Source organism: Streptomyces torulosus (genome assembly GCF_001419765.1).
GTDB lineage: Bacteria > Actinomycetota > Actinomycetes > Streptomycetales > Streptomycetaceae > Streptomyces > Streptomyces torulosus.
Genome location: NZ_LIRK01000251.1, coordinates 1 through 42,335, shown reverse-complemented (window position 1 = coordinate 42,335; position 42,335 = coordinate 1). Strand labels below are relative to the sequence as shown.

The following is a 42,335-nucleotide window of genomic DNA, read 5'->3' as shown; positions in this document are numbered from 1 at the left end:
GCACTCCACCCCGCACGCCCCACCGCTCGCCCGAGCCCCGAGACCGATCCCCGCGGAGCCAGGCTCCGCGGGGATTTTCGCTGTCAGCCGAGGACCATCCCCGAAGAGACGTACGTCCTGTACATTTTTTACAGAAGTCGATCAGAGGAGGCTCCCATGCCCGCGAACCGCCCGTCGGCCCGCCACGTGCTCCCCGAATTCACCGAACGCACAAGTGCGGGTCACCGAACGATGGATCCGTATGCGAAGTTGCTGGAGGAGCGGATCGTGTTCCTCGGGACGCAGATCGACGACACGTCGGCGAACGACGTGATGGCGCAGTTCATGCACTTGGAGTACCAGTCCCCGGAGCGGGACATCTCCCTCTACATCAACTCCCCCGGCGGCTCGTTCAGCGCGATGACGGCGATCTACGACACGATCCGGTTCGTCACCTGCGACGTGGAGACCGTCTGCCTCGGCCGGGCGGGGGCCTCCGCCGCGGTGCTGCTGGCGGCGGGCACTCCGGGCAAGCGATCCGTGCTGCCGGGCGCGCAGGTGGTGATCCATCAGCCGGCGCTGACCGAGCCGGTCACCGGGCAGGCGAGCGATCTGGCGATCCAGGCCGAGGAGCTGATGCGCAACCGTCGACGGCTGGAGGAGATGCTCGTACGGCACACCGGGCAGAGCCACGAACGGATCAGCCGCGACATCGAGCGGGACAAGATCCTCGACGCACACGAAGCCGTGGACTACGGCCTGGCCGACCGGGTCGTGCCGAGCCGCAAGGGCTCGCGGGCGCTCCCCGGCGCGAGGTGAGCCGCCGATGCTCCCACCCGAGCTGCCGCCGTTGCCCGCGCTGACGCGCGCCGAGGCGGAGTTGATCGACCGTTACCTGGACGTGGTCGACCTGCTGGGCCGGATCAACCCGGCCCGCCCCGGCGACACGTATCGCGGACTGCGGGCCGCGCAGGCCCTCGTCGGCCGGGCGACGGCGCTGCGCGACGCGCTCGAACTGATGCACACACGCGGTGAGAACGAACTGCACGCCTCCACCCTGGCCCGTGCCCTGCGGGTCCTGGACGGGGAACGGAGGGCGGCCCGCGTCACCCTTCCGCCGGAACCCGAGGACTCCCCCGCCTGAACCGATCGGGCGTCGTCCGCCGTACTACTGACGGTCCCTCCGGTCCGGGTTACGGCCCACCGGACGGCCTACGCGGAACAACCCATCGGCCCACCCGTCCCCAGAACCGCCGGAGTTGCGCATCATGCCTGCAAGAGTGCCGGAACCCATCATTCCGTTGCTGGTAGGGACGTCCTCGACTCTGTGGACAGAACAGCTGAAAAAGGTCTGTCCACCCGAACGGGCGAGTGGTGAGTAACACCACAAATCCCTGATTCCGTTGGGATTTTCGGACTTCCGTGCGTCAAGATCCCTTCCTGACGACAAGCCCCCGCCGCAGCGGCGGGGCGATCCGGGCGGACGCCGAGTCCTGCCGCCGTCCGGATGACCGGTCGACAGGAGTGGATCGGCAGGAGTGGAGGACCCAAGCACGACGGGTCGCCGGGACGGTCACGCCATGACCGGGCCGAGCAGCCCTTGGGGTGAAGCCGCGTCAGCGGCCGGGCAACTTCGCCAGCCCGAATCCGACAGGTCATCCTTCACAGGCGGCTGACGAAGGGTTGCGCATGTCTGCGCTCAATCGTGTCCCGTCGCTGTTGACCCGGGCCGGCACGGCCTCGGCTCTCACCATCGCCGCCGTCGGCGGCAGCATCGTGGTCCCGGGCGTCGCATCGGACGCCGAGGCCGCCACAGTGGCGTCGAAGGCACTTCAGGTCGCGGCTTCCAAGAAGGGCTCCCCTTACCGGTACGGCGCGACGGGCCCCGGCAGGTTCGACTGCTCAGGGCTGACGCTCTACTCGTTCAAGAAGGCGGGCAAGAAGCTGCCCCGTACTGCCCAGCAGCAGTACAACAAGACGAAGCACATCTCCGCGAGCAGCCGCAAGCTCGGAGACCTCGTCTTCTTCCACTCGGGATCGAACGTCTACCACGTCGGTATCTACGCGGGGAAGGGAAAGATCTGGCACTCGCCGAAGACGGGTGACGTCGTGCGACTGCAGAAGATCTGGACGAAGAGCGTCTGGTACGGCCGGGTCCGCTGACCCGTCGGAGGGCGGCCGGAGCACCGGCCGCCCTCTCGGTCACCCCCGGCCGCTCCCTGGTCGCTCCCCGAGTGCCCCAGAACCCTCTTTCGCCCCCTCCTCGGCAGGCGTGACAAGGGCCCGGATGGTTACTCGTACAGCCATGGCCGACGAACGCATCAGCCCCGCTCGCAACGAGACGCCTCTCGAACGGGCCGACCGCAACTTCTCCGAGTTGCTGCAGGAGTTGCGGGTCACCCAGACGGGGGTGCAGATCCTCTTCGCGTTCCTGCTGACGCTGGCCTTCACCCCGCGCTTTCCGGACTTGAACTCGTTCCAGCGCGCCACGTACGTCACCACACTGCTGCTGGCGGTCCTCGCGGCGGCGCTCTTCACCGCCCCGGCCGCACTGCACCGCTCGCTGTTCCAGCAGAACGCCAAGCCCACGATCGTCCGGGTCTCGTCCCGGCTGGCCGGTGTCGGCCTGGGGGTGCTGATGCCGGCCTTCGCGGGGTCGGTGCTGCTCGTCGTGGACGTGACACTCGGCCGGGCCGCGGGCCTCACCGCCGGCGGTGGCACGCTCGTCGGCTGTCTCCTGCTGTGGGGCCTGCTCCCGAAGCTGGTGGGACGCTCCGTCCGCGGGAACCGCACGCCACCCGCACCGCGCCCCAGCGGGACGGCCCCCGCTCCCCAGGGGCGGGACTCCGTCAGGGCTCCTGCGGACCGCCTGCCCTGACCGGCTGCACGGGGACGGCCCACGGAAGCTCGATCGCCACCGTCTTGCCGCCCTCCCGCGTGGGTCTGACGCTCAGTCGCCCGCCACACTCGGCGGTCAGCCAGCGGATGATGACCATGCCACGCCCGTTGTCCTGCTGCACGGCGGCGGGCAGGCGTTTCGGGAAGCGCGGATGACTGTCGGTGACGCCGATGTGCAGCTGCTCGTCACGGTCGAGGACGAGGTCCACGGTGAACGTGGGTGACTGACCGAAGGTGTGCTGAACGGCGTTGGTGGCGAGTTCGGACACGATCAGGCGCACGGTGTCCGCGATGTCCGTGTCGCTCGGCAGGCCCCATTCGGCCAGCACGGTGGCGACGTATCTCCGGGCCGCGGACACCGAGGCGGGATCGCTCGGCAGAGTGACGGATGCTTCCTGGTGATCTGCCATGGCGGTGCGTCCCTTTCCCACGGGACCGATGTCCGACTGGGAGCGGATGATTCGAGTACGGTCCCGGACTGGTGCTTCGCGCCAGACTGCCACTACCTGGGCCGTCACGGGTGGCGATCCACCAAGATGTGCATATATCTGTCGCTCGATGCGGTGAACTCTCCGACGGCCGACCGTATGCGAGGGGACCCACGGGCCATCCTCTACCGTCACCCGACTTCGCGCGCCGGGCGGAAGGAGACACCCATGCAATACGGTCCGGCGGTGCGCCGCCGCAAGCTCGGCGCCGAGTTGCGCCTCCTGCGTACCCGCGTCGGCGTCACCAGCATCGAGGCCGCCCGTCTCGTGGGCTGGCACCAGTCGAAGGTGAGCCGCATCGAGACGGGCGCCAGCGGGGTGAAACCCGCGGACGTCCACCGACTGCTGGACGCCTACGCGGTCGACGACAAGGAGTTACGCGAACTGCTGATGGCGCTGGCGGGCTCCGAGGACGGGGGCGGACGGCACAACTGGTGGCACGCGTACCGAGGGGTGCTGCCGCCGACATACCGGGACTTCATCAGCCTGGAGTCGCAGGCGAGCGGGATGCGCACCCTGGAGACCTCGGTCGTGCCGGGCCTGCTGCAGATCCCCGAGTACGCCAGGGCGGTGACGCGGGCGGCGGTGGAGGGGCTGGAAGACGACAAACTCGACGCGCTCGTGGAAGTGCGGCTCGCACGGCAGGACGTTCTGCGCGGACGTCCCCCGATGGAGCTGAGCGCCGTACTCGACGAGGGCGTTCTGCGGCGCGAGGTCGGCGGACCCGAGGTCATGGCCCGTCAGCTGGAGCGGTTGGTCGAGGCGGCGCGTCTGCCTCAAGTGAGGCTGCAGGTGCTGCCGTTCACTGCGGGGGCACACATCGGCATCACCGGTCCTTTCGTAATCTTCTCATTTCGGAGCACATCCGATCTGGACGTGGTTGTTCTGGACCACTTGACGAGTAGCCTCTACCTCGAGCGGAAAGAAGACCTCATGGCTTATGTCGAGGCCTTCAACACCCTTCAGATCCACGCCCTTTCGCCCGAGGACTCGTTGGATTACATCGCCGGACTGGCTCAGGGCTAGCTTCCGGCGCGTAAGGAGGCACCATGTCAGCTCTGCCTCGGAACGTACCCACCAGTACCGCACTACGCGGTGTGCGGTGGCTGCGCAGCAGCCGCAGCACGGGAATGAACAACTGTGTGGAAACGGCCCGTCCCGGGTCCGGCCGACTGGCCGGACTGGTGGCCGTGCGCGACTCGAAGAACACGGCGGGGCCCGCCCTGCTGTTCACCCCTGAGGCATGGGAGGGATTCGTCACCACGCTCCGGTGAGCACCACGGACCGCACCACCGGTTCCGCTTCTGGCGACGCACGGCCGCGACGCCGACTCACGGTCGCGTATCGCCGATGATTCCCACGGCTCGGTCGATCTGTCCCTCGGTGAGATCCGCCCGGGCGGTCAACCGCAGCCTCGAGATGCCGTCGGGCACGGACGGCGGGCGGAAACAGCCGACGGCGAGACCCGCCGCCCGGCAGTCCGCCGCCCACCGCACCGCCTGATCCGGAGACGGCGCTCGTACGGACACCACGGCGGCGTCGGGCCGCACCGCTTCATGGCCCGACGCCGTCAGCCGTGCGTGCAGCGCCCGCGCCACCTCACGGGCCCGGGCGGCCCGCTCCGGCTCACGGCGCAGCAGTCTGAGCGCGGCGAGCGCGGCGCCCGTCGCCGCGGGGGCGAGCCCCGTGTCGAAGATGAACGTCCGGGCCGCGTTGACCAGGTGGTCGATGACCTTCGCCGGTCCGAGGACGGCACCGCCCTGGCTGCCCAGCGACTTCGACAGGGTGACCGTCACGACGACATCAGGGGCGCCCGCAAGCCCAGCCGCGTACGGCGCGCCCCGGCCGCCGTCGCCGAGGACACCGAGCCCGTGGGCGTCGTCCACGACGAGCCCGGCGCCGTACGCGCGGCACGCGGCGGCCAGTCCGGCCAGCGGGGCGGCGTCGCCGTCCACCGAGAACACCGTGTCGGAGACCGCGATCGCGGGCCCCTTGGCCGTGCCGAGGGCCTTGCGGACCGCGTCCGGGTCGGCGTGCTCGACGACCTGCGTGGTCCCGCGGGCCAGCCGGCAGCCGTCGATCAGGGAGGCGTGGTTGCCCGCGTCCGACACGACCAGCGAGCCGTGCGGGGCGAGCGCGGTGACGGCGGCGAGGTTGGCGGCGTAGCCGGAGGAGAAGACGAGGGCGGCCTCGAAGCCGCAGAAGGCGGCCAGTTCGCGCTCCAGCTCGCCGTGGAGTTCGGTGGTGCCGGTGACGAGCCGGGAGCCGGTCGCCCCGCCGCCCCAGGTGCGTGCCGCCTCGGCCGCGCCCTCGATGATCTCGGGGTGGTGGGCCAGCCCCAGGTAGTCGTTGCTCGCGAGGTCGAGCAGGGGCGAATCGGCGGGGCGGGGGCGCAGGGTCCGTACGAGCCCGGCGCGGCGGCGCGCCGACGCCTGCTCGTCGATCCAGCCGAACGCCATGAGTCCTCCGGGGGTCGCGTGGGCAGCCCTCGGTGCCGGTGCTGTCATCGGGCAGCGCGGCAGGGGCTTTTGTAGGCAGTGCACAGACACTAACGGGACGGCCGGTCGCCCACGATGTGGCGATACCCACACGTCGATCCGACTCTGTTGTCCGAAGTCTCCTTGGCCGGGAGCGGTCCGGTAGGACAGGATCGGCTCTCATGGACCTGCTGAACACGCTGGTGGACAAGGGGCTCCGGCGCGAGCCGCTGAGCCGTGCCGAGGCGCTCGCCGTCCTCGGCACCTCCGACGACGACCTGCTCGACGTGGTGGCCGCGGCCGGAAAGGTGCGCAGGCACTGGTTCGGGCGACGGGTGAAACTGAACTATCTCGTCAACCTGAAGTCCGGGCTGTGTCCCGAGGACTGCTCGTACTGCTCCCAGCGGCTCGGCTCGACGGCCGGGATCCTCAAGTACACCTGGCTGAAGCCCGACGAGGCCTCGAAGGCCGCCGCGGCCGGTCTCGCCGGCGGTGCCAAGCGGGTGTGTCTGGTGGCGTCCGGGCGCGGCCCGACGGACCGTGACGTCGACCGGGTCGCGGGCACCATCAAGGCCATCAAGGAGGAGAACGAGGGCGTCGAGGTGTGCGCCTGTCTGGGGCTGCTCTCCGACGGTCAGGCCGAACGGCTGCGCGAGGCGGGCGCGGACGCCTACAACCACAATCTCAACACGTCGGAGTCGACGTACGGGGAGATCACGACCACCCACACGTACGCCGATCGGGTGGACACCGTGCAGAAGGCGCACGCGGCGGGTCTGTCGGCGTGCTCCGGTCTGATCGCGGGCATGGGCGAGACGGACGAGGACCTCGTCGACGTCGTCTTCTCGCTGCGTGAACTGGACCCGGACTCGGTGCCGGTCAACTTCCTGATCCCGTTCGAGGGCACCCCGCTGGCCAAGGAGTGGAACCTCACGCCCCAGCGGTGCCTGCGGATCCTCGCCATGGTGCGGTTCGTCTGCCCGGACGTCGAGGTGCGCATCGCCGGCGGCCGCGAGGTGCATCTGCGGACGATGCAGCCACTCGCGCTGCACCTGGCCAACTCGATCTTCCTCGGGGACTACCTCACCAGCGAGGGCCAGGCCGGCAAGGCCGACCTGGAGATGATCGCGGACGCCGGGTTCGAGGTGGAGGGGGCCGACCAGGTCACGCTGCCGGAGCACCGGGCGTCCGCGGGCGGCTGCGGGTCCCACGAGAGCGCCGGGTGCGGTGCCCACGAGGGCGGCGGCTGCGGGTCCCACGAAAGCGGTGGCGGGTGCGGGTCGCACGAGGGGGGCGGCGTCTGCGGTTCCGCGGCTTCCACGGCCACCTCCTCCTCCACGGCGGCCCCGCAGGCGGGCGAGGCCCGGACGGACCTGGTCGCCGTGCGGCGTCGAGGTGCCGGAACGGATCTCGCGCCCAATGCCTGAGGCGCCCGACCCGAGCGTGGCCGAGTTGCTGGACCTCGACCGGCGGCATGTGTGGCATCCGTACGGTCCGATGCCGGGCCGGGCCGAGCCGCTCGTCGTGGAGTCGGCGAGCGGGGTCCGGCTGCGGCTCGCCGACGGCTCGGGCGAACTCGTCGACGGCATGTCGTCCTGGTGGTCGGCCATCCACGGCTACAACCACCCGGTGCTCAACGAGGCCGCGCGCGAGCAGCTCGGCCGGATGAGCCATGTCATGTTCGGCGGGCTCACCCACGAGCCCGCCGTGCGGCTGGCGAAGCGCCTTGTCGACATGTCACCCGACGGTCTGGAGCATGTGTTCCTCGCCGACTCGGGTTCGGTGTCGGTCGAGGTCGCCGTCAAGATGTGCCTGCAGTACTGGCGCTCGCTCGGCCGCCCCGGCAAGCAGCGCCTGCTCACCTGGCGCGGCGGCTACCACGGCGACACATGGCAGCCCATGTCGGTGTGCGACCCCGACGGCGGGATGCACGAGCTGTGGCAGGGCGTGCTGCCGCGGCAGGTGTTCGTCGAGGCGCCGCCGGCGGAGTACGACGAGGCGTACGCGGAGCGGTTGCGCTCGGCGGTCGAGCGGCACGCCGACGAACTGGCCGCCGTGGTCGTGGAGCCGGTGGTGCAGGGCGCGGGCGGGATGCGGTTCCACTCCCCCGCGTATCTGCGGGTGCTGCGCGAGGCGTGCGACGCGCACGACGTGCTGCTGGTGTTCGACGAGATCGCGACCGGGTTCGGCCGGACGGGCGCGCTGTTCGCGGCGGAGCACGCGGCGGTGACGCCGGATGTGATGTGCGTGGGCAAGGCGCTGACCGGCGGTTATCTGACGATGGCGGCGACGCTGTGCACGGCGCGGGTGGCCGACGGGATCTCGCGGGGCGAGGTGCCCGTCCTCGCCCACGGGCCGACGTTCATGGGCAATCCGCTGGCCGCGTCCGTGGCGCTCGCCTCGATCGAGCTGCTGCTGGGGCAGGACTGGCTCGCGGAGGTCCGGCGGATCGAGGCGGGACTGCGGGAAGGGCTGGCTCCGGCGCTCGACGTGCCGGGGGTGAAGGACGTCCGGGTCCTCGGCGCCATCGGTGTCGTCCAGCTCGACCACGAGGTGGACATGAGGGCGGCGACGGCGGCCGCGGTGCGCGAGGGCGTGTGGCTGCGGCCGTTCCGCGACCTCGTCTACACGATGCCGCCGTACGTCACCGGTGACGAGGACGTGGCACGGATCGCGCGCGCGGTGTGCGCGGCGGCAGGGGAGGGATGACATGGCGATCCTGGTGGTGACGGGGACGGGCACCGAGGTCGGCAAGACGGTCGCCACGGCGACCGTCGCCGCGGTGGCGGCGGCCGCCGGCCGGTCCGTGGCGGTGCTCAAGCCCGCGCAGACCGGGGTACGGCCGGACGAGCGCGGCGACGCGGACGAGGTGGTGCGGCTCGCCGGGGACGCCGTCGCCGCGCACGAACTCGCCCGCTACCCGGAGCCGCTGGCTCCCGCGACGGCCGCCCGGCGGTCCGGGCTGGCCCCGGTCCACCCCGAGGACGTCGCCGAGGCGGCGGCGAAGCTGGAGACCGACCACGACCTGGTCCTGGTCGAGGGCGCGGGCGGTCTCCTCGTCCGCCTCGACGAGGCGGGCGGCACGCTGGCGGACACGGCGCGGCTGCTGGGCGCGCCGGTGCTGCTGGTGGCCTCGGCCGGGCTGGGCACGCTCAACACGACCGAGCTGACGGCCCGCGAACTCGCGGTGCGGGAGGTGCGGCTGACGGGCGTCGTCATCGGCAGCTGGCCCAAGGCCCCGGATCTGGCGTCCCGTTGCAACGTGGCGGACCTGCCGGTGGTGGCGGGAGCGCCGCTGCTGGGGGCGGTGCCGGAGGGCGCGGGCGCGCTGGAGCCGGCCGAGTTCCGGGCGCGGGCGGGCGATTGGCTGGCGCCGGCGCTGGGCGGCACGTGGGACGCGGCGGCCTTCGCGGCGCGGGAGACGGCGTAGCGGAGGGCGCGTCGTGGGAGGCCGTGTAGCGGTCGGCCCTCCTGACAAGGCCCCCGGCACCGTGGGCTGTGCCCACCCGTTCCGCCCTGCGGAACGACTGCCCACAGCGGTGACAGCACAAGTGCCGGGGGCCGCAGGGCGGGTTGTCGGCTGCCGGGGCCGGGTGCCGAGCGCCCGGCCTGCGTGGTGTCGGCTGCCGGGCCGGGTGCCGACCGCCCGCCGCCGCACCGCGCCCGCCGGGCTCAGCCCGCCGTTTCTCCCAGCAGGCGGACCAGTTCGATGCGGGATCTGATGCCCAGGCGGGCGAAGACGCCGCGGAGGTGGTGGTCGATCGTGCGGGGGCTCAGGAGGAGGCGGGCGGCGATCTCCCGGTTCGTGGCGCCGTCCGCGGCCATGCGGGCGATGGTCAGTTGCTGGGCCGTGAGCCGGCCGGTGAGGTCGTCGGGGCCCGGCGCGGAGGGGGCGCGTTCACCGAGGGCGCGGAGTTCGGCGCGGGCCTGGTCGGCGCAGTGGGGCGAGCCGAAGTGGTCGAAGGCCTCCAGCGCGCTGTGCAGCCGGTCGCGGGCCTCGGTGCGGTTGCGGAGCCGCCGCAGCGCGCTGCCGAACAGCAGTTCCGTGCGGGCCCGTTCGAAGTCACGGGTGCCGGAGGCGTGCAGATCGAGCGCGGCGCGGTAGTGCTCCACGGCCTCCTCACCCGTCGCGAGCAGCGCCCGGCAGCGGGCGCTGAGGGCGAGGTCGTCGGCGCTGCGGACGGTGCGGGCCCAGTGGTCGTAGTCGGCGTGCGCGGCGCGGGCCACGCGGGTGTCGCCGGTGCGGACGGCGGCCTCGACGTAGTGCGGGGTGGCGAGGTGACGGATGGCCCGGTGCCCGTGCCCGGGGCCGAACCCGGCGAGTGCGCGCAGGCGGGCCGCCGAGGCGGCGTAGCGGCCTGTGGCGAGGTCGAGGAAGGCGAGGGCGTACATGGCGAGCGCCGCCGGGAGTCCGAGGCCCCGTTCCAGCGCGTGGGCGCGGGCGGACTCGGCGCGCTCCCGGCACACCTGCTCGTCCCCGGTGACGGCCGCGAACATCGCGAGGGCGGCCTGGAGATGGCAGGCCCCGTTGTCCTGCCCGGTGGCGTACGCCTGCCGCAGGGCCTCCACGGCGGCGGCCTCGGCGGCCCTGGGGCGCCCGGTCCAGAACTCGGCGTACGCCCGGAACTCCATGGCCTGCGGCACGGTCACCGTCTCGCCCCTGGCGCGGGCTGAGGCGGCGGCGCGGGCGGTGGCGGTGAACGCGCGGGTGTGGTCGCCGAGGAGCAGGGCGGCGATCCCTGCGTGGATCAGCCCGGTGGGGTCACCGCCGGGGCCGCAGCGGCCCGCCGCGGCTTCGAGGACGTCGCGGGCGTCGTCGTAGCGCCCCTCGAACGCGGCGGCCAGCGCGCCGAGGGTGCTCGGCGGCAGGATGCCGAGCCGGTCGGCGACGGCGGCGGCCTCCCGGCAGCGGCGCAGGTCCCCGGTGTAGATGGCGGCCTCGGTGGCTCGTGCCAACAGATGGGCGGCCGTGTCCGGGTCGTGGCCGCCGCCGTGCCGGACCGTGGCGGTGAGCAGGGCGTCGAAGGCCTCGGAGGCGTTGCCTGAGCGGAGGGCGAGGAGCCCGGCGAGGGCGTCGTCGTCGGTGGCGGCGACGAGCCGGCGGGCCCGGTCGCCGTCGCCCGACTGCCAGGCCTCCGCCGCCGCCCGCGCGAGCAGGGGCATGCGTTCGGCGGGGTCGGGGGTGAGGCCGGCGGCGCGTTCGGCGAGGGCGGAGGCCAGCGCGGGCTCCCCGATGGCACGTGCCACCTTCGCCGCGAGGCGGAGTTCGGCGGCGAGCCGGCGGCTCGGGCCGAGTGCGGAGGCGGCCCGGTGCCAGGAGCGTCTGGGTCTCTCGCCCTCGCCGCTGAGGACTCCGGCGAGCAGGCGGTGGGCCGCGCGGCGGTCGGCCGTGGAGGCGGACTCGTAGACGGCGATACGGGTCCAGGCGTCCCGGAAGACGACGCCCTGGGCCGTGGCGTCCGCGATGCCCGCCGCCTCGGCCCCGTCGAGGGGCCGGGTGTCGAGTCCGGCGGCCGTGACGGCCCGCTCGTAGGCGTGGGTCGGGATCGGGTACTGGTCGGCCGCGGCGAGGAGCAGCAGGAAGCGGGTGTCGTCGGGCAGGGCCCGTACGTCCCGCCGGTGGGCCCGCAGCAGCGCGGGGGCGAGCGCGAACGGCTCGGCGGGCAGCGGGTCGAGCCCGATGGCCTGGCGCGGGGTCAGGGCGGCGGCGAGTTCGGCGGCGGCGCGCGGATCACCGTGGGCGGCGTGCAGCAGACGTACGCGCACGCCTTCGGACAGCGCGGGCACGCCACGCTCGGCAGCATGGGACACGGACGGATCGGCGGCGCCCCGGCCGGACGCGGCCGAGTCGGCGCCCCCCTGGCCTGGCGCGGACGGGCCGCCTCGGGGTGGCGCGGGCACGCCTTCGGGTGGCGTCGGCGGGGCGGCCGATGCCGTGTTCGGGCTCGGCCGCGCGGTCCTGGGGGGCGGTGGCGAGCGATGCGGAAGTCGTGGGGGGTTCACCGGAGTCACCACACCCATCACGTTACTTGCGAGTTAACCGACCAGTAAAGACCGGCGATTTCACCGATGCGGCGCGCGTAGACCCCGCTGACACTCCTGACGAACCCCACCCGTTTCAGGAGGCTCCATGCATCGCCGCATGCGCCGTATCGCCACGGCCCTCGCGACCGTGACCAGCACGCTCCTGCTGTCCCTGACCTTCTCCGCGACCCCCGCCCGGGCCGCGACCCACACCCCGGTCGTCTTCGTACACGGTCTGAGCAGTTCGTCCAGCAGCTGGGACGACTGGATCGCGTACTTCAAGGCGGACGGTTACACCGCCTCGGAGCTGCACTCCTGGTCGTACGACTGGGGCCAGTCGAACGCCACGACGGCGGCGCAGCTGAAGACGAAGATCCAGAGCGTGCTCGCCTCGACGGGTGCCTCCAAGGTCGACGTGGTCGTCCACTCGATGGGCGCGCTCAGCTCCCGCTACTACCTGAAGAACCTCGGCGGGACGGCGTACGTCGACGACTTCGTCTCCACGGCCGGCGTCAACCACGGGACGACCGTGGCGGGTTGGTGCCGCTGGCTGTACACCTCGTGTGGCGAGATGTACACCGGCAGCTCGTTCCTGACCTCGCTCAACTCCGGTGACGAGACGCCGGGCAGTGTGTCGTACGCCAGCTACTGGTCGAACTGCGACGACGCGCTCACCCCGGACACCACCGCGATCCTGAACGGAGCCACCAACGTCGAGGTCGGCTGTGTCTCGCACAACGAGATGAACAACGACCACGGCGTCTACGAGCAGGTGCGGAACTTCATCGCCTGACCTCCCGGCACCTCGGGAACACCGCCCGCCGTACGACCGACGCCCGTCGCGCGACCTCCTCCCCAGGGCCGCGCGGCGGGCGCCGTCGTGTCCGCCTCTCGGCGCCGGACGGGTGAGCCGGTCCCCGACGGGGGACAATCCGGGTATCTGTCGTCCTCCTCGGGAGGTCCGTCATGGTCCGTGTCGGCAAGGACGCCGTGCGCCATCCTCTGTTCGCCCGGTTCTACGCCCGGCTGAGCGTGTCGGCGGAGCCGATGGTCGGCCCGTTGCGCGACGAGCTGCTCGCCGGGCTCTCGGGACGGGTCATCGAGATCGGCGCCGGCAACGGCCTCAACTTCGCGCACTACCCGCGTACGGTCGCGGAGGTCGTGGCGATCGAACCGGAGCGCTCCCTGCGGAAGTTGGCCCTGGAGGCGGCCCTGCGCGCCGATGTGCCGGTGGATGTCGTGCCGGGCGCGGCGGAGGCCCTGCCGGTCAAGAGCGAGGCGTTCGACGCGGCCGTGGTGTCGTTGGTGCTGTGCAGCGTGCGGGATGTGGAGCGTGCGCTGCGGGAGATCCGGCGGGTGCTGCGTCCCGGCGGTGAGCTGCGGTTCTTCGAGCACGGCGGGGGAGGCGGCCGGGTGATGCGCACGACCCGGCGGGCGCTGGACCACACGGTGTGGCCCCTGTTGTTCGGCGGCTGCCATGTGTCCCGCGACCCGGTGGGCGCGATCGGGGCCGCGGCGTTCGAGATCGAGTCGGTCAAGGAGCTGTCCCTACCGCCGCGGGGCCCGCGCCTTCCCAGCTCGCACCACGTACTGGGCCGGGCCCGACGCTCCGGCCCGGACGAGGAGGTCGCGGAGTAGGGCCGCCTGACGTATCTGCCCGGCGTCGAGGCGCCGGGCGGTCGTCGTTCACCGGCTCCACTGGCGCAGTTCCTGGGCGATGTCCTGCACCGTGGCCTCGCCACTCTTGACGAGTCTGGCCAGTTCGCGCACCTGCTCGGCGGAGGTGACGACCTTGACGCCGCTGGCGACGAGGTAGCCGTAGGCGACGGCGGAGGCGAACAGCGCGTTGGAGCGCTCCAGGGCCGGGACGTGCATCAGGAGTTGCAGGAGGGAGGCGGCGCGGGCGTGCGGAGTGTCGTAGACGGGGACGTCGAAGATCTGCGCGTCGTGCCGGGCGACGGCCGCGACGAGGGCGCCCCAGTCGCTGACCTGGGGATCTCCGGGCGTCTTCTGTTCGGCGACCATCAGCAGCCAGGCGAGGTCGATTCTGAGCTGGCTCAAGGGATCAGTGACGTCCCTCGCGCCCGCCCCCGGGTTCCCCCGCCGTCTTCGATGTCGTCCGGGTGGGGGCGCCGTCGAACTCCTCGGCGAAGACCGCCTCGTACTGCTTCATGAAGTCGGCCGCGGACTCGACGAAGGTGTGGCCCACCTCGCCCGTGTCCTGTCTGACCAGCTCCTCGATGTACCGGTTGACACTCATCCCGCGCTCCAGGGCTCGCTCCCGGGCGGCTCGCGCCGTGTCCTCGTCCACCCGTACGTTCAGCTGGGTCTTGGCCATGCCTCGACGCTAGCGCCGGAGTGCTAGCACGGCAAGGGCCCCGTGCCCACCGGGCACGCCTCCCCGTCGGGAGCGCTGGCCGCCGCGCCCCTAGGGGCGTGACACTCATGCCCCTTACACCGACATCCGGTGCCCGACCTGCGACGGAGGCCGCCTCGGACTTCGGGGGGATATCCGCTGTGGACTGGATCACATTAGGCTCGTCCGAGAACGCCCGGAATGCGAACTCGTTCGAGCAGGGAGGCCGTTTTGTCCACTGCTGCCGCTGAGCACTCCCTCGGCCGCGCGGAAGCCGACGGTGTCGCCGCCCGCGCCCGGGGCCTGACGAAGGCGTACGGCTCGGGCGAGACGGCGGTGCTCGCCCTCGACTCGGTCGACGTGGACATCACGCGCGGCCGCTTCACTGCGGTGATGGGCCCCTCAGGCTCGGGAAAGTCCACACTGATGCACTGTCTGGCCGGGCTCGACACCGTGTCGGCCGGGCAGGTGTGGCTCGGGGACACCGAGATCACCGGGCTCAAGGACCGTGAGCTGACCCGGCTGCGCCGGGACCGCATCGGCTTCATGTTCCAGTCGTTCAATCTGATCCCGACGTTGAACGCGGCCGAGAACATCACCCTGCCGATGGACATCGCGGGCCGGAAACCCGACGAGAAGTGGCTGGACCAGGTCATCGACACGCTCGGACTGCGCAACCGGCTGGGGCACCGGCCGTCCCAGCTGTCCGGCGGCCAGCAGCAGCGGGTCGCCTGCGCCCGCGCCCTCGCATCCCGGCCCGAGCTGATCTTCGCGGACGAGCCCACCGGCAACCTCGACTCGCGGGCCGGACTGGAGGTGCTGGGCTTCCTGCGCGAGGCCGTCGACCAGCTGGGCCAGACCGTCGTCATGGTCACCCACGACCCCGGCGCCGCCGCCCACTCCGACCTGGTGCTCTATCTCGCCGACGGACGGATCGTGGACCGGATGGAGCACCCCACGGCCGAGGCGGTCCTCGAACGCATGCGCCTGTTCAGCGGGAGCGGCGCCCAGCCCTCCGGGCTCGACCCGCGCGCCACGACCGACGGGGAGGGCGCCCCCGCCGACGCGCGCACCACCGGGACCACCGACCTCGACAAGGACTGAGACCGTGCTGAAGGCGACCCTCAGGAGTTTCCTGGCGCACAAGGGGCGGCTGGTGCTCTCGGCGCTGGCCGTCGTCCTGTCCGTGGCGTTCGTCGCGGGCAGTCTGATCTTCTCGGACACGGTCACCCGTACCTTCGACCGTCTCTTCGCGTCCACCTCGGCCGATGTCACCGTCGGCCCGAAGGACGACGATCTGGAGGGGCAGATGCCGTCCGGGGCCGTGGACACCGTGCCCGCCTCGCTCGCCGAGCGGGTCGCGAAGGTCGACGGCGTCGCGGACACCCATGTCGACGCGGCCGTGGAGAACATCACCGTCGTCGACCGGGACAACGAGTCGGTGGGCCCGACGACCGGCGCCCCCACCATCGCGACCGACTGGTACCCCACCGACCGCAGCCCCGTGGAGCTGACCAGCGGGCACGCGCCCAAGGGCCCCGGTCAGGCGCTGCTGGACGCCGACACCGCGAAGAAGAAGGACGTGGCGATCGGTGACACGCTCACCGTGCTCGCCGCACCCGGCTCCTTCAAGGTGAGGATCGTCGGCATCGCCACCTTCACCACCACCAACCCCGGCGCCGCGCTGGTCTTCCTCGACACCCCGACCGCGCAGACCCGGCTGCTGGGCGACCCGGACGCCGCCACGAGCATCTCGGTGACCGCTGCCCCCGGTGTCGGCGACGCCCAGCTGAAGGAACGGATCGCCGCCGCGCTCGGGCCGGGCACCTACGAGTACCAGACCGCCGACGAGCAGGCCGATTCGGCGGCCGCCTCGCTGGGCGGGTTCCTCGACGTCATCAAGTACGTGATGCTGGGCTTCGCGGGCATCGCGACGCTCGTCGGGGTGTTCCTCATCGTCAACACCTTCTCGATGCTCATCGCCCAGCGCACCCGTGAGCTGGGCCTGCTGCGCGCCCTCGGCGCCGACCAGCGACAGGTGCGCCGGTCCGTGCTCACCGAGGCGGCGCTCCTCGGCCTGGTCGGGTCGACGCTCGGCCTCGCCGCGGGCATCGGGCTGGCCTTCGGGCTGATCGAGCTCATGGGCGCGTTCGGGATGAACCTCAAGTCCACCGAGATGGTGGTCGGCGTGGGGACGCCGATCGCGGCGTACGTCGTCGGGCTCGGGGTGACCTTCGTCGCGGCGTACCTGCCGGCGCGGCGCGCGGCGGCCGTGTCGCCCATGGCGGCGCTCACGGACGCCGAGATCGCCGGGGTGGGCCGGCCGCTGCGGACGCGGGCGTTGGTCGGCGCGGTCGTCGGCGCGGCCGGCGCCGCCGCGCTCGTCGGGTGCGCGGTGTCGTCGGACACCGGCTCGGCGGCCTCGCTCCTCGGCCTCGGCGTCGTCCTCACCCTGATCGCGACCGTCATCGCGGGCCCGCTCCTGGTACGGCCCGTGATCCGGGTCCTCGGCGGCGCGTTCCCCGCGCTGTTCGGCTCCGTCGGCCGGATGAGCCAGCGCAACGCGCTGCGCAACCCGCGCCGTACGGGAGCGACGGCCGCCGCGCTGATGGTGGGACTCGCGCTGGTCGCCGGGATGTCCGTGGCGAGCGCGTCGATGACCAAGTCGTTCGACAACGAGATCGACAAGACGCTGGGCGCGGACTTCGTCGTCCAGAACCAGAACTTCCTGCCGTTCCCCCAGGAGGTCACCGACAAGGTCCGCGACACGGAGGGCGCCGGCCTCGTCGTACGGCAGCGGTTCGCGCCCGTCGCCGTGCGGCTGCCGGACGGCGAGCGGATCGAGACCACGGCCGCCGCCTACGACCCCCGGCTCGACGAGGTCGCGAACGTCACCTACGCCGAGGGCGACAGCGCCGCCGCGCTCGCCGACGGCGCCCTCGGCATGGACGTGGACTTCGCCCGCGAGCACGACGTGACGATCGGCGACACGGTCCCGGTGCGGTTCCCGGGCGGGAAGGACGCCGAGCTGAAGGTCGCCGCGCTCACCGACCAGGACACCGCCGACGGCTTCGGGATGCAGGGCGGCCTCTTCTTCGGGACGGGCACCGTCGAGCGGTACGTGCCCGACGGTCAGGACTCGGCGCTGTACGTGAACGCCGCCTCCGGGGTCGGCGCCGACGAACTGCGCGCGAACCTGGAGCGGACGCTGGACGCGTACCCCCAGGTGCAAGTGCGGGACCAGGCCGACTACAAGGAACTGGTCCGCGGCCAGATCGCCGTGCTGCTGTACCTGGTGTACGCGCTGCTCGGCCTCGCGATCGTGATCGCCGTGCTCGGCGTGGTGAACACCCTCGCCCTGTCGGTGGTCGAGCGCACCCGGGAGATCGGGCTGCTGCGCGCGATCGGCCTGGGCCGGCGGCAGCTGCGGCGGATGATCCGGCTGGAGTCGGTGGTGATCGCCGTGTTCGGCGCGGTCCTCGGGCTGGCGCTGGGGCTGGTGTGGGGGGTGTGCGTGCAGCAGGTGCTGGCGCTCCAGGGCATGAAGGCGCTGGCGATCCCGTGGGGCACGGTCGTCGCCGTGGTGATCGGCTCGGCGGTGGTCGGTGTGGTGGCCGCCCTGCTGCCGGCGCTGCGGGCGTCGCGGATGAATGTGCTGGCGGCGATCGCGCACGAGTGACCGTCCGGCGGGGCCGTGGGCCGGGCGAGCTGATGCCGCGGGCCAAGCGTGCGGAGGCCCGCAGACCGGGCGTGCTGGCAGCGAGCGCGCCCGGGTGGTGTACTCGCCGGGAAACCCAGGCTCAAATCCCCTGTCGGTGAGGAGAGTTCATGCCGCGCCCGTTCCGTTTCGGAGTCAATCTGCTCAATCCGACCTCGGCCGAGGAGTGGCGCGCGAAGTGCCGCAGGGCCGAGCGGCTCGGCTACGACGTGATCCTGGTCCCCGACCATCTGGGCATGCCGGCCCCGTTCCCGGCACTGGTCGCCGCGGCGGAGGCGACCGAACGTCCGCGGGTCGGCACGTTCGTGCTCAACGCGGGCTTCTGGAACCCGGCGCTCCTCGCGCGCGAGGTGGCCACCACGGACGCGCTGACCGACGGTCGCCTGGAGCTGGGGCTCGGCACCGGGTACGTGCCGGCCGAGCACGAGAGGGCGGGCCTGCCGTGGGGGTCGCCGCGCGAGCGCGTCGACCATCTCGCCCGGACGATCGCGGAGTTACGGCGGCTCCTCGACTCGGAGGAGCACCAACCGCGCCCCGCGCAGCGGACCGTACCGCTGCTCGTCGGCGCCAACGGCGACCGGATGCTGCGGGTCACCGCCGAGCACGCGGACATCGCGGCGTTCACGGGCGCCCGGCCGGGGGCGGGCGGCACACTGGAGGCGCTCACGGCGGAGGAGTTGGACGAACGGGTCGGCCGGTACCACGAGTTCGCCGCCGGCCGGGAGGAGCCGGCCGAGCTCAATCTGCTGATCCAGATCGTGGAGTTCACCGAGGACCGCGGCGCCGCCGTGCGGCCGTGGCTCAGGCACATCCCGCATCTGAGCGAGGAGCAGGTCCTGCGGCTGCCGCTGGTCCTCGTGGGGACGCTGGACGAGATCGTCGAACAGGTACTGGCGCAACGGAAACGGTACGGCTTCACGTATCTCACGGTCCTGGAGCCGAACATGGAGGCGTTCGCCCGCGTCATCGAGGCGCTACGCGGCAGATGATGGGCAGGGGGACGGCGCGGCAGGTGAGCGGCAGGGGGACGGCGCGGCATCGGTGGTGCACACGGGGTGCGGGCCGGGGGCTTCGCCGCGTCGGTGCGGGTGCTGTCAGGCGGTCGTGTCGGCGGTGGTGCCGTGCCCTCGCCGGTGGCCCGTGCGGGGTGTGCGCTCGCCGCCCTCGGCCGCGGCACGTACCGCGGTGAGGGTGTAGGCCAGTGCGGCGGCGGCCACGACCGCGAGGAGGGCGAGGCCGAGGGCGTACGACTCGTACGCGCCGTACAAGGAGCCCATGACCAGCGGCGGGAGGAAGCCGCCGAGGCCGCCCGCGGCGCCGACGACGCCGGTGACCGAGCCGACCCGGGCCGCCGGGGTCATCAGGGCGACCAGGGCGAAGGTCGCCCCGCTGCCGGCGCCGAGCGCGGCCGCCATGGACAGGAAGGCGATGGTGCCCACGGGCGCGAGGGGGAGCGTGAAGGACTGCACGAGCGCCCCGGCGACGACCACGGTCAGCGAGCCGGCCAGCACTCGGACCGGGCCCAGACGGTCGGACAGCCAGCCGCCCATCGGGCGCATGGCCACCGCGAGGAGCACGAAGCCCGCCATGCGGTTGGCGGCGTCCGCCTGGGTGAGGCCGTAGCCGGTCTTGAGGTAGGTGGGCAGGTAGACGGAGAAGGCCACGTAGCCGCCGAACGCCACGGCGTAGAGCGCGGACGCCTGCCAGGTGATGGGCAGGCGGGCGGTGGTGGCCAGCCGGCGTCCGAGCGGCTCGGTCGGCACGGTGCGACCGGGGGCGTCGCGCAGCAGCAGTGCGGCGGCCACGGCGTACACGGCCAGGGCGGCCGCGGTGATCAGGAACGGCGTGGCCATGGTGTTCGCGTCGACCAGTTTCACGGTGGTCAGGGCACTGATGGCGGTGCCGCCCATACCGGCGCCGAAGACGCCGATGGCGAGCCCGCGCCGTGCGGGCGGGAACCAGGCGTTGACGAACGGCACGCCGACGGCGAACGCGGTGCCGCCGACGCCGAGGAAGAACCCGCCGACGAGGAGCGCGGCGAGCGAGGAGTGGCCGATCAGCCCGAGGGAGAGCACCGGCACGACGGTGGCCGCCGACACGATCGGGAACATGACCCGTCCGCCGAACCGGTCGGTCAGCGCGCCGACCGGGATCCGCCCCAGGGAGCCGACCACGACCGGGACCGCCACCAGCAGCGACTGCTCGAACGACGAGAGGTCGAGGCTCTCCTTGAAGCGGGGGCCGAGCGGGCTGAGCAGCGCCCACGCCCAGAAGTTCACCGCGAAACCCGCGGTGGCCAGGGCCAGCATCAGCCACGCCCGGCCGGACACCGGCGTGTCCGACGGTGAACCGCCGCTCTTCGACTTCAACGGCTGGACCATGTTGTCCGTCCCTTTCGTCTTCATGGTGGTATCGCGCCACCAGGGACCGCCCATGCGCCGCAGACCCCTCGCCTGCGGAACGGCGACCCGTGGCCACTGTCCGTGTCCGGGCCCGCCCGCGGCATGGGCCATGGGTCCCTGCCGATGGCCGGACGGCCCCGGGCCCGGCCCCGCCGTCCCCCACGTCCGGGACGCCGCCTTCGCGCCCGTGCCGGGGGTAGGGCCGATCGGCCCTACCCCCGGCAGGCGTCCGCGCGCACGATGAACTGATGTTCCACAACGACGCCTTTCGCGTGCTCGACGGGCAGGAGTGCCGGCGCCTGCTCGGCCGGGTGCCGGTCGGCCGTGTGGTCTACACCCGGCAGGCCCTGCCCGCGGTCCTCCCGGTCAACTTCACCCTGGACACGGACGGCTCCGTTCTGCTGTGCACCTCACGGGACTCCGACCTCGTCCGCGCCGTCGACGGGGTGGTCGTCGCCTTCGAGGCGGACGAGTTCGACGCCGCGACCCGGTCCGGCTGGAGCGTCGTCGTCACCGGGCGGGCCACTAAGGTGACCGATCCCGCCGAGCAGGCGCGGCTGTCGCAGGCCGGCCCCGCCTCCTGGATGCCCCTGCGGGACCCGGTGGTCGTACGCATCGCGTCGGAGATGATCACCGGACGCGAACTCACCGGGGCGGACGCCCCGTGGTGAGGCCGCGGTCATCCGCGGACGCTCGAGGCGTGGGGCCGCGATCCCCGGACGCGCGAGGCGTGGGGCCGCCGTCGGGGCCGTAGCCGAACCGGATCAGCAGCTGCGGGTGGCAGCGCCGTCTCGATCCCGCTGTGGCCGCCCGCAGGTCGGGCCACTCCATCGCCTGGTGCAGCATCGACGTCCGCACCCCGTGCCGGGTCGCCGTGAGCAGCACGCGCTGCAGCGCCTGCCCCGCCCGCAGCCAGTCCTCCCGCCGGTCCTGCGCCGTCCACAGCAGGGCCACCTGGGCGTGGCGTTCGAAGCGCAGGGCGGGCAGATCGAGGGTGGGCGGCCGGCCCATGAAGTCCCGTACGGGGATCCGCCCGGACGCGTCCCGCGGACCCAGGGTCGTCAGGGGGATGCCGTAGCAGGCGTCGTTACCCGGAGCGGTGATCCAGGTGCGCGCCTCGGCCGCGCGGGCCGGGTGGGTGGTGTTGCGGGCCTCCGCCACCTGCGTCAGGCGCAGCAGGCGGCGTGTCCCGATGATGTCGGGCACGGCCAGATGGGCGCCCTCGGCAAGGGCCGAGCCGATCATCTCGGCCACGATCCGCTCCGGTACCGGGCGGCCGGTGAACGGCATCCGGCTCGTGTGCCGCCGCTCGACCGCCTCGTACAACTCGCCGAGGGGCGGCCGGTCGTCCGCGGTGGGCCCGGCCAGTCGGACCCTGGCCAGCAGGTCCGGATCGTCCGCCGCGGGAAGCAGCCGGACGGCGGGCGCCCAGCCCAGGTGCGCGGCGGCCACCCGGAGGTTGAGGACGGCGGCCCCCACCGACAGGTGCTGGGCGCGCAGGTCCGGATCGGCCAGGGGCAGCCGCCGCCGGCGGTCGAATCGGACCTCGATCGACCGGCTCTCCGGGTCGAGGCCGAACCGCCAGGGCTGTGTGTTGTGGATCGACGGCGCCGCGACCGCCGCGGCCAGCAGCGTGTGCACGGCGGTGGCGTCGACTTCGCGAGTCTGCATCGCGGCTCCTTCGCAGAGGGGTCCTCCCGTCTCCCCCACCCTGCGCCGTGGACCGCCGGCCGGGGAGGGTTGGCCGGCCCCGGCCCGTGGGCCGTACGGCCTCATTCGGCGACCGGGTCGGCCCCGGCCCGCTCCCGCATGCCGGGTTCCGCGCGGTAGGTCGCGGTGGGGCGTGCTTCCGGCGGTGCGCGTGGATCTGGAGGGGCGGACATCTACGTCTTTCGGCGCGTTGTCGCAGGGGTCCGCACCCCAGGATGCTGGGCGGCACGGACGGGGCGGCCCGGCGCCGCCGGTCCACGGGTGTCCGGGACCACGACACGGGTGTCAGGACCCACGCGACACGGGTGTCCGGGTCCACGAGCGAGGGGGGACCGCTGTGGCGGCTGAATCCGGTCTGTACGTACTGGGGTTGACGGCGCAGGGGAAGGCGCATCTGACCGTGCGCAGGCCGGACGGGAGTTGGCGGGCCTTCGAGGAGGTGCCCCTGGTCGCCGGTGACACGGCCGCGCTCACCGCCGTCGCCGCGGGTGGCTTCACGGGTGACTCCTCGGACACGTTCTTCTCGTTCCACGCGTGTGCCGCCACGGCGGACGGCAGGCTGCTGCACGCGCGCACCGGCCCCGACGGCCTGCGGCCCCCGCTGGCCGACATCGAGCCGGTGGTCGGGGACCGCGGCGAGTACACGGCGCTCGCCGCGCTCAAGCGGCACGACTTCCCGGAAGGGCCGGGGCCCTTCACGGGTCTGTCCGTGCACGGAGTGACCGCGCAGGCCAGGGTGTTCCGGACGGACCGTGACGGCAAGGGGCAGTGGGGCCCGCTGGAGGAGCTGCCGGCGAGCACCGGGTACCAGGGCGGTGTGGTGGCCCTGGACATCGCGGCGTCCGCCTCGGCCACGGACAGCGCGTTCCACCTCGTCGCCGTGACGGGCAACGGCCGCCTGCTGCACACCTATACGAACGGCAGGGGCACCGACGTGCCGTTCTACGACGTGGAGGGGCCCGCCGGGGAGCGGGGCGACTTCCGGCGGGCCGCCTGCGCCGCTCCGGAGGGACACCCCGAGCAGCTGCACCTGTGCGGCGTCACCGCCGACGGCCGTCTGTGGCACGCCTTGCACGTCGGCGCCTTCTCCCTGCCCTTCCCGTTCCCCGGCCGGCGGCTGGAGTTGTGGACCCAGCTCGGCGATGTGGAGGGGCAGGCCGGGGAACGCGGCTCCGTCCGCCATGTCGCGTGCCGTACCGCCGGACAGGACCTGCATGTGTGCGCGGTGACAGCCGACGGCCGCCTGTGGCACGCGCTCCGCCGGGGCGGCGACGGAACCTGGACGTCCTTCGGTGACGTGGAGGGACAGGCAGGCGAACGGGGCCAGTTCGTCCAGGTGGCGCTCTCCGAAGCCTGACCATCGGCTCGACGCCGACCACGCCCGGGACGAACGGCCGGCGACGAGAGGGGCCGCACGCACCCGGCGTTCCGGCCCACAGGGTCCCGGCGCCGGGACCTTCGGGCCCTGTGGTGGCCGGGCGCATGGGGCCGGACGGTCGGTCGTCAGGGACCGCCGGCCCCGGGTGGGGGGCGTGGTGTGCCTCCTAGCGTTCCGGCCATGGAGAACGATCGGAACGGACGGCAGCGGGAGTCACGCGCCGGTGAGGGCTGGCCGCTGGCCGCCCGTCGGCTGCTGACGCGCCGTGAGGTGTCGGCTGACGGACGTGCCGTGTTCGGCACGGGCGACCCGCGGTGGGAGGGCTTCTACCGGGACCGATGGGCCCACGACCGGGTGGTGCGCTCGACGCACGGGGTGAACTGCACGGGTTCGTGCTCGTGGATGGTGTACGTCAAGGACGGCATCATCACCTGGGAGCACCAGGCCACCGACTACCCGTCGATCGGCGCCGACTGCCCCGAGTACGAGCCGCGAGGCTGCCCGCGCGGGGCGTCGTTCTCCTGGTACACGTACTCCCCCAGCCGGGTCCGCTACCCGTATGTGCGGGGCGCGCTGCTCAAGCTGTGGCGTGAGGCCCGCAAACGGCTCGGCGACCCGGTGGCGGCCTGGGCGGAGATCACGTCGGACCCGGCTAAGGCGCGTGCCTACAAGCGGGCCCGCGGCAAGGGCGGCCTGGTGCGCGCCGACTGGGACGAGGTGAGCGAGCTGGTCGCCGCCGCCCAGGTGCACACCGTCAAGACGTACGGCCCCGACCGGGTCGCGGGCTTCTCGCCCATCCCGGCGATGTCGATGGCGTCGTTCGCGGCGGGTGCGCGGTACCACTCGCTGATCGGCGGCACCCTGCTCTCCTTCTACGACTGGTACGCCGACCTCCCGATCGCCTCTCCGCAGGTCTTCGGCGACCAGACCGACGTGCCGGAGGCGGCCGACTGGTGGAACGCGGGCTATCTGATCATGTGGGGATCCAACATCCCCGTCACCCGCACGCCCGACGCGCACTTCCTCACCGAGACCCGCTACAACGGCACCAAGGTCGTCGCCGTCAGCCCCGACTACGCCGACAACGTCAAGCACGCCGACGAGTGGCTGGCCCCGCACCCGGGCACCGACGGGGCGCTGGCGATGGCCATGGGCCACGTCATCCTGCGCGAGTTCCTCGTGGACCGCGAAGTGCCGTACTTCCAGGACTACTTGAGAAGGTTCACCGACGCGCCGTTCCTGGTGACGCTGCGCGAGCACGACCAGGGGCTCGTCCCCGGCGGCTTCCTGACCGCGGCCGACCTCGGACAGGACTCGGAGCACGCCGGGTCCAAGACCGTCCTCCTCGACTCGGTCACCGGCGAGCCGGTCGTGCCGAACGGCTCGCTCGGCTTCCGCTGGGCGAAGGAGCAGCAGGGCCGCTGGAACCTCGAACTGGGCGACGTCGTACCGGCGTTGAGCCTGCTGGAGCAGGCCGGGGAGACGGCCGAGGTGGCGCTGCCCCGCTTCGACGAGGGTGCCACGGAGGGCGGCTCGGTCCTGGTGCGCGGTGTGCCGGTACGTCGGATCGGCGGGCGGCTCGTCACCACCGTGTTCGACCTGATGCTCGCCCAGTACGGGGTGCGGCGCCCCGGTCTGCCGGGCGGCTGGCCGTCGTCGTACGAGGACGCGTCCGAGCCGTACACGCCGGCCTGGCAGGAGACGATCACCTCCGTGCCGGCCGAGCAGGCGGCCCGAATCGCCCGGGAGTTCGCCCGCAACGCCGAGCGCACGGGCGGCCGGTCGATGATCGCGCTGGGCGCCGGCACCAACCACTGGTTCCACTCCGACACCATCTACCGCGCGTTCCTGGCGCTGACCACCATGACCGGCTGCCAGGGCGTCAACGGCGGCGGGTGGGCGCACTACGTCGGCCAGGAGAAGGTCCGCCCGGTCACCGGGCAGCAGCACCTGTCGTTCGCGTTCGACTGGCAGCGGCCCACCCGGCACATGGCGGGCACCTCGTACTGGTACCTGAACTCCGACCAGTGGCGGTACGAGGCGTTCGGGCCCGAGGAGCTGGCCTCGCCGCTCGGCGAGGGGCGGTTCCGGGGCAAGGGGTTCGCGGACTGTCTGGCGCAGGCCGTGCGGCTCGGCTGGACGCCCGGCCACCCCGGCTTCAACCGCAACCCGCTCGATCTGACCGACGAGGCGCGGGCCCGGGGGCGTGAGGTCGCCGACCACGTGGTGGACGAGCTGAAGGCGGGGCGGCTGCGGTTCGCCGCCGAGGACCCCGACGACCCGGCCAACTTCCCCCGGGTGCTGACCGTGTGGCGGGCCAACCTGCTGGGCTCCTCCGGCAAGGGCAACGAGTACTTCCTGCGGCACCTGCTGGGCACGGACGCCGCGGTCCGCTCCGAGGAGACCCCTCCCGAGGGACGCCCGAAGGACGTGGTGTGGCGGGAGGAGGCACCCGAGGGCAAGCTCGACCTGCTGGTCTGCATGGACTTCCGGATGACCTCCACCGGTCTGCTCGCCGACGTCGTCCTGCCGGCCGCGACCTGGTACGAGAAGGACGACCTGTCCAGCACGGACATGCACCCCTTCGTGCACGCGTTCACCCCGGCGATCGCCCCGCCCTGGCAGGCCCGTACCGACTACGACACCTTCCTGACGATCGCGGACCGGTTCAGCGAGCTGGCCGCCGAGCACCTGGGCACCCGTACCGACGTCCTGGCCGTGCCGCTGCTGCACGACACGCCCGACGAACTCGCCCAGCCGGGCGGAGCCGTGCGGGACTGGAAGCACGGCGAGTGCGAGCCGGTACCGGGCCGCACGATGCCGAAGCTCGCCGTCATCGAGCGCGACTACGCCGCGATCGCGCAGAAGATGCGTGCCGTCGGTCCGCTGCTGGACAGCCTGGGCACCACCACCAAGGGCGTCACCGTCCACCCTGACCAGGAGATCGAGGACCTCCGGCACCGCAACGGGACCGTCCGGGACGGCGTCGCCGCGGGACGGCCCTCCCTCGCCACGGCGAGCGACATGTGCGAGGCGATCCTCGCCCTGTCCGGCACCACCAACGGCCGCCTCGCCACCGAGGGGTTCCGCGCCCTGGAGCGGCAGACCGGCAGCAAGGGCCTGGTGGAACTGGCCGCCGAGCGGGAGGCCGAGCGGATCACCTTCGCGGACACGAGGGCCCAGCCGCGCTCCGTGATGACCTCCTACGAGTGGTCGGGCTCGGAGACCGGGGGCCGCCGCTACTCGCCCTTCGTCATCAACACCGAGCACCTCAAGCCCTGGCACACCCTCACCGGCCGCCAGCACTTCTTCGTCCAGCACGACTGGATCACCGAACTCGGCGAGCAACTTCCCGTCTACCGGCCGCCGTTGAACACGCCCGAGCACTACGGCGACGAGCACCTGAACGACGGCCGGGCGGAGGTCACGGTCCGCTATCTGACCCCGCACTCCAAGTGGTCCATCCACTCGAACTACCAGGACAACAAGTACATGCTCGACCTGTCCCGCGGCGGACCCACGGTCTGGATGTCCACCGCCGACGCCGGGAAGATCGGTGTGAAGGACAACGAGTGGATCGAGGCGTACAACCGCAACGGCGTCGTCGCCGCCCGGGCCGTGGTCACGCACCGCATGCCCGAGGGAACCGTGTACATGTACCACGCCCAGGACCGCACGGTGAACGTGCCGAGGACCGAGGTCAGCGGCAGGCGCGGCGGCATCCACAACTCGCTCACGCGGCTGCTGCTGAAGCCCACCCATCTCGCCGGCGGCTACGCCCAGTTCACCTACGCCTTCAACTACTACGGCCCGACCGGCAACCAGCGCGACGAGGTCACCGTCATCCGCCGGCGCTCGCAGGATGTGGAGTACTGACATGCCCCGTGGCGAAACCCCTGCCGGACCCCGTAGCGGAGCCGCTGTCGGACGGGTGATGGCTCAAGTGGCGATGGTGATGAACCTCGACAAGTGCATCGGCTGTCACACCTGCTCGGTCACCTGCAAGCAGACGTGGACCAACCGCACCGGCGTCGAGTACGCCTGGTTCAACAACGTCGAGACCAAGCCCGGCGTCGGTTACCCCCGCCGCTACGAGGACCAGGAGCAGTGGAAGGGCGGCTGGATGCTCGACAGGCGCGGACGCCTCGTCCTGCGCTCCGGCGGCCGGATCAAGCGCCTGCTGTCGCTGTTCTCCAACCCTGACCTGCCGTCCATCGAGGACTACTACGAGCCGGTCACCTACGACTACGACAACCTCGTCAGCGCCCCCGCCCAGAAGGACTTCCCCGTCGCCCGCCCACGATCGGTCCTCACCGGCAGGCCCACCGCCATCACGTGGGGGGCCAACTGGGAGGACGGTCTGGGCGGCGCCCCGGAGCACGCGGGCGGCGACCCGAATCTCACCGGCGCCTGGGCGGAGAAGGTCAGGTTCGAGTTCGAGCAGACGTTCCTCTTCCACCTGCCCCGCCTGTGCGAGCACTGCCTCAACCCCGCCTGTGTGTCCGCCTGCCCGTCGGGGGCGATGTACAAGCGGGTCGAGGACGGCATCGTCCTCGTCGACCAGGACCGCTGCCGCGGCTGGCGGATGTGCGTGACGGCGTGCCCGTACAAGAAGGTGTACGTCAACCACGCCACCGGCAAGGCCGAGAAGTGCACCTTCTGCTTCCCGCGCGTCGAGGCCGGTCAGCCCACCGTCTGCTCCGAGACCTGCGTCGGCCGCCTGCGCTACCTCGGGCTGCTGCTGTACGACGCGGACCGGGTCGGCGAGGCCGCCGCAACCCCGGACGAGAAGGACCTGCTGGACGCCCAGCGCGATGTCTTCCTCGACCCGCACGACCCCGACGTCATCGCGGCGGCACGGGAGTCGGGCATCCCCGAGGACTGGCTGGAGGCCGCCCGCCGCTCCCCCGTGTACGCCCTGGTCTCGAAGTACCGGGTGGCGCTGCCCCTGCACCCGGAGTACCGGACGCTGCCGATGGTCTGGTACGTGCCTCCGCTGTCCCCCGTCCTGGACGCCGTCGACGCGGCCGGCGGCGACCAGGACGACCCCGACCACGTCTTCGCCGCGGTGACCCGCCTGCGGATACCGCTGGAGTACCTGGCGGAGCTGTTCTCCGCCGGGGACACCGATGTGGTGGCGGGCGTGCTGATGAAGTTGACGGCGCTGCGCTCGTACATGCGTGAGCGCACCCTCGGCGAGGCCGGTGACGAGGACGTGCTCGCTGCCGTGGGGCTCACGCCACGCGAGGCGGAGGACCTGCACCGTCTCCTCGCCGTCGCCAAGTACGCCGACCGGTACGTCGTGCCCGCCGCGCACAAGGAGGACGCCGCCGCGCTGAGCGCGATGGAGAACCGCTGCCCGGTCGAGACCTCCGACACCGCCGGATCCCGCACCACCCTGCTCGGCATCCCCACCCTGCGCCGCCGTACACCCGAGACACCCGCCGGAGGCCGTCCGTGAACCCGCTGCCCGCCACCGGTACCGAACGCCCCGAGGGAGCCCTGTCCGAGGGAGCCCTGTCCGTGGGCGCCGTCATCCGCTCCCGGGTCCGCGCCGCCGTGCGCCGCCCCGGCCGCCCGGCACGGTCCGCGCGTCCGAGGCCGCTGACGCCGGAGGAGGCCGAGGACCGGGCGCTGCTGCTGCGGCTGCTGTCGCTGCTGCTGCAGTACCCGGACGGCGAACTCGCCACGGCCCGCCCCGTGCTCGCCGCCGCCGTCGAGGCGCTCGCGCCCTCGGACGCCACCGCGCACCTGGCGGACTTCACCGGCTGGTTCACCGCGCGGGAGCCGGAGGCGCTGGAGCGGCACTACGTCGAGATGTTCGACCTGCGCCGCAGGAGCGGCCTGTACCTCACCTACTACCTGCACGGCGACACCCGCCGCCGGGGGATGGCCCTGCTCACACTCGCGCAGCGCTACCGCGCCGCCGGCTGGGACACCGGCGGCGGCGAACTCCCCGACCACCTCCCGGTCGTCCTGGAGTTCGCCGCGCTCGCCGGCCCGAGGGCGGGCGAGGCACCGATGCGTCAGCACCGCCGCGGACTGGAACTCATCCACCACGCGCTGGCCGACGCCGACTCCCCCTACCAGCACGTCCTGGCCGCCCTGCTCACCCTTCTGCCACCGTCCACCGAGGCCGACCTGCGGGCCGTCGCCGAACTGGCCGCCCAGGGACCGCCCGCCGAGGACGTCGGCCTCGACCCGTACGGGGCCTACGGGGCCGGAGAGTTCGCCCCGCCCGGCGCCTTCGTCCCGCCCGGGCAGGCACCGCCCACCCTCATGCCGCCCCTCTCCACACCGGAAGGCCCCCGATGAGCGCCGCGCCCCCTCCCCTTGCCGCAGCGAGCGGCGCCGATCTGCTGCTGTGGGTCGCCGTGCCTTATGTCTGCCTCGCCGTGTTCGCCGTCGGGCACGTCTGGCGCTACCGGCAGGACCAGTTCGGCTGGACCTCCCGCACCACCCAGCTCCTCGAACACCGGTGGCTGCGCTGGGGGAGCCCCCTGTTCCACCTGGGCGCCTTCCTGGTGATCGCCGGGCATGTCGTGGGGCTCGCCGTGCCCGACACATGGACGGAGGCCGCCGGGATCTCCGAGCACGCCTACCACATCACGGCCGTCTGGGCGGGTTCCATCGCGGGCGTCGCCATGGTCGCCGGGCTGGGCATGCTGTGCGCACGCCGGCTCCTGACCCGCCGGATCCGGCTCGGCACCGACCGCAGCGACAAGCTCCTCTTCCCCCTGCTGTCCGCCACCGTCCTCCTCGGGATCACTGCCACCGCCGCGCACAACGTCTTCGGCGCGGGCTACGACTACCGGTCCACCGTCTCCGTCTGGTTCCGCGGCCTGTTCGTGCTCCAGCCCGAGCCGGAGGCGATCGCCGGTGCGCCGCTGCTGTTCCAGTTGCACGCGCTGACCGCGTTCCTGCTGTTCGCGGCTTGGCCGTTCACCCGGCTGGTCCACGTGTGGAGCGCCCCGATCGGCTATCTGGTCCGCCCGTACCTGGTCTACCGGCGGCGCACCGCACCGACGACCACCCATGCGGCGGGCGCCCGGACCCGGTCGGCCCCGGGCTCGCGGCGAGCCGCCTGAGCAGCGGACCAGTGGCCCGCACCAGCCGCCCCGTCCGGCCTGTCCGGCCTGTACGCCCGGCGATCAGGCGCTCCGGTGGGCGCCCTGGATGTGGAAGTTGAAGTCCGCGTGGCCGAGCGCACCGTACAGGCGCAGCCAGATGGGCAGCAGCATCTCCGCGCCACGGGCGGTGGTGATGTCGCCCAGGTCGATGATGTCGTCGGCGGGCCACCCGAAGGACATGAGCATGTCCCTGACGGCTCCCTTGGCCCCGGCGTCGTCGCCGGACACGAACACGGTGTGCGCACCCCCGACCCGTGCCGGGTCGACCATGATCCGGGCGTTCATCGTGTTGAGGGTCTTGACGACCTTCGCTTCGGGGAAGGCGCGCTGGATCCGCTCTCCGAGACTGTCGTCGCCGACCGGGTCCAGCGACGGCGGCATACCTCGGGAGGAGTCCAGGGGGTTGGCGATGTCGATGACGGTCTTGCCGGCCAGGTTCGCGGCACCGGCGGACTCCAGGACCCTCAGGGTGCTCAAACCCGGGGTGGCGTTGACGACCGCCTCGGCCGAGGCGGTCGCGTCGGCGAAGGTCGCCACCCGGACCTGCGGATGTTCGGCCTGCCACCGAGCGTACGGCGGGTTGCCGTAGCCGTCGGGCTCGGTGCGGGCGAGCGTGGCCTGCGGGTCGCGGGTGCCGACGACGACCTCGTGGCCGAGCGAGGACAGCTTGCCGGCGATCGTCCGGCCGACGACGCCGGTGCCGAGAACTGCGTAGCGCATGGGTGCGGGTCCCTTCCGGCGGTACGGACGCCTCGGCGTGACACCGGGACGCCGGGACACCGGGACGCCGGGACACCGGGACGCCGGGACACCGGGCCACCGGGCCAAGGCGCCATCGATACCTCCACCATCGCCCCGGGACATCGACAGCGCCCGCGAACTCGGCCGAATGCCCGCAGCGGTTCGGGATCGCCCGCAGCGGTTCGGGATCGCCCGTAGCGGTTCGGGATGCGGCGTGCGGGCCGTCAGGTGTCGTCCGACCGGCCCCGCCCGCTCGGGACCCTCGGCCCCCGGCCGGGACCTTCGCCGCCTGGGGAGCAGCCCCGGTCCACGGGAGGGTGGTGGTGGAAGCGGTACCGGGCCTCGGCGCCGCTCCCCGCACGGCCACCCTGCCGGCCCTTCCGGCCCACGACCTCGATGACGGAGGCGCACCCCCATGACCCGACAGGACGACGCCCTGCCCCGCCCTGCCGCACCGGGCGACGAGCCGTCCGAGACCGCCATCGCCGTCGACCGGCTGGTCACGAACGGGCTCAAGGCGCTCGCCGACTACGAGGACCTGACCCAGGAAAAGATCGACCACATCGTCAAGAAGGCGTCGGTCGCCGCCCTGGACCGGCACACGGAACTCGCGCGGCTCGCGGTCGAGGAGACCGGCCGCGGTGTCTTCGAGGACAAGGCGGCCAAGAACATGTTCGCGTGCGAGCACGTCACGCACAGCATGGGCGGCATGAAGACCGTCGGGGTCATCGCCCGCGACGACATCGAGGACATGGTCGAGATCGCCGAACCCGTGGGGGTGGTGTGCGCGATCACCCCGGTCACCAACCCGACCTCCACCACCGTCTTCAAGGCGCTCATGGCGCTGAAGACCCGCAACCCGGTCGTCTTCGCCTTCCACCCCTCGGCCCAGCGCTGCAGTGCCCGCGCGGCCCGGATCGTGCGCGACGCGGCCGTCGCCGCCGGGGCACCGGAGCACTGCGTGCAGTGGATCGAGACCCCGTCCGTCGAGGCGACCCGCACGCTCATGCGGCACCCGGGCGTCGCGCTGATCCTCGCCACCGGCGGCAACGCCATGGTCAAGGCCGCCTACTCGGCCGGCAAGCCCGCCCTGGGCGTCGGCGCGGGGAACGTCCCGGCGTACGTCCACAGGAGCGCCAAGCTGCGCCGCGCCGTCAACGACCTGGTGTTGTCCAAGTCGTTCGACAACGGCATGATCTGCGCCTCCGAGCAGGCCGTCATCCTCGACGACGAGATCCACGACGCCGCGCTGGCCGAGTTCCGCAGGCTGCACGCGCACATCGCGACCGCCGAGGAGAAGGCGAAGCTGGAGGCGTTCCTGTTCCCCGCCGGCCGGGCCGGCGCCGGCTGCGAGCCCAAGGTGAACGCCGCCGCCGTGGGACAGAGCCCGGTGTGGATCGCCGAGCAGGCCGGCTTCACCGTGCCCGCCGACACCTCGCTCATCCTGGTCGAGGCCGACCGCGTCGGCCCCGACGAGCCGCTGACCCGCGAGAAGCTCTGCCCGGTCCTCGCCGTCCTGCGGGCCGGCTCCGAGGAGCAGGGGTTCGCCCTGGCCGCCGACATGGTCGCCTTCCACGGCCAGGGCCACAGCGCGGTCGTCCACACCGAGGACAGGGCGGTGGCGGAGGCGTACGGCAGGCGGATGAAGACGGTGCGGGTCATCGTCAACGCGCCCTCCTCGCAGGGCGCCATCGGCGGCATCTACAACAGCCTCCTGCCGTCCCTCACCCTGGGCTGCGGCTCCTGGGGCAGCACGTCGGTGTCCAACAACGTGTCCGCCGCCCAGCTCCTCAACGTCAAGCGGGTCGGCACCCGCCGCAACAACCTCCAGTGGTTCAAGGTCCCGCCGAAGATCTACTTCGAGCCGCAGGCCATCCGTTATCTGGCCGCCATGCCGGACGTCCACCGTGTCTCGATCGTCACCGACGCGACCATGACCCGCCTCGGCTTCGTCGACCGCGTCGACCGCGTCCTCAAGCGCCGTCCCGAACCGGTGACCTTGCAGATCATCGACAACGTCGAGCCGGAACCCAGCATCGACTCCGTGCAGCGCGGTGCCCGCCTGATGCGGGACTTCCGCCCGGACACGATCATCGCGCTCGGCGGCGGCTCGCCCATGGACGCGGCGAAGGTGATGTGGCTGCTGTACGAACACCCGGACGTCGACTTCGCCGACATGCGGCACAAGTTCTCCGACATCCGCAAGCGCGCCTTCCGCTTCCCGACCCCCGGCAGCCGGGCGCGGCTGGTGTGCGTGCCCACCACCTCCGGGACCGGCGCCGAGGTCACCCCCTTCGCCGTCATCTCCGACCCCGCGACGGGCAAGAAGTACCCGCTCGCCGACTACGCGCTCACCCCCAGCGTGGCCATCGTCGACCCCCTCCTGACCACCGCCCTGCCCCCGGCACTGGCCGCCGACAGCGGTTTCGACGCCCTCACCCACGCCATCGAGGCGTATGTCTCCGTCTACGCCAACGACTTCACCGACGGCCTCGCGCTGCACGCGATCCGGCTGGTCTTCGACCACCTCGAAGCGGCCGTGAACGACCGCGAGGGCGCGGCGGAGGCACGGGAGAAGATGCACAACGCCGGCACCATCGCGGGCATGGCCTTCGGCAACGCCTTCCTCGGCATCGTCCACGCCATGTCGCACACCCTCGGCGCCACCTTCCGCATCGCCCACGGCCGCACCAACGCCGTCCTGCTCCCCCACGTCATCCGCTACAACGGCACCGTCCCCGGCAAGCTCACCGGCTGGCCCAAGTACGAGCACTACCGCGCCCCCGAACGCTTCCAGGACATCGCCCGGACCCTCGGCCTGCCGGCCGCCACCCCGCAGGACGGCGTCGAGTCGCTCGCCTGGGCCGTCGAGCGACTGCGGGACGCCGTCGGCATCGAACCGTCGTTCGCGTCCCTCGGTGTCGACGAGCGCGCCTTCCTGGACGGCCTGCCCCAGCAGGCCCTCAACGCCTTCGAGGACCAGTGCGCCCCCGCCAACCCGCGGATGCCGCTGCTCGACGACATGCAGGACCTCATGCGAGCGGCGTACTACGGCCCGGACCGGACGGCGTCCTGAACCACCTCACCCCCTTCAGAGAGGACATCACCATGACCAGCGACACGCCCCGGACCACGCCCGCGGTGCGGCTGCGTTCCGACGGAGCCGTGGACAAGGACACCCTCGACTACGCGCGCACGAAGATCGACGCCGTGGTCGGGCGGCCGGGGCTGCCCGCCGTCACCGGCGAGGTGCGGATCGTGCGGGCGGGCGCCCACCACGCGGAGCACCCCTGGCTGGCCACGGCCGACCTACGGGTCGGCGGCCGGCACGTGGTCGTCCTCGCCGAGGAGGCCACCGGCCGGGAGGTCGTCGACGCGCTGCGGGACCGGCTGCACCGCCAGACCGACCAGGCAGCCCACACCGGGAACGACACGCACCGGACGCCGCCCCCGCCGTGGCGTGGCGGCAGCCGGTCCGCGTAGGCCCACGAGGAACGCGGGGGCGGAAATCCGTTCGCCGGACAGGTGAGCGCTCTGCTTGGCTCGTCCCATGAGTGATCTTCGAATCCGCTGCGCCGCCCCCTCGGACATCGACACCGTGCTGCGGTTCTGGCGCGACGCCGCGGAAGGAACGAGCATCAGCGACGACCACGACGGAGTGGCCCGGCTCCTCGCCCGGGACCCCGAGGCGCTGATCCTCGCGGAGCGCGACGGCGTCCTCGTGGGAACCGTCATCGCCGGCTTCGACGGTTGGCGGTGCTCGGCCTACCGGCTGGCGGTGCACCCGGACCGCCGTCGGCAGGGCATCGCCACCGCGCTGCTGGAAGCGGTGGAACAGCGGTTCGTCGCCCTCGGCGGGCGGCGCGTGGACGCCATGGTCCTGGAGGCCAACGAACAGGCCCACCACACCTGGGCCGCCACCGGCTACCACCGCGAGGACCACTGGCGGCGCTGGGTCAAGCCCCTGTAGCCCCGGACGCCCGTGCAGCTCCCTCCCGTAGCACCGGGCGCCGCGCGGCGGTGCGTACGGAGCGGGGATGCGCGCCGGTGCCGTCGGCGGCTCATGCGCGGCGATCGCCTGGGTACCTGCTCAGGAGAATCGGGGGCGGTGGGTGAACAGCCGCTCGGGCCGAGGAGGCCGACGCAACCGGGACGGCGACGACGAACACCACTTTGCCGACCCTTTACCATGGGTGGATCAGTGAACATCTACGGAAAGGTCGTGAGCGTCCGCCCATGGGCGAGCCTCCCAGTAGCCGGCCCGGCGCCCGTCGCGCCCGAGCCGGTGCACGACATCGCGCGATCATCCCACCCCTGCCGGATCATGGGACGGGGGTGACCTGATGACCGAAGTGCTCCTCCTCCTGGTGGCGGTACTGCTGTCGCTGGTCTGCGGCGCGTTCGTGGCCGCCGAGTTCTCGCTGACCACCGTCGAGCGCGGCCGGCTGGAGCGGGCCGTGGAGCGCGGCGAGCGGGGTGCCGCAGGCGCCCTCAAGGCCGTACGGAACCTGACGTTCCAGCTGTCCGGCGCGCAGCTCGGCATCACCGTCACCAATCTGGTCGTCGGCATGCTCGCCGAGCCGTCCATCGCCAAGCTCATAGCGGGCCCGCTGGAGGCGCTGGGCGTGCCCGCCTCGGCGTCGAGTTCCGTCGCCCTGGTGATCGGTACGGCCCTGTCCACGATCGTGCTGATGGTCGTGGGCGAGCTGGTGCCGAAGAACTGGGCGATCTCCTCGCCGTTGTCGGTGGCGAAAAAGGTCGCGAACCCGCAGCGCTGGTTCAGCGCGGCGTTCCGTCCCTTCATCACCCACCTCAACAACACCGCCAACCGTCTCGTCCGCCTGTTCGGGATCGAGCCCGCCGAGGAGCTGGCCTCCGCGCGCGGCCCCCAGGAGCTGGCGGCCCTCGCCCGGCACTCCGCGAAGGAGGGCGCGCTGGAGCCGGACACCGCCGAACTGTTCGTGCGGACACTGAACCTGGCCGACCTGACCGCGGAGAACGTGATGACGCCGCGCGTGCAGGTCATCGCCCTCGACGCCCAGGCGACCTGCGAGGACGTGGCGAACGCCACCCGGGCGACCGGTCTGTCCCGCTTCCCCGTCTACCGGGGCAGCCTCGACTCGGTGGTCGGCACCGTGCACATCAAGGACGTCCTCGCCGTGCCCGCCGAGCGCCGGCTGCGCACCTCCGTGGCGGAGCTGCTGCGCGAGCCGCTGCTCGTCCCCGAGTCTCTGACCGTCGACCGGGTCCTCGACCGGCTCTCCGGCAAGCGCACGATGGCCGTCGTGATCGACGAGTACGGCGGCACCGCGGGCGTGGTGACGCTGGAGGACATCGTCGAGGAGGTCGTCGGCGAGGTCCGCGACGAGCACGACCCGCACGAGACACCCGACCTGGCCCCCGTCGGCACCGATGAGGACGGCCGTGAGCTGTACTCGGCCGACGGCGCCGCCCGCACCGACCAGCTCGCCCGCGTCGGCCTGCGGGTGCCGGAGGGGCCGTACGAGACGCTCGCGGGCCTCGTCGCCACCGAGCTGGGCCGTATCCCGGCAGTCGGCGACACCGTCGAGGTCGCCCGCTGGCGGCTCGACGTCGTGGACGCCTCCGGTCGGCGGGCCGCCCGGGTGCTGCTGCACGCACCGGTCGACGCCGGCGACGAGCACGAGGAGGAGACGCGATGACCGCCGTCCAGCTGCTGATCGGCTTCGCGACCCTGGTCGTCAACGCCTTCTTCGTCGGCGCCGAGTTCGCGCTGATCTCGGTCCGCCGCAGCCAGATCGAACCGTACGCCGAACAGGGTGACCGCCGGGCCCGCAGTGTGCTGTGGGGGCTGCGGCACGTCTCGGCGCTGATGGCGGCCGCGCAGCTCGGCATCACCCTGTGCACCCTGGTCCTCGGTGTGGTCGCGGAGCCCGCGATCGAGCATCTGCTGGAGCCGGTGTTCCACGCGGTGGGCGTGCCGGAGGGCGCGGGGCACCTCATCTCGTTCGTGATCGCGCTGGCCCTCGCCACCTATCTGCACATGCTGCTCGGCGAGATGGTGCCGAAGAACATCGCGCTGGCGGAGCCGGTGCGCTCCGCCCTGCTGCTCGGTCCGCCGCTGGTGACCCTGTCACGGGCGCTGAGGCCGGTGATCTTCACGGTCAACGCCTTCGCGAACGCGCTCCTGAAGCTGATGCGCATCGAGACGAAGGACGAGGTGGCGGCGACCTTCTCGGACACGGAGCTGGCCCGGCTGGTCCGGGACTCCACCGAGGCCGGCCTGCTCGACGACCGCGCCCGGGAGCGGCTGCACGACGCGCTCGAACTTGGCCGCAGGCCCGTCCGGGACGTCGTGCTCCCACTGGAACGCGTCGTCTACGCGCGCGTGGGCGTCACCCCGGAGGAGCTGGAGCGGCTGTCCGCGGAGTCCGGGTTCTCCCGCTTCCCCGTGGTGGACGAGGGGCGCCGGATCGTGGGCTACCTCCATGTGAAGGACGCGCTCGACGCGGCCCCGCGCGAGGTGCCGTTCACGATCCGGGACATGCGGTCCATCGCCCGCGTCCGGGAGACGACGCCCCTCGACGACGTGCTCACCGCGATGCGCCGCAGCCGGACGCACCTGGCGGCCGTGCTGGGCGCGGACGGACGGCTCGGCGGGATCGTGACCATGGAGGACGTCCTGCGGGAGCTGTTCGGACAGCCCGCGGCCTGACAACGGAGCGGCGCGCAGCCTGGACACCGGAGCGGCCCGCGGCCTGGCACGGGCGCGGCCCACGGCCTGACACCGCTGCGGGAGAGGGTGACCGACCGGTGGGTATGTGAAGGCGATAGCATCGGGTACGCCATGCAGACGAACGCCACACACACCCACGACACCTTTCCCCCGTACTCCAGCCTCGTCGCGGTCGGCGACTCCTTCACCGAGGGCATGTCGGACCGGCTGCCCGACGGTTCCTACCGCGGCTGGGCGGACCTCCTCGCGAGCCGGATGGCCGCGCGGTCGCCCGGCTTCCGGTACGCCAACCTCGCGGTCCGCGGCAAGCTCATCGGACAGATCGTCGACGAGCAGGTCGACGTGGCGGCCGCCATGGGCGCGGATGTGATCACGCTGGTCGGCGGGCTGAACGACACCCTGCGCCCGAAGTGCGACATGGGCCGGGTGCGCGGGCTGCTTCAGGAGGCAGTGGAGCGTCTCGCGCCCGCCTGCAAGCAGCTGGTCCTGATGCGCAGCCCCGGCCGCCAGGGCCCGGTGCTGGAGCGGTTCCGGCCGCGCATGGAGGAGTTGTTCGCCTGCGTCGACGACCTGGCCGCCCGGCACGGCGCGCTCGTCGTCGACCTGTACGGCGCGCCCTCGCTGTCCGACCCGCGGATGTGGGACGTGGACCGGCTGCACCTGACCGCCGAGGGGCACCGCCGGGTCGCCGAGGCCGTGTGGCAGGCCCTCGGCCATCCGGCGGAGGACGCCGAGTGGCGTACGCCGATGGCCGCGTCGCCGCCGCCCGCCTGGGTCGCCCGCCAGATGGCCCACGCGCGGTTCGCCCGGCAGTACCTGGTGCCGTGGATCGGACGCCGGCTGACGGGCCGCTCGTCGGGCGACGGGCTGCCGGCGAAGCGCCCCGAGTTGCTGCCGTACGAGGGACCGGCAACCTAGAGTCGACAGGGTTCCGAAGAGGGTCCGGACCGGAGGGAGCCGCATGTGACCACGACCGTGATCAACCTGAAGGGCCGCATCCAGGACTTCGGGCCGCGGCTGGAGCATGCCCCCGACGACGTCGTGTACATCGGCCGCCGCTGGACCATGGGCCACTGGGACCTGCCGCAGCACCCGCTGTACAACCCGTTCCAGCCCGACACGGACAAGAAGAAGCGGGACGGGACCCGGGCCGAGGTGATGGCGAGGTACCGGGAGTACCTGTCGGCCCGGCCCGAGCTGCTGGAGCTGGTCCCGGAGCTGCGCGGCAAGACGCTGGCCTGCTGGTGCGCGCCGGAACTGTGCCACGGGGACGTCCTGGCGGAACTCGCCGACAAGGGCTGAGGCCGCCCTCCCGGCCCGTGCCGACCAGCGCTGAAACCGTCCTTCGCGCCCGTGCCGGGCGGGGCGCTCCCACCCGCGCGGGGCTGTGACCGGGCTCTCGTAGGTTCCGACGAGAAGGCCCGCGGCGCTCACCTGCATGAATCGCCAGTAGAATCCGTACACGTGACTTCTGCGCCAGCCAAGCCCCGCATCCCGAACGTCCTCGCCGGACGTTACGCCTCCACCGAGCTCGCCACGCTCTGGTCGCCCGAGCAGAAGGTGAGGCTGGAGCGGCAGCTCTGGCTGGCCGTGCTGCGGGCCCAGAAGGACCTCGGCATCGAGGTGCCGGACGAGGCGCTCGCCGACTACGAGCGGGTCCTCGACACGGTCGACCTGGCCTCCATCGCCGAGCGTGAGAAGGTCACGCGGCACGACGTGAAGGCGCGGATCGAGGAGTTCAACGACCTCGCCGGGCACGAGCACGTCCACAAGGGCATGACCTCCCGCGACCTCACCGAGAACGTCGAGCAGCTCCAGATCCGGCTCTCGCTGGAGCTGATGCGCGACCGTACAGTGGCGGTCCTCGCCCGCCTCGGCAAGCTGGCCGGCGAGTACGGCGAGCTGGTCATGGCCGGCCGTTCGCACAACGTGGCCGCGCAGGCCACCACCCTCGGCAAGCGTTTCGCGACCGCCACCGACGAGCTTCTCGTGGCGTACGGCCGGGTCGAGGAGCTGCTCGGCCGCTACCCGCTGCGCGGCATCAAGGGCCCCGTGGGCACCGCGCAGGACATGCTGGACCTGCTGGGCGGGGACGCCGCGAAGCTGGCCGAGCTGGAGGACCGGATCGCCGGGCACCTGGGCTTCTCCCAGGCCTTCACCTCCGTCGGCCAGGTGTACCCCCGCTCGCTGGACTACGAGGTCGTGACGGCGCTGGTGCAGCTGGCCTCGGCCCCGTCGTCGCTGGCGAAGACGATCCGGCTGATGGCCGGGCACGAGCTGGTCACCGAGGGCTTCAAGCCGGGCCAGGTCGGCTCCTCGGCAATGCCGCACAAGATGAACACCCGCTCCTGCGAGCGCGTCAACGGCCTCATGGTCATCCTGCGCGGTTACGCGTCGATGACCGGCGAGCTGGCGGGCGACCAGTGGAACGAGGGCGACGTGTCCTGCTCGGTGGTGCGCCGGGTCGCGCTGCCGGACGCGTTCTTCGCGCTGGACGGCCTGCTGGAGACGTTCCTGACGGTGCTCGACGAGTTCGGCGCCTTCCCGGCCGTCGTAGCGCGGGAGCTGGACCGCTATCTGCCGTTCCTCGCGACGACGAAGGTGCTGATGGGCGCGGTGCGCGCGGGCGTCGGCCGCGAGGTCGCCCATGAGGCGATCAAGGAGAACGCCGTCGCCTCGGCCCTCGCGATGCGCGAGCAGGGCGCCGAGCGCAACGAACTGCTCGACAAGCTGGCGGCGGACGAGCGCATCCCGCTGGACCGGGCGCAGCTCGACGCGCTGATGGCGGACAAGCTGTCCTTCACGGGCGCCGCGGCCGACCAGGTCGCCGTCGTCGTCGGCCGGGTCGAGGAGATCGTCAAGCAGCGTCCGGAGGCGGCCGGTTACACGCCGGGAGCGATCCTCTGACGCGGTTCACCCCGCAGGAGCTGGAGGCCGCCCGCGACCGGCTGGTGCCGGACGTGGTCGCGGACGGCCTCCGGGTGCTGTTCTGCGGCATCAACCCGGGTCTGATGACGGCCGCTACCGGCCATCACTTCGCCCGGCCCGGCAATCGTTTCTGGCCGGTCCTGCACCTGTCCGGTTTCACGCCGCGGCTGTTGAAGCCGTCCGAGCAGGGCGAGTTGCCGTCGTACGGGCTCGGCATCACCAACGTGGTCGCCCGGGCGACGGCGCGTGCCGACGAGCTGACGGCGGAGGAGTACGTCGAGGGCGGCCGTCTGCTCACCGCGAAGGTGGAGCGGCTGCGGCCACGGTGGCTCGCGGTGGTCGGGGTGACCGCGTACCGGGCGGCATTCGGGGACCGCAAGGCCGTGGTCGGCCCGCAGGAACGGACGATCGGCACGTCCCGGGTGTGGGCCCTGCCCAACCCCAGCGGCCTGAACGCGCATTGGACGGCGGCGACGATGGCCGAGGAGTTCGCCCGGCTGCGGGTGGCGGCGGAGGACTGAGGAGCGGAGGGCCGCGTGGCCTGCCGGTCGTGGGGTCCGGGACCCGCCACTCGTGGGACCCGCTCGGTCAGGGCGGGTCCATCTCCGTTATCAGGGCGACCAGTTGGAACGGCAGCTCCTTGTCCCACTGGGAGACGCCGAGGGCGACCCAGCGGCCGTCCACCTGCCACAGGTGCACATCGGGGACGTGCGAGCTGAGCACCGCCCACGGCTCCGGTATGTCCTCCCCCTCCATGGAACGGTCCTGAACGCTCCAGAGGCTGATCACGTCCGGTGCGCCCCAGCGCGCGGCGAGCCGCTCCGACAGGGCGTCCCGGTCCGCCTCGTACTGCTCCTCGGTCTCCTCCCGGCGGGTGCCGTCGTCCTCCCAGAAGTCGGCGCTCGTCTGTAATTCGGCGACGTGGTAGCCGGGACCGCCCGTGCCGGCGTCCGACCGGCCGGGCTCCGCGGGGAACTCGGCGGAGCACAGCCTCTCGATGAGGGCGAGGTGCCGCGTGATGCTCATGCGTCCAGTAAAGCGGGCACCACTGACAATTGGCGTCCCGTCAGTGGCCCGTCCCCGCGGCTCGACGCCGGATGGGACGAACAGGACGCACAGGGATGGGAGCGGGACCCGGTGGCCGGGAGGCTGCTCCGTGGGGCGCGCGTCCGGTGCGCGGGTCGACCGGCGGGTCGACCGGCGGGTCGACCGGCCAAGCGGGGCGACGGTCGGCCGAGGACGGCGGGGGCGACTGTCGGCCGAAGGCCCCGGAGGGCGAGGGCCGGAGGGCGACGGCCGGAGGGCGACGGCCAGAGGGCGACGGCCAGAGGGCGACGGCCGGAGGGCGACGGCCGACGAGGCGGCGGCCGGAGGGCGACGGCCGACGAGGC

38 protein-coding genes and 1 riboswitch are annotated in these 42,335 nt (G+C 72.5%); of the genes, 29 read left to right on the top strand and 9 right to left on the bottom strand.

What is annotated here, in order from left to right; genetic code table 11:
• The first annotated feature begins 156 nt into the window (after positions 1-156).
• The 4 genes from AOK23_RS17995 to AOK23_RS17980 all read left to right on the top strand — a co-directional run bounded on the left by AOK23_RS17995 (position 157) and on the right by AOK23_RS17980 (position 2,857).
• Positions 157-798 (top strand): ATP-dependent Clp protease proteolytic subunit, encoded by a 642-nt coding sequence (locus AOK23_RS17995; RefSeq protein WP_055713715.1) that lies wholly within the window; start codon positions 157-159, stop codon positions 796-798.
• A 7-nt stretch (positions 799-805) separates the two neighbouring features.
• On the top strand, positions 806-1,123 hold the full coding sequence (locus tag AOK23_RS17990) for a hypothetical protein (protein ID WP_055713714.1): 318 nt from the start codon (positions 806-808) through the stop codon (positions 1,121-1,123).
• Positions 1,124-1,466: 343 nt separating this feature from the next.
• Positions 1,467-1,665: riboswitch (cyclic di-AMP (ydaO/yuaA leader) on the top strand.
• A gap of 3 nt (positions 1,666-1,668) precedes the next feature.
• Entirely contained in the window at positions 1,669-2,142 is a 474-nt protein-coding gene (locus AOK23_RS17985) for a C40 family peptidase (RefSeq protein ID WP_055713713.1), read from the top strand.
• A gap of 142 nt (positions 2,143-2,284) precedes the next feature.
• Positions 2,285-2,857, top strand: a complete 573-nt coding sequence (locus AOK23_RS17980) for a DUF6328 family protein (RefSeq protein WP_055713712.1) — start codon at positions 2,285-2,287, stop codon at positions 2,855-2,857.
• On the opposite strand, the gene AOK23_RS17975 is transcribed toward AOK23_RS17980, so the two are convergent.
• Positions 2,829-3,287, bottom strand: coding sequence for an ATP-binding protein (locus AOK23_RS17975; protein WP_055713711.1), 459 nt, complete (start codon positions 3,285-3,287; stop codon positions 2,829-2,831). The genes AOK23_RS17980 and AOK23_RS17975 overlap by 29 nt on opposite strands.
• Positions 3,288-3,533: 246 nt before the next feature.
• Between AOK23_RS17975 and AOK23_RS17970 the strand changes: the two genes are divergently transcribed.
• Both AOK23_RS17970 and AOK23_RS17965 read left to right on the top strand, forming a co-directional pair.
• Entirely contained in the window at positions 3,534-4,391 is an 858-nt protein-coding gene (locus AOK23_RS17970) for a helix-turn-helix domain-containing protein (protein ID WP_055713710.1), read from the top strand.
• A 23-nt stretch (positions 4,392-4,414) separates the two neighbouring features.
• A complete protein-coding gene (locus AOK23_RS17965; RefSeq protein WP_055512956.1) occupies positions 4,415-4,639 on the top strand; it encodes a DUF397 domain-containing protein in 225 nt (74 codons plus the stop codon).
• A 57-nt stretch (positions 4,640-4,696) separates the two neighbouring features.
• Here the strand turns inward: AOK23_RS17965 and AOK23_RS17960 are convergent, their stop codons facing one another.
• A complete protein-coding gene (locus AOK23_RS17960) occupies positions 4,697-5,824 on the bottom strand; it encodes an 8-amino-7-oxononanoate synthase (RefSeq protein WP_055713709.1) in 1,128 nt (375 codons plus the stop codon).
• Between the two features lie 200 nt (positions 5,825-6,024).
• On the opposite strand from AOK23_RS17960, the gene bioB reads away from it, so the two are divergent.
• Genes bioB through bioD form a run of 3 tightly spaced genes read left to right on the top strand, consistent with a single transcriptional unit; the run spans position 6,025 to position 9,272 of the window.
• Entirely contained in the window at positions 6,025-7,269 is a 1,245-nt protein-coding gene (bioB, locus tag AOK23_RS17955) for a biotin synthase BioB (protein ID WP_055713708.1), read from the top strand.
• On the top strand, positions 7,262-8,551 hold the full coding sequence (locus AOK23_RS17950) for an adenosylmethionine--8-amino-7-oxononanoate transaminase (protein WP_055713707.1): 1,290 nt from the start codon (positions 7,262-7,264) through the stop codon (positions 8,549-8,551). Before bioB ends, AOK23_RS17950 begins: the two co-directional genes overlap by 8 nt.
• Position 8,552: 1 nt before the next feature.
• Complete coding sequence (gene bioD, locus AOK23_RS17945; RefSeq protein ID WP_055713706.1) at positions 8,553-9,272, top strand: dethiobiotin synthase; 720 nt, start codon at positions 8,553-8,555, stop codon at positions 9,270-9,272.
• A gap of 242 nt (positions 9,273-9,514) precedes the next feature.
• Here bioD and AOK23_RS17940 read toward each other — a convergent pair whose 3' ends face one another.
• Entirely contained in the window at positions 9,515-11,608 is a 2,094-nt protein-coding gene (locus AOK23_RS17940) for a helix-turn-helix transcriptional regulator (RefSeq protein WP_055713717.1), read from the bottom strand.
• A gap of 364 nt (positions 11,609-11,972) precedes the next feature.
• On the opposite strand from AOK23_RS17940, the gene AOK23_RS17935 reads away from it, so the two are divergent.
• Both AOK23_RS17935 and AOK23_RS17930 read left to right on the top strand, forming a co-directional pair.
• On the top strand, positions 11,973-12,659 hold the full coding sequence (locus AOK23_RS17935) for an esterase/lipase family protein (protein ID WP_055713705.1): 687 nt from the start codon (positions 11,973-11,975) through the stop codon (positions 12,657-12,659).
• 173 nt (positions 12,660-12,832) lie between these two features.
• Positions 12,833-13,504 carry a class I SAM-dependent methyltransferase gene (locus tag AOK23_RS17930; protein ID WP_055713704.1) on the top strand — a complete coding sequence of 224 codons (672 nt, stop codon included), beginning with the start codon at positions 12,833-12,835 and terminating at the stop codon, positions 13,502-13,504.
• 48 nt (positions 13,505-13,552) lie between these two features.
• Here the strand turns inward: AOK23_RS17930 and AOK23_RS17925 are convergent, their stop codons facing one another.
• Both AOK23_RS17925 and AOK23_RS17920 read right to left on the bottom strand, forming a co-directional pair.
• Positions 13,553-13,927, bottom strand: a complete 375-nt coding sequence (locus AOK23_RS17925; protein WP_055537472.1) for a hypothetical protein — start codon at positions 13,925-13,927, stop codon at positions 13,553-13,555.
• A gap of 4 nt (positions 13,928-13,931) precedes the next feature.
• Complete coding sequence (locus AOK23_RS17920; RefSeq protein WP_055713703.1) at positions 13,932-14,204, bottom strand: hypothetical protein; 273 nt, start codon at positions 14,202-14,204, stop codon at positions 13,932-13,934.
• 249 nt (positions 14,205-14,453) lie between these two features.
• Here AOK23_RS17920 and AOK23_RS17915 point away from each other — a divergent pair, with 249 nt between their 5' ends.
• The 3 genes from AOK23_RS17915 to AOK23_RS17905 all read left to right on the top strand — a co-directional run bounded on the left by AOK23_RS17915 (position 14,454) and on the right by AOK23_RS17905 (position 18,929).
• Positions 14,454-15,326, top strand: a complete 873-nt coding sequence (locus AOK23_RS17915; protein ID WP_055713702.1) for an ABC transporter ATP-binding protein — start codon at positions 14,454-14,456, stop codon at positions 15,324-15,326.
• A 4-nt stretch (positions 15,327-15,330) separates the two neighbouring features.
• Entirely contained in the window at positions 15,331-17,901 is a 2,571-nt protein-coding gene (locus AOK23_RS17910) for an ABC transporter permease (protein WP_055713701.1), read from the top strand.
• 149 nt (positions 17,902-18,050) lie between these two features.
• A complete protein-coding gene (locus AOK23_RS17905) occupies positions 18,051-18,929 on the top strand; it encodes an LLM class F420-dependent oxidoreductase (protein ID WP_055713700.1) in 879 nt (292 codons plus the stop codon).
• A 105-nt stretch (positions 18,930-19,034) separates the two neighbouring features.
• Here the strand turns inward: AOK23_RS17905 and AOK23_RS17900 are convergent, their stop codons facing one another.
• Positions 19,035-20,249 carry an MFS transporter gene (locus tag AOK23_RS17900; RefSeq protein ID WP_206336228.1) on the bottom strand — a complete coding sequence of 405 codons (1,215 nt, stop codon included), beginning with the start codon at positions 20,247-20,249 and terminating at the stop codon, positions 19,035-19,037.
• Between the two features lie 341 nt (positions 20,250-20,590).
• Between AOK23_RS17900 and AOK23_RS17895 the strand changes: the two genes are divergently transcribed.
• Positions 20,591-21,013, top strand: coding sequence for a pyridoxamine 5'-phosphate oxidase family protein (locus tag AOK23_RS17895; RefSeq protein ID WP_055713699.1), 423 nt, complete (start codon positions 20,591-20,593; stop codon positions 21,011-21,013).
• Here the strand turns inward: AOK23_RS17895 and AOK23_RS17890 are convergent.
• Entirely contained in the window at positions 20,988-22,013 is a 1,026-nt protein-coding gene (locus tag AOK23_RS17890; protein WP_055713698.1) for an Acg family FMN-binding oxidoreductase, read from the bottom strand. The genes AOK23_RS17895 and AOK23_RS17890 overlap by 26 nt on opposite strands.
• Positions 22,014-22,389: 376 nt before the next feature.
• Between AOK23_RS17890 and AOK23_RS17885 the strand changes: the two genes are divergently transcribed.
• The 5 genes from AOK23_RS17885 to narI all read left to right on the top strand — a co-directional run bounded on the left by AOK23_RS17885 (position 22,390) and on the right by narI (position 30,518).
• On the top strand, positions 22,390-23,409 hold the full coding sequence (locus AOK23_RS17885; RefSeq protein WP_055713697.1) for a hypothetical protein: 1,020 nt from the start codon (positions 22,390-22,392) through the stop codon (positions 23,407-23,409).
• 201 nt (positions 23,410-23,610) lie between these two features.
• Positions 23,611-27,306: a nitrate reductase subunit alpha gene (locus tag AOK23_RS17880; protein ID WP_055713696.1), complete on the top strand. Its 3,696-nt coding sequence runs from the start codon at positions 23,611-23,613 to the stop codon at positions 27,304-27,306.
• A gap of 58 nt (positions 27,307-27,364) precedes the next feature.
• Complete coding sequence (gene narH, locus AOK23_RS17875) at positions 27,365-28,891, top strand: nitrate reductase subunit beta (protein WP_240496427.1); 1,527 nt, start codon at positions 27,365-27,367, stop codon at positions 28,889-28,891.
• Positions 28,892-28,947: 56 nt separating this feature from the next.
• A complete protein-coding gene (gene narJ / locus AOK23_RS17870; RefSeq protein WP_420823718.1) occupies positions 28,948-29,745 on the top strand; it encodes a nitrate reductase molybdenum cofactor assembly chaperone in 798 nt (265 codons plus the stop codon).
• On the top strand, positions 29,742-30,518 hold the full coding sequence (gene narI / locus AOK23_RS17865; RefSeq protein ID WP_055713694.1) for a respiratory nitrate reductase subunit gamma: 777 nt from the start codon (positions 29,742-29,744) through the stop codon (positions 30,516-30,518). The genes narJ and narI overlap by 4 nt, the downstream gene beginning before the upstream one ends.
• Before the next feature lie 63 nt (positions 30,519-30,581).
• Here the strand turns inward: narI and AOK23_RS17860 are convergent, their stop codons facing one another.
• Positions 30,582-31,280, bottom strand: coding sequence for an NADPH-dependent F420 reductase (locus AOK23_RS17860; RefSeq protein ID WP_055713693.1), 699 nt, complete (start codon positions 31,278-31,280; stop codon positions 30,582-30,584).
• Positions 31,281-31,716: 436 nt separating this feature from the next.
• Between AOK23_RS17860 and adhE the strand changes: the two genes are divergently transcribed.
• The 9 genes from adhE (at position 31,717) to mug (ending at position 41,465) form a co-directional block, all read left to right on the top strand.
• Complete coding sequence (adhE, locus tag AOK23_RS17855; RefSeq protein ID WP_055713692.1) at positions 31,717-34,377, top strand: bifunctional acetaldehyde-CoA/alcohol dehydrogenase; 2,661 nt, start codon at positions 31,717-31,719, stop codon at positions 34,375-34,377.
• Between the two features lie 32 nt (positions 34,378-34,409).
• Positions 34,410-34,784, top strand: a complete 375-nt coding sequence (locus AOK23_RS17850) for a hypothetical protein (RefSeq protein ID WP_055713691.1) — start codon at positions 34,410-34,412, stop codon at positions 34,782-34,784.
• A 67-nt stretch (positions 34,785-34,851) separates the two neighbouring features.
• Positions 34,852-35,271 (top strand): GNAT family N-acetyltransferase, encoded by a 420-nt coding sequence (locus AOK23_RS17845; protein WP_055713690.1) that lies wholly within the window; start codon positions 34,852-34,854, stop codon positions 35,269-35,271.
• A 373-nt stretch (positions 35,272-35,644) separates the two neighbouring features.
• Complete coding sequence (locus AOK23_RS17840) at positions 35,645-36,982, top strand: hemolysin family protein (RefSeq protein ID WP_055713689.1); 1,338 nt, start codon at positions 35,645-35,647, stop codon at positions 36,980-36,982.
• Positions 36,979-37,995: a hemolysin family protein gene (locus tag AOK23_RS17835; protein ID WP_055713688.1), complete on the top strand. Its 1,017-nt coding sequence runs from the start codon at positions 36,979-36,981 to the stop codon at positions 37,993-37,995. Before AOK23_RS17840 ends, AOK23_RS17835 begins: the two co-directional genes overlap by 4 nt.
• 132 nt (positions 37,996-38,127) lie before the next feature.
• Positions 38,128-38,934, top strand: coding sequence for an SGNH/GDSL hydrolase family protein (locus AOK23_RS17830; protein WP_055713687.1), 807 nt, complete (start codon positions 38,128-38,130; stop codon positions 38,932-38,934).
• Positions 38,935-38,979: 45 nt separating this feature from the next.
• Positions 38,980-39,318: a DUF4326 domain-containing protein gene (locus tag AOK23_RS17825; protein WP_055713686.1), complete on the top strand. Its 339-nt coding sequence runs from the start codon at positions 38,980-38,982 to the stop codon at positions 39,316-39,318.
• Between the two features lie 162 nt (positions 39,319-39,480).
• A complete protein-coding gene (purB, locus tag AOK23_RS17820; protein WP_055713685.1) occupies positions 39,481-40,923 on the top strand; it encodes an adenylosuccinate lyase in 1,443 nt (480 codons plus the stop codon).
• A gap of 44 nt (positions 40,924-40,967) precedes the next feature.
• Positions 40,968-41,465 carry a G/U mismatch-specific DNA glycosylase gene (gene mug / locus AOK23_RS17815; RefSeq protein WP_055713684.1) on the top strand — a complete coding sequence of 166 codons (498 nt, stop codon included), beginning with the start codon at positions 40,968-40,970 and terminating at the stop codon, positions 41,463-41,465.
• Positions 41,466-41,532: 67 nt separating this feature from the next.
• Here the strand turns inward: mug and AOK23_RS17810 are convergent, their stop codons facing one another.
• Entirely contained in the window at positions 41,533-41,970 is a 438-nt protein-coding gene (locus AOK23_RS17810; protein WP_055713683.1) for a hypothetical protein, read from the bottom strand.
• Positions 41,971-42,335 lie beyond the last annotated feature (365 nt).

Bases quoted from the DNA above. Each gene is read 5' to 3' on its own strand.
- AOK23_RS17995 (WP_055713715.1), top strand. From the start codon at position 157: ATGCCCGCGAACCGCCCGTCGGCCCGCCACGTGCTCCCCGAATTCACC.
- AOK23_RS17990 (WP_055713714.1), top strand. From the start codon at position 806: ATGCTCCCACCCGAGCTGCCGCCGTTGCCCGCGCTGACGCGCGCCGAG.
- AOK23_RS17985 (WP_055713713.1), top strand. From the start codon at position 1,669: ATGTCTGCGCTCAATCGTGTCCCGTCGCTGTTGACCCGGGCCGGCACG.
- AOK23_RS17980 (WP_055713712.1), top strand. From the start codon at position 2,285: ATGGCCGACGAACGCATCAGCCCCGCTCGCAACGAGACGCCTCTCGAA.
- AOK23_RS17975 (WP_055713711.1), bottom strand. From the start codon at position 3,287: ATGGCAGATCACCAGGAAGCATCCGTCACTCTGCCGAGCGATCCCGCC.
- AOK23_RS17970 (WP_055713710.1), top strand. From the start codon at position 3,534: ATGCAATACGGTCCGGCGGTGCGCCGCCGCAAGCTCGGCGCCGAGTTG.
- AOK23_RS17965 (WP_055512956.1), top strand. From the start codon at position 4,415: ATGTCAGCTCTGCCTCGGAACGTACCCACCAGTACCGCACTACGCGGT.
- AOK23_RS17960 (WP_055713709.1), bottom strand. From the start codon at position 5,824: ATGGCGTTCGGCTGGATCGACGAGCAGGCGTCGGCGCGCCGCCGCGCC.
- bioB (WP_055713708.1), top strand. From the start codon at position 6,025: ATGGACCTGCTGAACACGCTGGTGGACAAGGGGCTCCGGCGCGAGCCG.
- AOK23_RS17950 (WP_055713707.1), top strand. From the start codon at position 7,262: ATGCCTGAGGCGCCCGACCCGAGCGTGGCCGAGTTGCTGGACCTCGAC.
- bioD (WP_055713706.1), top strand. From the start codon at position 8,553: ATGGCGATCCTGGTGGTGACGGGGACGGGCACCGAGGTCGGCAAGACG.
- AOK23_RS17935 (WP_055713705.1), top strand. From the start codon at position 11,973: ATGCATCGCCGCATGCGCCGTATCGCCACGGCCCTCGCGACCGTGACC.
- AOK23_RS17930 (WP_055713704.1), top strand. From the start codon at position 12,833: ATGGTCCGTGTCGGCAAGGACGCCGTGCGCCATCCTCTGTTCGCCCGG.
- AOK23_RS17920 (WP_055713703.1), bottom strand. From the start codon at position 14,204: ATGGCCAAGACCCAGCTGAACGTACGGGTGGACGAGGACACGGCGCGA.
- AOK23_RS17905 (WP_055713700.1), top strand. From the start codon at position 18,051: ATGCCGCGCCCGTTCCGTTTCGGAGTCAATCTGCTCAATCCGACCTCG.
- AOK23_RS17900 (WP_206336228.1), bottom strand. From the start codon at position 20,249: ATGCTGGCCCTGGCCACCGCGGGTTTCGCGGTGAACTTCTGGGCGTGG.
- AOK23_RS17895 (WP_055713699.1), top strand. From the start codon at position 20,591: ATGTTCCACAACGACGCCTTTCGCGTGCTCGACGGGCAGGAGTGCCGG.
- AOK23_RS17890 (WP_055713698.1), bottom strand. From the start codon at position 22,013: ATGCAGACTCGCGAAGTCGACGCCACCGCCGTGCACACGCTGCTGGCC.
- AOK23_RS17880 (WP_055713696.1), top strand. From the start codon at position 23,611: ATGGAGAACGATCGGAACGGACGGCAGCGGGAGTCACGCGCCGGTGAG.
- narH (WP_240496427.1), top strand. From the start codon at position 27,365: ATGGCTCAAGTGGCGATGGTGATGAACCTCGACAAGTGCATCGGCTGT.
- narI (WP_055713694.1), top strand. From the start codon at position 29,742: ATGAGCGCCGCGCCCCCTCCCCTTGCCGCAGCGAGCGGCGCCGATCTG.
- AOK23_RS17860 (WP_055713693.1), bottom strand. From the start codon at position 31,280: ATGCGCTACGCAGTTCTCGGCACCGGCGTCGTCGGCCGGACGATCGCC.
- adhE (WP_055713692.1), top strand. From the start codon at position 31,717: ATGACCCGACAGGACGACGCCCTGCCCCGCCCTGCCGCACCGGGCGAC.
- AOK23_RS17850 (WP_055713691.1), top strand. From the start codon at position 34,410: ATGACCAGCGACACGCCCCGGACCACGCCCGCGGTGCGGCTGCGTTCC.
- AOK23_RS17845 (WP_055713690.1), top strand. From the start codon at position 34,852: ATGAGTGATCTTCGAATCCGCTGCGCCGCCCCCTCGGACATCGACACC.
- AOK23_RS17840 (WP_055713689.1), top strand. From the start codon at position 35,645: ATGACCGAAGTGCTCCTCCTCCTGGTGGCGGTACTGCTGTCGCTGGTC.
- AOK23_RS17835 (WP_055713688.1), top strand. From the start codon at position 36,979: ATGACCGCCGTCCAGCTGCTGATCGGCTTCGCGACCCTGGTCGTCAAC.
- AOK23_RS17830 (WP_055713687.1), top strand. From the start codon at position 38,128: ATGCAGACGAACGCCACACACACCCACGACACCTTTCCCCCGTACTCC.
- AOK23_RS17810 (WP_055713683.1), bottom strand. From the start codon at position 41,970: ATGAGCATCACGCGGCACCTCGCCCTCATCGAGAGGCTGTGCTCCGCC.